Annotated in this window: 50 protein-coding genes and 1 pseudogene; 41 read left to right on the top strand and 10 right to left on the bottom strand. The window is 73.6% G+C overall.

The genetic code is table 11. The annotated features are described in order from the left end of the window. Nucleotides 1-12 precede the first annotated feature (12 nt). Complete coding sequence (locus ACIOHG_RS22930) at nt 13-927, bottom strand: hypothetical protein (RefSeq protein ID WP_400953448.1); 915 nt, start codon at nt 925-927, stop codon at nt 13-15. Nucleotides 928-1,128: 201 nt separating this feature from the next. Between ACIOHG_RS22930 and ACIOHG_RS22925 the strand changes: the two genes are divergently transcribed. After that, entirely contained in the window at nt 1,129-2,508 is a 1,380-nt protein-coding gene (locus tag ACIOHG_RS22925) for a hypothetical protein (RefSeq protein WP_400953447.1), read from the top strand. Between the two features lie 84 nt (nt 2,509-2,592). On the opposite strand, the gene ACIOHG_RS22920 is transcribed toward ACIOHG_RS22925, so the two are convergent. Next, nucleotides 2,593-3,867 (bottom strand): MFS transporter, encoded by a 1,275-nt coding sequence (locus ACIOHG_RS22920; RefSeq protein ID WP_400953446.1) that lies wholly within the window; start codon nt 3,865-3,867, stop codon nt 2,593-2,595. A gap of 169 nt (nt 3,868-4,036) precedes the next feature. On the opposite strand from ACIOHG_RS22920, the gene ACIOHG_RS22915 reads away from it, so the two are divergent. From ACIOHG_RS22915 to ftsY, 5 genes are all read left to right on the top strand, one after another. Beyond that, nucleotides 4,037-4,843: a hypothetical protein gene (locus tag ACIOHG_RS22915; RefSeq protein ID WP_400953445.1), complete on the top strand. Its 807-nt coding sequence runs from the start codon at nt 4,037-4,039 to the stop codon at nt 4,841-4,843. A 125-nt stretch (nt 4,844-4,968) separates the two neighbouring features. After that, the gene (locus ACIOHG_RS22910) at nt 4,969-5,262 is read left to right on the top strand and encodes an acylphosphatase (protein WP_400953444.1); all 294 of its coding nucleotides are present in this window, start codon (nt 4,969-4,971) and stop codon (nt 5,260-5,262) included. Between the two features lie 391 nt (nt 5,263-5,653). Continuing rightward, on the top strand, nt 5,654-5,857 hold the full coding sequence (locus ACIOHG_RS22905) for a hypothetical protein (protein WP_400715427.1): 204 nt from the start codon (nt 5,654-5,656) through the stop codon (nt 5,855-5,857). Between the two features lie 257 nt (nt 5,858-6,114). Beyond that, on the top strand, nt 6,115-9,714 hold the full coding sequence (smc, locus tag ACIOHG_RS22900) for a chromosome segregation protein SMC (RefSeq protein ID WP_400953443.1): 3,600 nt from the start codon (nt 6,115-6,117) through the stop codon (nt 9,712-9,714). A 24-nt stretch (nt 9,715-9,738) separates the two neighbouring features. Continuing rightward, entirely contained in the window at nt 9,739-10,971 is a 1,233-nt protein-coding gene (gene ftsY, locus ACIOHG_RS22895; protein ID WP_400953442.1) for a signal recognition particle-docking protein FtsY, read from the top strand. A 111-nt stretch (nt 10,972-11,082) separates the two neighbouring features. Here ftsY and ACIOHG_RS22890 read toward each other — a convergent pair whose 3' ends face one another. After that, a complete protein-coding gene (locus tag ACIOHG_RS22890; RefSeq protein ID WP_400953441.1) occupies nt 11,083-11,742 on the bottom strand; it encodes a bifunctional DNA primase/polymerase in 660 nt (219 codons plus the stop codon). A 463-nt stretch (nt 11,743-12,205) separates the two neighbouring features. On the opposite strand from ACIOHG_RS22890, the gene ACIOHG_RS22885 reads away from it, so the two are divergent. The 7 genes from ACIOHG_RS22885 to ftsH all read left to right on the top strand — a co-directional run bounded on the left by ACIOHG_RS22885 (nt 12,206) and on the right by ftsH (nt 22,581). Continuing rightward, a complete protein-coding gene (locus ACIOHG_RS22885) occupies nt 12,206-13,660 on the top strand; it encodes a hypothetical protein (RefSeq protein ID WP_400953440.1) in 1,455 nt (484 codons plus the stop codon). 230 nt (nt 13,661-13,890) lie between these two features. Then, nucleotides 13,891-15,219 carry an ammonium transporter gene (locus ACIOHG_RS22880; protein WP_400953439.1) on the top strand — a complete coding sequence of 443 codons (1,329 nt, stop codon included), beginning with the start codon at nt 13,891-13,893 and terminating at the stop codon, nt 15,217-15,219. Further along, nucleotides 15,216-15,554 (top strand): P-II family nitrogen regulator, encoded by a 339-nt coding sequence (locus ACIOHG_RS22875; RefSeq protein WP_400953438.1) that lies wholly within the window; start codon nt 15,216-15,218, stop codon nt 15,552-15,554. Before ACIOHG_RS22880 ends, ACIOHG_RS22875 begins: the two co-directional genes overlap by 4 nt. Nucleotides 15,555-15,683: 129 nt before the next feature. Further along, complete coding sequence (locus ACIOHG_RS22870) at nt 15,684-18,116, top strand: [protein-PII] uridylyltransferase (RefSeq protein ID WP_400953437.1); 2,433 nt, start codon at nt 15,684-15,686, stop codon at nt 18,114-18,116. Nucleotides 18,117-18,274: 158 nt separating this feature from the next. Further along, nucleotides 18,275-19,837: a signal recognition particle protein gene (ffh, locus tag ACIOHG_RS22865; RefSeq protein WP_400953436.1), complete on the top strand. Its 1,563-nt coding sequence runs from the start codon at nt 18,275-18,277 to the stop codon at nt 19,835-19,837. A 192-nt stretch (nt 19,838-20,029) separates the two neighbouring features. Continuing rightward, on the top strand, nt 20,030-20,554 hold the full coding sequence (locus ACIOHG_RS22860; protein WP_400953435.1) for a GNAT family N-acetyltransferase: 525 nt from the start codon (nt 20,030-20,032) through the stop codon (nt 20,552-20,554). Nucleotides 20,555-20,676: 122 nt separating this feature from the next. Beyond that, nucleotides 20,677-22,581: an ATP-dependent zinc metalloprotease FtsH gene (ftsH, locus tag ACIOHG_RS22855; RefSeq protein ID WP_400953434.1), complete on the top strand. Its 1,905-nt coding sequence runs from the start codon at nt 20,677-20,679 to the stop codon at nt 22,579-22,581. Nucleotides 22,582-22,674: 93 nt separating this feature from the next. Here the strand turns inward: ftsH and ACIOHG_RS22850 are convergent, their stop codons facing one another. After that, nucleotides 22,675-23,505 (bottom strand): class I SAM-dependent methyltransferase, encoded by an 831-nt coding sequence (locus ACIOHG_RS22850; protein ID WP_400953433.1) that lies wholly within the window; start codon nt 23,503-23,505, stop codon nt 22,675-22,677. A gap of 313 nt (nt 23,506-23,818) precedes the next feature. On the opposite strand from ACIOHG_RS22850, the gene proS reads away from it, so the two are divergent. From proS to dprA, 16 genes and pseudogenes are all read left to right on the top strand, one after another. Then, a complete protein-coding gene (proS, locus tag ACIOHG_RS22845) occupies nt 23,819-25,231 on the top strand; it encodes a proline--tRNA ligase (RefSeq protein WP_400953432.1) in 1,413 nt (470 codons plus the stop codon). Nucleotides 25,232-25,673: 442 nt separating this feature from the next. Continuing rightward, on the top strand, nt 25,674-26,252 hold the full coding sequence (locus ACIOHG_RS22840) for a hypothetical protein (protein WP_400953431.1): 579 nt from the start codon (nt 25,674-25,676) through the stop codon (nt 26,250-26,252). A gap of 352 nt (nt 26,253-26,604) precedes the next feature. Further along, nucleotides 26,605-27,033: a 30S ribosomal protein S16 gene (gene rpsP / locus ACIOHG_RS22835; RefSeq protein ID WP_400953430.1), complete on the top strand. Its 429-nt coding sequence runs from the start codon at nt 26,605-26,607 to the stop codon at nt 27,031-27,033. Between the two features lie 2 nt (nt 27,034-27,035). Next, the gene (locus ACIOHG_RS22830) at nt 27,036-27,275 is read left to right on the top strand and encodes an RNA-binding protein (protein ID WP_030458813.1); all 240 of its coding nucleotides are present in this window, start codon (nt 27,036-27,038) and stop codon (nt 27,273-27,275) included. Nucleotides 27,276-27,462: 187 nt separating this feature from the next. Continuing rightward, a complete protein-coding gene (gene rimM, locus ACIOHG_RS22825; protein ID WP_400953429.1) occupies nt 27,463-28,116 on the top strand; it encodes a ribosome maturation factor RimM in 654 nt (217 codons plus the stop codon). A 5-nt stretch (nt 28,117-28,121) separates the two neighbouring features. Further along, nucleotides 28,122-28,952 (top strand): tRNA (guanosine(37)-N1)-methyltransferase TrmD, encoded by an 831-nt coding sequence (trmD, locus tag ACIOHG_RS22820; RefSeq protein WP_400953549.1) that lies wholly within the window; start codon nt 28,122-28,124, stop codon nt 28,950-28,952. Between the two features lie 156 nt (nt 28,953-29,108). Beyond that, entirely contained in the window at nt 29,109-29,459 is a 351-nt protein-coding gene (rplS, locus tag ACIOHG_RS22815) for a 50S ribosomal protein L19 (RefSeq protein WP_014138268.1), read from the top strand. 65 nt (nt 29,460-29,524) lie between these two features. Then, complete coding sequence (gene lepB, locus ACIOHG_RS22810; RefSeq protein WP_400953428.1) at nt 29,525-30,466, top strand: signal peptidase I; 942 nt, start codon at nt 29,525-29,527, stop codon at nt 30,464-30,466. A 46-nt stretch (nt 30,467-30,512) separates the two neighbouring features. Further along, the gene (lepB, locus tag ACIOHG_RS22805; protein WP_400953427.1) at nt 30,513-31,613 is read left to right on the top strand and encodes a signal peptidase I; all 1,101 of its coding nucleotides are present in this window, start codon (nt 30,513-30,515) and stop codon (nt 31,611-31,613) included. 214 nt (nt 31,614-31,827) lie between these two features. After that, the gene (lepB, locus tag ACIOHG_RS22800; RefSeq protein ID WP_400953548.1) at nt 31,828-32,730 is read left to right on the top strand and encodes a signal peptidase I; all 903 of its coding nucleotides are present in this window, start codon (nt 31,828-31,830) and stop codon (nt 32,728-32,730) included. Nucleotides 32,731-32,957: 227 nt separating this feature from the next. Continuing rightward, nucleotides 32,958-33,644 (top strand): signal peptidase I, encoded by a 687-nt coding sequence (lepB, locus tag ACIOHG_RS22795; RefSeq protein WP_400953426.1) that lies wholly within the window; start codon nt 32,958-32,960, stop codon nt 33,642-33,644. A gap of 94 nt (nt 33,645-33,738) precedes the next feature. Beyond that, nucleotides 33,739-34,215, top strand: a complete 477-nt coding sequence (locus ACIOHG_RS22790; RefSeq protein WP_400953425.1) for an NUDIX hydrolase — start codon at nt 33,739-33,741, stop codon at nt 34,213-34,215. A gap of 56 nt (nt 34,216-34,271) precedes the next feature. Beyond that, a complete protein-coding gene (locus ACIOHG_RS22785; protein WP_014138274.1) occupies nt 34,272-34,598 on the top strand; it encodes a DUF2469 domain-containing protein in 327 nt (108 codons plus the stop codon). A gap of 215 nt (nt 34,599-34,813) precedes the next feature. After that, nucleotides 34,814-35,098 (top strand): annotated as a pseudogene (locus ACIOHG_RS22780) (YraN family protein); the annotation flags it as partial. A 268-nt stretch (nt 35,099-35,366) separates the two neighbouring features. After that, nucleotides 35,367-37,019, top strand: a complete 1,653-nt coding sequence (locus ACIOHG_RS22775; protein ID WP_400953424.1) for a YifB family Mg chelatase-like AAA ATPase — start codon at nt 35,367-35,369, stop codon at nt 37,017-37,019. Nucleotides 37,020-37,574: 555 nt separating this feature from the next. After that, a complete protein-coding gene (gene dprA, locus ACIOHG_RS22770; RefSeq protein ID WP_400953422.1) occupies nt 37,575-38,783 on the top strand; it encodes a DNA-processing protein DprA in 1,209 nt (402 codons plus the stop codon). An 848-nt stretch (nt 38,784-39,631) separates the two neighbouring features. On the opposite strand, the gene ACIOHG_RS22765 is transcribed toward dprA, so the two are convergent. Next, nucleotides 39,632-39,988 carry a hypothetical protein gene (locus ACIOHG_RS22765; protein WP_400953420.1) on the bottom strand — a complete coding sequence of 119 codons (357 nt, stop codon included), beginning with the start codon at nt 39,986-39,988 and terminating at the stop codon, nt 39,632-39,634. A 79-nt stretch (nt 39,989-40,067) separates the two neighbouring features. Between ACIOHG_RS22765 and whiG the strand changes: the two genes are divergently transcribed. Continuing rightward, nucleotides 40,068-40,925: an RNA polymerase sigma factor WhiG gene (gene whiG / locus ACIOHG_RS22760; protein WP_400953547.1), complete on the top strand. Its 858-nt coding sequence runs from the start codon at nt 40,068-40,070 to the stop codon at nt 40,923-40,925. 164 nt (nt 40,926-41,089) lie between these two features. Then, complete coding sequence (locus ACIOHG_RS22755) at nt 41,090-41,803, top strand: TetR/AcrR family transcriptional regulator (protein ID WP_400953419.1); 714 nt, start codon at nt 41,090-41,092, stop codon at nt 41,801-41,803. Between the two features lie 46 nt (nt 41,804-41,849). On the opposite strand, the gene ACIOHG_RS22750 is transcribed toward ACIOHG_RS22755, so the two are convergent. Beyond that, nucleotides 41,850-42,377 (bottom strand): murein hydrolase activator EnvC family protein, encoded by a 528-nt coding sequence (locus ACIOHG_RS22750; protein WP_400953417.1) that lies wholly within the window; start codon nt 42,375-42,377, stop codon nt 41,850-41,852. 811 nt (nt 42,378-43,188) lie between these two features. Between ACIOHG_RS22750 and rpsB the strand changes: the two genes are divergently transcribed. The 6 genes from rpsB to rlmN all read left to right on the top strand — a co-directional run bounded on the left by rpsB (nt 43,189) and on the right by rlmN (nt 49,005). Then, on the top strand, nt 43,189-44,091 hold the full coding sequence (rpsB, locus tag ACIOHG_RS22745; RefSeq protein WP_400953415.1) for a 30S ribosomal protein S2: 903 nt from the start codon (nt 43,189-43,191) through the stop codon (nt 44,089-44,091). A 132-nt stretch (nt 44,092-44,223) separates the two neighbouring features. After that, the gene (gene tsf, locus ACIOHG_RS22740; protein WP_400953413.1) at nt 44,224-45,063 is read left to right on the top strand and encodes a translation elongation factor Ts; all 840 of its coding nucleotides are present in this window, start codon (nt 44,224-44,226) and stop codon (nt 45,061-45,063) included. A gap of 285 nt (nt 45,064-45,348) precedes the next feature. Beyond that, entirely contained in the window at nt 45,349-46,110 is a 762-nt protein-coding gene (gene pyrH, locus ACIOHG_RS22735; RefSeq protein WP_400715368.1) for a UMP kinase, read from the top strand. Nucleotides 46,111-46,184: 74 nt separating this feature from the next. After that, nucleotides 46,185-46,742: a ribosome recycling factor gene (gene frr, locus ACIOHG_RS22730; protein WP_014138333.1), complete on the top strand. Its 558-nt coding sequence runs from the start codon at nt 46,185-46,187 to the stop codon at nt 46,740-46,742. A 208-nt stretch (nt 46,743-46,950) separates the two neighbouring features. Beyond that, nucleotides 46,951-47,817 (top strand): phosphatidate cytidylyltransferase, encoded by an 867-nt coding sequence (locus ACIOHG_RS22725; protein ID WP_400953411.1) that lies wholly within the window; start codon nt 46,951-46,953, stop codon nt 47,815-47,817. An 87-nt stretch (nt 47,818-47,904) separates the two neighbouring features. Continuing rightward, nucleotides 47,905-49,005: a 23S rRNA (adenine(2503)-C(2))-methyltransferase RlmN gene (gene rlmN, locus ACIOHG_RS22720; RefSeq protein WP_400953409.1), complete on the top strand. Its 1,101-nt coding sequence runs from the start codon at nt 47,905-47,907 to the stop codon at nt 49,003-49,005. A gap of 66 nt (nt 49,006-49,071) precedes the next feature. Here rlmN and ACIOHG_RS22715 read toward each other — a convergent pair whose 3' ends face one another. From ACIOHG_RS22715 to ACIOHG_RS22700, 4 genes are all read right to left on the bottom strand, one after another. Continuing rightward, on the bottom strand, nt 49,072-50,211 hold the full coding sequence (locus tag ACIOHG_RS22715) for a hypothetical protein (RefSeq protein WP_400953407.1): 1,140 nt from the start codon (nt 50,209-50,211) through the stop codon (nt 49,072-49,074). Nucleotides 50,212-50,219: 8 nt separating this feature from the next. Next, nucleotides 50,220-50,927, bottom strand: a complete 708-nt coding sequence (locus ACIOHG_RS22710; protein WP_400953405.1) for an ABC transporter ATP-binding protein — start codon at nt 50,925-50,927, stop codon at nt 50,220-50,222. Nucleotides 50,928-51,134: 207 nt separating this feature from the next. Next, the gene (locus tag ACIOHG_RS22705) at nt 51,135-52,529 is read right to left on the bottom strand and encodes an aspartate aminotransferase family protein (RefSeq protein ID WP_400953404.1); all 1,395 of its coding nucleotides are present in this window, start codon (nt 52,527-52,529) and stop codon (nt 51,135-51,137) included. Next, nucleotides 52,526-52,999 (bottom strand): Lrp/AsnC family transcriptional regulator, encoded by a 474-nt coding sequence (locus ACIOHG_RS22700; protein WP_030458782.1) that lies wholly within the window; start codon nt 52,997-52,999, stop codon nt 52,526-52,528. The genes ACIOHG_RS22705 and ACIOHG_RS22700 overlap by 4 nt, the downstream gene beginning before the upstream one ends. Nucleotides 53,000-53,265: 266 nt before the next feature. On the opposite strand from ACIOHG_RS22700, the gene ACIOHG_RS22695 reads away from it, so the two are divergent. The 4 genes from ACIOHG_RS22695 to ACIOHG_RS22680 all read left to right on the top strand — a co-directional run bounded on the left by ACIOHG_RS22695 (nt 53,266) and on the right by ACIOHG_RS22680 (nt 57,388). Then, entirely contained in the window at nt 53,266-54,711 is a 1,446-nt protein-coding gene (locus ACIOHG_RS22695) for a gamma-aminobutyraldehyde dehydrogenase (protein ID WP_400953403.1), read from the top strand. 137 nt (nt 54,712-54,848) lie between these two features. After that, a complete protein-coding gene (locus ACIOHG_RS22690) occupies nt 54,849-56,207 on the top strand; it encodes an aspartate aminotransferase family protein (RefSeq protein ID WP_400953401.1) in 1,359 nt (452 codons plus the stop codon). Nucleotides 56,208-56,361: 154 nt separating this feature from the next. Then, a complete protein-coding gene (locus tag ACIOHG_RS22685; protein WP_400953399.1) occupies nt 56,362-56,964 on the top strand; it encodes a hypothetical protein in 603 nt (200 codons plus the stop codon). 46 nt (nt 56,965-57,010) lie between these two features. Continuing rightward, nucleotides 57,011-57,388: a nuclear transport factor 2 family protein gene (locus ACIOHG_RS22680; RefSeq protein ID WP_400953397.1), complete on the top strand. Its 378-nt coding sequence runs from the start codon at nt 57,011-57,013 to the stop codon at nt 57,386-57,388. The last annotated feature ends 140 nt before the right edge of the window (nt 57,389-57,528 follow it).

Below are 57,528 nucleotides of genomic sequence, written 5' to 3'. Positions count from 1 at the left end.
CCCCGCGCGCCGTCAGTTCGCGCTGCCCGCCGGGGACTTCCGCTCCTCCTCGGCGGCCTGCAGCGCCCCGCCCTCGTCGCCGAAGTAGGCGACGCCGACGGCGCTGGCCACGGCGAGGACGAAGCCGGCGGCGGCCAGCCAGCCCAGGCCGGCCCGGGAGGAGTCGCCCAGCCACAGGACGCCGACCGCGCCCGGGACCACGGTCTCGCCGACCACCAGGGCGGCCGTCGCGCCGTTCACCGAACCGATCTGCAGGGCGATGGTGTGCAGGTACATGCCGCCGATGCCGCCGACCAGGATCGCGTACAGCGCCGGGTCGGCGAGCAGCGCGCCGAGCGAGAACGGCTCGATGCCGTCCAGGATGCGCACGCCGATGCCGAGCGCGCCGAAGCCGAGGCCGGAGAGCAGGCCGGCCACGATCGCCCCGCCGGTCCCGAGCCGGCGGACGATCAGCGCGCCGCCGGCGATCAGCACCACCGAGCCGATCAGCAGCCACCAGTGGAAGGACCGGTCCGCGTGGTGCCCGCCCTCCGGTCCGGCCGCGACCGCCAGCAGCACCAGGGCGCTGCACAGCACGCCGATCGACAGCCACTCCAACTGCCGCAGCCGCAGCCCGAGCAGCCGCACCGAGAGCACCGCGGTGATCACCAGGTTGGCGCTGATGATGGTCTGCGAGAGGAACAGCGGCAGCAGCCGGGCGGCCAGCGCGCCGAGGCCGAAGCCGACGAAGTCCAGCACCGTGCCGAGGATGAACTCCCAGGTGACGGCGGCCTTCGCGGTGGAGGACAGGCTCGGCCCGCCGTGCTCGGTGACGGCGCCGGCGGCGGCCTCCTGCCGGGCCGAGCGGCGGGTGCCGAGGGCTTGCAGCACCGAGCCGGTGCCGTAGCAGGCGGACGCCGCGACGGCGGTGACGAGACCGAGGATCACCTGGGGGCTCCTGTCGGGGGAGTGGAAGATCGTCACCACTATGCCCGCTCCGCGCCCCCGTCCGGACCGCCGGGCCCGAACTCCGGCCGGTCGGCGGGGGTCCCGGCCGCCGCCCTCGCCCTGCGGTAGGGGGCGGCACCGGGGTCGGACGGTACCGGGGGCGGACCCCGGGCGGGCCCGCGGACCGGTACGGTCGGGACCATGAGAACTGTGCCCCGCCGCCCCCGGACCACCGGGCCCGCCGCCGCCCTCGGGGCGGCGCTGCTCGGCCTGCTGATGGTGTTCGGCCTGGCGGCGCCCGCCTCGGCGTCCGGCCTGAACGACGCGGCCGACGCGCTGAAGAAGACCCAGGTGTACGTCGACCCGGCGATGACCGGCCGGTTCTCCCAGGAGCAGGCCGACCGGCTAGCCGCCAAGCTGAAGTCGGCCGACAAGCCGGTCTTCGTCGCGGTGGTGCCGGACAGCGAGGCCTACCCGGGCAAGAACCTCTTCACCGACCTGCGCACCAAGGTCGGCATCGTCGGCGTCTACGCGGTCTGGCGCGGCGACGCGTTCAAGGCGCAGTCCGACGCGAAGGCGCTGCCCGGCGCCGCCACCGAGCGGATCGCGGGCGCCGCGTTCCGCTCGCACGGCGGCGACATCGCCGCCACCGTGAACGAGTTCGTCGACCAGGCGGTGCGGCAGACCAAGGGCGACGGCCCGCAGCACAGCACCTCGATCGCCTGGATCCTGGTCCCGCTGCTGCTGCTCGCACTGGCCGGCGCCGGCGTGTTCCTGCTGTTCCGCCGGTCGAAGAAGCGCAAGGAGGAGAAGCTCCGTGCCGACCTGGACCGGCTGCGCACCGTGGTGGACGAGGACATCACCGCCTTCGGCGAGGAGCTGGACCGGCTCGACTTCAGCCCCGGCGCCCCCGACGCGGACGACGCCCAGCGCGCCGACTACACCAGCGCCCTCGACTCCTACGACCTGGCCAAGCGGACCATGGACGGGGCGAAGCAGCCCGAGGACGTCCGCCCCGTCACCGAGGCGCTGGAGCAGGGCCGGTTCGCGCTGGCCTCGCTGGCGGCCCGCCGCGAGGGCCGGCCGCTGCCGGAGCGCCGCGTCCCGTGCTTCTTCGACCCGCGGCACGGCCCGTCCGTCACCGACGTCCAGTGGGCCCCGCCCGGCGGCGCCCCGCGCACCGTCCCGGCCTGCGCCGAGGACGCGGCCCGGCTGGCAGGCGGCCAGGACCCGGACGTCCGCACCGTGCACACCGAGCACGGCGACCAGCCGTACTGGAACGCCGGTCCCGCCTACAGCCCCTGGGCGGGCGGCTACTTCGGCGGCGGCCTGCTGCCCGGCCTGTTGGTCGGCACCATGCTCGGCTCGATGCTCTCCACCCCCGGCTACGCGTACGCGGCCGACTACGGCCACGGCGGCGGTGGCTACGACTACAACGACGGTGCGGACGCCGGCGAGTACTCGGGCGCCGACTTCAACGGGTCGGACTTCGACAGCGGCTTCGGCGACAGCGGCGGCGATTTCGGCGGCGGTGGCGACTTCGGTGGTGGCGGGGACTTCGGCGGCGGCGGCGACTTCTGACGCCGGGTCACCCCTCGCGCGGCCCGTACGGCCCCCGGACCGGGAACGGTCCGGGGGCCGTCCCGCGTCCGGGGTCCGCGCGGGTCAGCCCGTCCGGGCGGGCGCGGCCGGGCGCGGTTCGGCGGGGGAGCCGGGGGACTCCGGGGAGTCGGCGGGCTCCCGGCGGCCCAGGACCGCCAGCGTCACCGCGCAGGACGCCAGTTGGAACGCGGCGCCGCAGCCCAGCACGGTGCCCGCCCCGTACGCGTCGCCGACCGGCCCGGCCAGCGCCAGCCCGACCGGCCCGAAGGCGAAGGCCCCGAGCGTCCCGTCCGCGCTGACCCGGCCCAGCGCCTCCGGCGGGACGTGCCGCTGGGTCAGCGCGGCGAACAGCGAACCGCAGACCACCGAGGTGACGCCCGCCCCGGCCGCCGCCACCGCCACGGCGGGCAGCGGCCAGCCGAGCGCCAGCGCCCCCGAGGGCAGCGCCCAGCCCGCGGTCACCGCGACCGCCGTGCGCAGCGGCCGCCGGGGCCGGCGGCCGAGCAGCAGCAGCCCGCCGAGCACCGCGCCCGCCCCGTAGGCGCCCATCACCAGGCCCCAGCCGCCCGCGCCGCCGAGGCGCTCGCGGGCCAGCACCGGGCCGAGTACCAGGAACGGCGCCCAGACCAGCAGGTTGAACAGGCAGGCCTGCAGGGCGCTCACCCACTGCCAGCGCCGGGAGGCGAACTCGGCCCAGCCGGCCCGCAGTTCGGTGACCAGTGACTCCCCGGCGGCCGGGCGGGCGGCCGCCGGCAGGCGCAGCAGGGCCAGCGCGGCCAGGCCCGCCGCGTAGCTGGCCGCGTCCACCGCGAGCACCCAGCCGGGGCCGGCGGCGGCGGTGAGCAGGCCCGCCAGGGCCGGCCCGGCCACCAGGGCGCCGTTCCGGGCGATGCCCAGCAGGGCGTTGGCGTCGGCCAGGTCACCGGCCGGGACGAGCCGGGGCAGCAGTGCGTCCAGCGCGGGCATGAACACCGCCTCGGCCAGGCCCCAGAGCACCATCAGCGCCGCCAGCGCCCAGATCCGGCCCTGCCCGGCGAACAGCAGCGCCGCCATCGCGGCCTGGGTCAGGCAGCGCAGCGCGTCCGAGCCGAGCATCACCCGCCGCGCCCCGAGCCGGTCCGCGGCCGCCCCGCCGAGCACCAGCAGCAGCACGATCGGCAGGATGCGCGCCGTCATCACCACCCCGAGCCCGGAGCCGCCGCCCCCGCCGTCCAGGACCGCGAAGGCCACCGCCACCGAGGCCATCGAGGACCCGAACAGGGAGACGGCGTAACCCGTGAAGAAGAGGCGGAACTCCCGCCCGTGCAGGGCGGCGAACCGCCGCGAGATCGGCTTCATGCCCGGCAGACTGCCCCGGCGGCGGGGCCGCCGACAAGGGGTTCCGGCGGAAAACTTGAGCGGATCGGCATCAATTTTCGAGCGGTCGGGATGTGCCGCAGTAAATCGTGCATTTACCGCTGTAGAAGCGATGATTGACGGCTCGTCCGGGCGACGGTTTACTGCGGGAGTGACACCTGTCGAGTACGCCGTCGCCGTCGACCGTTACCTGGCCGGCGCCCCGCTCGCGGAGGGCTCCCGCCGGGTCTACCGGATCGCCCTGCGGACCTGGGCCTGGCTGCTGGTCGGCCGCACCTCGCCCACCGGGCCGCAGCGCCGCCGGGCCGCCCCGCCGGTGCTGCCGCTCGCCGCCCTGGACGGGCCGGACGCGCCCGGCCGGGTCGCCGGGGCGTTCGCGGCCCGCGCCGCCGAGGTCGGCCCGCGCACCGCCAACCGCGAACTCGCCGCGCTGTGCTCCGCCGCCCGCTGGTGGTGCGCGCAGGGGTGGCTGGCGGCCGACCCGGCGGCCGGGGTGCGCCCCCTGTCGGCCGCCGGACCCGCCGGACCCGCCCCGGGCCCGGCCGATGACCGGGTGCGGGCCGTCCTGGCCCTGCGGGCGCCGCTGCGCGAGAAGGTGCTCTGGCACCTGGTACGGGAGACCGGCGCCCCGATCGGACAGCTGCTGGCGCTGGACGTGGACGCGCTCGACCTGGCGAACCGTCAGGCCCGTGCCGCCGCCGGGGAGCGCCCGCTGCGCTGGCGCGGCGGCGCGGCCCGGCTGCTGCCGCTGCTGGTGGCCGGGCGCACCGCCGGCCCGCTGTTCCTCACCGACCGCCGGGCCCCGGCCGGCACGCCCGCCGCCGACCGCTGCCCGCTGACCGGCCGCGGCCGGCTCTCCTACCGGCGGGCCGCCGAACTGTTCACCGCCGCCACCGCCCCGCTCGACCCGGCCGGCCGGGGGTGGACGCTGCACCTGCTGGCCGAGCCGCGCCGCTGAGCGCCGTCCGCCGCCGCCGACGGGAAGGGAAGGGGTGAACGCCGCCGCGCCGGTGGGGAGGCTCGGTGGAAGGGGCGTGAAGCCCGTTCCGTGCGCCCCCAAAGTGCCCGACTATGGTCGGACACATGCAAGGTCACGACAGCCACCACCCGGTCCGCGCCACCATCTGGGTGCGCGGGCGCGTCCAGCAGGTGGGGTTCCGCTGGTGGACCAGGGCGAGGGCCCTGGAGATCGGGCTGACGGGTTACACGAGCAACCTCGGGGACGGCCGGGTCCAGGTGGTCGCCGAGGGTTCGCGGGTCGACTGCGAGCGCCTGCTCGCCGCGCTGCGCGGGCCCGGAACGCCAGGTCGGGTCAGCGGGGTCACCGAGATCTGGACCGCCGTGGGGGACGGGTACCAGGGCTTCGTGATCCGATGAGCACACCGCAGTTGCCGGTCGGAGGAGAGCCGCCGGCAACTGCCGGTGTCACGCGGTTGCCTTCGGGGCAGACTCGTGGTTGACTCCGCAGGCGTAGTGATCCACTACCCCGACCGCCGGTGTGTCCACCCCGCCGAGCAGGTGACAGGGGCGCGGTAGCGTGCGGTGATCGTGTTGACCCGTACGGTCTTTGGTGAGACGCTGGAAACCCGCGCACAGGTCCGAGTTTACCGGCGGGGCATTGCCGTGCGGGCGCGTCACGGAGGCGCTCCCAGCTGCGGCTGCCCTCGTAGTGCCCAGCCAGCACGTCCGGCGCCCAGACGCGTGCGCTTCCCTTCCCCCAAGACCCACCGTACACGGTTCGGTCACTCAGCGTGGAGGACCACACATCATGGCAAAGGCGCTTCTCGGGTACGTCGGCGGCCCCGACCCGCGAATGCTCTCCGAGATGCGGCGGCTGCAGCAGCGCGTCCTGGACCTGGAGAACGAGCTCGCCAAGCTCCAGTCCGAGAACGACGCCCTGACTGCCGTCGCCGACGAGCACTCGCTGCTCAGCAGCATCGACCTGGACCAGCGCGAGCCGGCCCTGACCTGACCGTCGCCCACCGCCCCCGGGACGGGGGCCCCGTGATCGACGCGGTGCACTGAGCTTCCCCGGCGAGGGGATGGCAGCTTGCGAGGGACGTCCGTGCCGGACGTCCCTTCGTCGTTCCCGGGCCCGCCGTGCCCGGCCCCGCTCCTGGGCCCGCCGCGTCCGCCGCGTTCCCGGCCCGTCGCGCCCGCCCGCCGTTCCCGGCCGGATACAGTCGCCGACGGGCGGCACCGGTACACGGACGGCGAGGAGGCGGGCGGATGCACCTGAAGAGCCTGACCCTGCGCGGGTTCAAGTCCTTCGCCTCCGCGACCACCCTGCGCTTCGAACCCGGCATCACCTGCGTGGTCGGCCCGAACGGCTCCGGCAAGTCCAACGTGGTCGACGCGCTCTCCTGGGTGATGGGCGAGCAGGGCGCCAAGTCGCTGCGCGGCGGCAAGATGGAGGACGTCATCTTCGCCGGCACCAGCGGGCGCCCCCCGCTCGGCCGCGCCGAGGTCAGCCTCACCATCGACAACACCGACGGCGCCCTGCCGATCGACTACACCGAAGTCACCATCACCCGGACGATGTTCCGCAACGGCGGCAGCGAGTACGCGCTCAACGGCACCGTCTGCCGGCTGCTCGACATCCAGGAACTGCTCTCCGACTCCGGCATCGGCCGCGAGATGCACGTCATCGTCGGCCAGGGCCAGCTCGACTCCGTGCTGCACGCCGACCCGATGGGGCGGCGCGCCTTCATCGAGGAGGCAGCCGGCGTCCTCAAGCACCGCAAGCGCAAGGAGAAGGCGCTGCGGAAGCTCGACGCGATGCAGACCAACCTCAACCGCGTCCAGGACCTGGTCGCCGAACTGCGCCGCCAGCTCGGCCCGTTGGGGCGGCAGGCGAAGATCGCCCGGCGGGCCGCCGGCATCCAGGCCGAACTGCGCGACGCCCGGCTGCGGCTGCTCGCCGACGACCTGCTCACGCTGCGCCGGGCCGTCGAGGCCGAGGTCGCCGACGAGCTGGCGCTCAAGCTCCGCCGCACCACCGTCGAGCAGGAACTCGCCGCCGCCATCCAGCGCGAGGCCGTCCTGGAGGCCCAGGTCGGACAGCTCGGACCGGCCCTGGAGGCCGCCCGGCAGACCTGGTACCGGCTCTCCGCGCTGGCCGAGCGCACCCGCGGCACCGTCGGACTCGCCGAGGCCCGGGTCCGGGCCGCCGCCACCGCCGGGCAGCTGGAGGAGCGGCGCGGCCGCGACCCCGAGGACCTGGAGCGCGAGGCCGCCCGGGTCCGCGAGGACGAGGCCGCCCTCGAAGCGGCCCTGGAGGAGGCCCGGTACGCCCTCGCCGAGGCCGGCGAGCACCGCGCCGAACTCGAACGCGCCCTCGCCGCCGAGGAGTTGCGGCTCCGGGCGGCCGCCCGGGCGATCGCCGACCGGCGCGAGGGACTGGCCCGGCTGCAGGGCCGGGCCGCCGCCGCGCAGTCCCGGGCCGCCGCCGCCGAGGCCGAGAGCGAACGCCTCGCCACCGCCCGCGACGAGGCGCTGCTGCGGGCCGAGGCCGCCCAGGCCGAGTACGAGCAACTGCGGGAGCACGGCGCGGAGTCCGCCGCCGGGGACGAGGAGCTGGACGCCCGGCACGAACGGGCCCGGGAGGCGCTGAAGGCCGCCGAACGCGCGGTGTCCGCCGCCCGCGAGGCACTGACCGCCGCCGAGAAGGAACGCGCCGCCCTCGGCGCCCGGCACGACGCCCTCGCCCTCGGACTGCGCCGCAAGGACGGCAGCGGCGCCCTGCTCGGCCGCCCCGGCGTGCACGGTCCCGCCGCCGAACTCCTCGTCGTGGAACCCGGGTTCGAGCTGGCGGTGGCCGCCGGGCTCGGCGCCGCGGCGGACGCGGTGGCGGTCGACGGCACGGCCGCGGCCGCTGCCGCACTGGCCTGGCTGCGCGCCGAGGACGGCGGGCGGGCCGCGCTGCTGATCGCCGACACCGACACCGACGCCGACGCCGACGCGGCAGCCGTGCACCGGGTGCCCGCCGGTGGGCGCCCGGCCGGGGAACTGGTCGGCGGGCCGGCCGGGGTCGCGGGCGCCGCGCGGCGACTCCTGGAATCCGTCGCCGTGGTCGAAGACCTGGACGCCGCCCGGGAGTTGATCGCCGCCGACCCGCGCTGGACGGCCGTCACCCGGGACGGCGACCTGCTCTCCGCCGCCCTCGCGCACGGCGGCTCGGCCGGGGCGCCCAGCCCGCTGGAGACCCGGGCCGCCGTCACCGAGGCCGCCCGCGGCATCGAAGAACTCGACACCCGCTGCGCCGAGTTGGCCGAGCAGCTGGCCGCCGCCCGCGAACAACGCACCGAACTGGCCGCCGAGGTCGAGCAGTTGGCCGCCGTGCGGCGGCAGGGCGAGCAGCGGCGGGCCGAACTCGCCGGAGCGCTCGGCCGCTCCGGCGGCGCCGCCCGGGCCGCCGCCGGCGAGGCCGAGCGGACCGCCACCGCCGCCGCCAAGGCCGAGAGCGGCCTCGCCGAGGCCCGGGCCGCCGCCGAGGAGGCCGCCGAACGCCTGGCCGCCGCCGAGGAGTCGGCCGACGGCGGCGAGGACGAGCCCGACCCGGCCGAACGCGACCGGCTGGCCGCCGCCGCCACCGACGCCCGGCAGGCCGAGACGGAGTCCCGGCTCGCCGTCCGCACCCACGAGGAGCGGGTCCGCTCGCTGGCCGGCCGCGCCGACCAGCTGGACCGGGCCGCCCGCGCCGAACGGGAGTCCCGGGCCCGGGCCGCCGAACGCCGCGCACGGGCCCGCCGGGAGTCCGCCGTCGCCACCGCCGTCGCCACCGGCGCCCGGCACCTGCTCGGCCGGATCGAGGAGGCCCTGGTCGGCGCCGAGGCCGACCGGGCCGCCGTCGAGGCCGACCGCACCGCCCGCGAGGGCGAACTGCGACAGTTCCGCGAGCACGGCCGCACCCTCAAGGCCGAACTCGACCGGCTGGTCGACGCCGGGCACCGGGACGAGGTGCTGCGGGCCGAGAAGAAGCTCCGGATCGAGCAGTTGGAGACCCGGGCGCTGGAGGAGTTCGGCCTGGCCGGCCCCGACCTGCTCGCCGAGTACGGTCCCGACCGCCCCGTCCCCGCCCCGCCCGCCGAGGACGGCGCCGAACCCGGCGAGGACGGGGCCGAACCCGCCGAGCCCCGCCCGTACGTCCGGGCCGAGGTGGAGCAGCGGCTCAAGGCCGCCGAGCGCGCCCACCAGCAGCTCGGCAAGGTCAACCCGCTCGCGCTGGAGGAGTTCGCCGCGCTGGAGGCCCGGCACCGGTTCCTCGGCGAGCAGCTGGACGACCTGCGCAAGAGCCGCCGCGACCTGATGGACATCGTCCGGGACGTCGACACCCGGGTCGAACAGCTCTTCACCGCCGCCTACCACGACACCGCCGCCCAGTTCGAGGGCGTCTTCTCCCGGCTGTTCCCCGGCGGCGAGGGGCGGCTGGTCCTCACCGACCCGGAGAACATGCTCACCACCGGCGTCGAGGTCGAGGCCCGCCCGCCCGGCAAGAAGGTCAAGCGCCTCTCGCTGCTCTCCGGCGGCGAGCGCTCGCTGACCGCCGTCGCCCTGCTGGTGTCGATCTTCAAGGCCCGGCCCAGCCCGTTCTACGTCATGGACGAGGTCGAGGCCGCCCTCGACGAGACCAACCTGCGCCGGCTGATCGGGATCATGGAGGAGCTCCGGGAGAGCTCCCAACTGATCGTCATCACCCACCAGAAGCTCACCATGGAGTCCGCCGACGCCCTCTACGGCGTCACCATGAAGGGCGACGGCATCTCGCAGGTGATCAGCCAGCGGCTGCGGCTGCCCGGGCAGCGGGAAACACAGCAGAGCACGACATAGGCGCTAAGTGATACTGGACGGGTTATGGAATACGTGATCCTTGCCGTTGTCATCGCGGTGGTCGCCATCGGCGCGATCACCGGACTCGTCGTTTCCGGCAGACGACGCAAAGAGCTGGACAAGCCCGGGCAGGCCCCGGTCGTCACCGCGCCGAAGGCCCCGGAGAAGGTCGGGCCCGCGGCTCCGCAGACCCCGGCGGCCCCGTGGACCGTCGAGCCGGAGGCGGCCCCGGCCGAGCCGGGAGCCACCGCGGTGCCCGTCGACGGGACCGTCGAGGAGGCCGTCGAGGAGCCCACCGCCGCCGAGGCGGCGGCCGCGCCCGAGCTGGAGGTGCCCGAGCCGACGGCCGGCCGCCTGGTCCGGCTGCGCTCCCGGCTCTCGCGCTCGCAGTCCACCCTCGGCAAGGGCCTGCTCACGCTGCTCTCCCGGGACCGGCTCGACGACGACACCTGGGAGGAGATCGAGGAGACCCTGCTGGTCGCGGATGTCGGCGTCGGCGCCACCCAGGAGCTGGTCGAGAACCTGCGCACCCGGGTCAAGGTGCTCGGCACCCGCACCCCCGAGGAGCTGCGCGGCCTGCTCCGCGAGGAGCTGGTGAAGCTGATCGGCCCGGACACCGACCGCACCGTCCACTCGGTCAAGCACGAGGACGGCCCGGCCGTCGTCCTGGTGGTCGGCGTCAACGGCGTCGGCAAGACCACCACCACCGGCAAGCTGGCCCGGGTCCTGGTCGCCGACGGGCGCAAGGTGGTGCTCGGCGCCGCCGACACCTTCCGCGCCGCCGCCGCCGACCAGCTCCAGACCTGGGGCGAGCGGGTCGGCGCGCACACCGTCCGCGGCCCCGAGGGCGGCGACCCGGCGTCGGTCGCCTTCGACGCCGTCAAGCAGGGCATCGCCGACGGCGTCGACACCGTCCTGATCGACACCGCCGGCCGGCTGCACACCAAGACCGGCCTGATGGACGAGCTGGGCAAGGTCAAGCGGGTCGTCGAGAAGCACGGCCCGGTCGACGAGGTGCTGCTGGTGCTGGACGCCACCACCGGCCAGAACGGCCTGGTCCAGGCCCGGGTGTTCGCCGAGGTGGTCGACATCACCGGCATCGTGCTCACCAAGCTGGACGGCACCGCCAAGGGCGGCATCGTGATCTCGGTGCAGCGCGAACTCGGCGTCCCGGTCAAGCTGATCGGCCTTGGCGAGGGCGCCGACGACCTCGCCCCGTTCGAGCCCGGGGCGTTCGTGGACGCGCTGCTCGGCTAGCCGCCGCCCCGTACGACACGGCCCGCCCCGGGAGATGCACCCGCCCCGGGGCGGGCCGCGCCGTCTCTCCGGGCCGCGCCGTCTCTCCGGGCCCGGTCGTAACGGCGGGGCTCAGCAGGCGAGTTCGCGGTCCCGGGTGCGGTGGCAGGCGTAGGCGAGGGTGCCGAGCAGCAGGCGGGCCTCCGGCGGGGCGTTCTCCGCGGTGGGGCGGCGCAGCCAGCGCATCGGGCCGAGCGGGCCGAGCGGGGTCGGCGGGGCGGCCAGGTAGGAGCCCAGGCCGTGGCAGGCCAGGTCGAGCGAGGCGTCGTCCCAGCCCATCCGGTAGAGCAGGTCGGGCAGGCGCTCCGCGGTGCCCGGGGCGACGAACAGCAGCAGCCGCCCGGCGGGCGAGGCCAGCACCGGGCCGACCTGGGTGCCCATCCGCTCCAGCCGGACCAGCGCCTGCAGGCCGGGCCGGGCCGGGACGTCCAGCACGTCGAACTGGTGCCCGGTCGGGAGCAGCAGCGGGGCGCCGGCCGGACATCGGGCGGCCAGCTCGGCGGCGGTGGCCCCGGGGGCGATCACCGGGCCGACCCGGTGGTGCAGGTTGGGCGCGGCGCAGCGCGGCACCCCGCAGTCGCAGCGCGTCCCGTCGTGCGGGGGCGGGCTGCCGGCGGCGAGCGTCCAGCCCCACTGCCCGGAGTACTCGGCGGCGGTGCGGAGCGCGGTGGGCCGGGTGCGGCGGCGGGCGCCGAGGGGGGTGAGCCGCAGGGTGCCGAACAGCTTGTCCATGCCTGCCCCAACAGGTTCCGATTGCCGATGGTTACGGGACGGTGACGTTGAGTCGCCGGTCGGGCGCGTGGTGCGGAGTGCGTCGGAGGCGCGCGCGGACCGGCGCACACCGATCCGGGTGGCGCGGGCCAGCAGGCGCCTTGCTCCCGCGCCCCGGATGCCGGATCGTCGTTGCCGCACGCGTGCCTCCTCGCATTCCGGGCCTGGGGCGGCCGCCCCGGCATGTGCCGGGGTCATGCGGCCGACTCACAGTGAAGCGCGGGTTCCGGTCCGACAGTTCACTCTTGGGGGTGGCGAAAGGTGGCGTTTTCCGGACCCGGCTCCCCCGGATGGCGGAGGCGCGCTACGTTCGGGACACGGAACGCAGTCGGCCGGTCACGCGGCGGGCGCTCCGGTGGGTTCAGCGGATGACGGGTCAGGGCGAGCGGGGCCCCGGGGTGCGGGGCGGGATGGGGACGGTCCCATGGGTGAGAAGCAGCCGAACGAGAAGCTGGGCTCCTGGTTCGCGCGCAGCGGCTGGTCGAAGGGCGAGCTGGCGCGCCAGGTGAACCGGAGGGCCCGGCAGATCGGCGCCCACCACGTCTCCACCGACACCTCCCGGGTGCGCCGCTGGCTGGACGGCGAGCAGCCCCGCGAGCCGATCCCGAAGATCATGTCGGAGCTGTTCTCGGAGCGCTTCGGCTCAGTGGTCTCGATCGAGGACCTCGGGCTGCGCGCGGTGGTGCCGGTCACCACCGTCGGCAGCGGCGTCGACCTGCCGTGGAGCCCGCAGCAGACCGTCCAGGCGATCAGCGAGTACTCGCGCAGCGACCTGATGCTCAACCGGCGCGGCTTCCTGGGCACGTCGCTGGCCCTGACGGCCGGCGCGGCGCTGATCGAGCCGATGCAGCGCTGGCTGACACCCGGCCCGAACGGCGCCCCGACCCCGATCCTGGCGGCGGCCAACGGCGGCGAGCACTTCTCCGGGCGGCTGTCCGAGCCGGAGCTGCAGCTGCTGGAGCAGACCACCGAGATGTTCCGGCAGTGGGACGCGCAGAACGGCGGCGGCCTGCGCCGCAAGGCCGTGGTCGGCCAGCTGCACGAGGTCACCGACCTGCTGCAGGAGTCGTACCCGGAGCCGACCACCAAGCGGCTGTTCCGGATCACCGCCGAACTCGCCCACCTGGCCGGCTTCATGTCCTACGACGTCGGCATGCACCCGAGCGCCCAGAAGTACTACGTGCTGGCGCTGCACGCCGCCCGCGAGGCCGGGGACCGGCCGTTCGGCGCGCTGATCCTGACCGACATGAGCCGGCAGATGATCCACCTCAACCGCGGCGAGGACGCGCTGGAGCTGATCCACCTGGCCCAGTACGGCAGCCGGGACACCGCCACCGCCCGCCAGCAGTCGCTGCTGTACGCGATGGAGGCCCGCGCCTACGCCACCATCGGCGAGGTCAACCGGTGCGCCCGCGCCGTCCGGCTGTCCGAGGACACCTTCAGCGACATCCAGGGCGGCGACGAGACGCCGCCGTGGCTGCGCTTCTTCTCGCACGCCGAGCTGTGCGCGGAGAACGGGCACTCGTTCCGCGACCTGGCGTACACCTCGGACCGCGGCGCCGCGATGGCCCGGACGGCCGAGCCGCTGATCACCAAGGCGGTCGACCTGTTCCGGCAGGACAACGACCACGTCCGCACCTACGCGTTCAACCTGGTCGGGATGGCCTCGGTGCGCCTGCTGCAGAGCGAGCCCGAGGAGGCGGCCCGGTACTGCGAGGAGGCGGTGGACATCGCCAAGAAGGTCCGCTCCGAGCGGCTCAACACCCGGGTCCGGAAGACCTCCGAGGCCGCCAGCCGGGACTTCCGCGGCGCCCCCGGCGTCGACCGGCTCGCCGAGCGGGTGGTTCAGGACATCCCGGAGTTCGTCTCGGTGGTCTGACGACCCGTCCGGAACGGGCCCTGCGGCGTATAACACGCCGTGTCCAGTACGCGTCACCTGCCGTGGTTCACGCGCCCGTAACGGGCGCGTCAACCGCGTCACGCCGGGGAAACACCGAGCCGCATCGGCCGAAACCCGTCTTCGGCACTCTCCTCTCATCGCCGACACGCCGGGATGGCACGGGACAGGTGTCCCGGCGTGGAGCGGCTTCCACCTCGGAGGAGACGCCGATGCCGGACGGCTTCAGCGCGGGCGACACCGCCTTTGTGTTCATCTGTGCGGCCCTGGTCATGGTGATGACCCCGGGCCTGGCCTTCTTCTACGGAGGCATGGTCAGGGTCAAGAGCACCCTCAACATGCTGGTGATGAGCTTCATCTCACTGGCGATCGTCACGGTGCTCTGGGTCCTGTACGGCTACACGCTGGCCTTCGGGCCGGACGCCGGGGCCGGCCTGATCGGCAACCTCGACTACCTGGGCATGCGCGGCATCGACCTGAACGCGCTGACCGGGACGATCCCGGTCACCGCCTTCGCGGCCTTCCAGCTGATGTTCGCGATCATCACCCCCGCGCTGATCAGCGGCGCCATCGCGGACCGGGCGAAGTTCGCGGCCTGGAGCCTGTTCGTGGCGCTCTGGGTGACGATCGTCTACTTCCCGGTCGCGCACTGGGTGTTCTTCTTCGACGGCGGCAACGGCGGCTGGCTCGGCGACCGCAACGGCGTGATCGACTTCGCCGGCGGCACCGCGGTGCACATCAACGCCGGCGCGGCCGGCCTGGCTCTGGCCCTGGTGCTGGGCAAGCGGATCGGCTTCAAGAAGGACCCGATGCGCCCGCACAGCCTGCCGCTGGTGATGCTCGGCTCCGGCCTGCTCTGGTTCGGCTGGTTCGGCTTCAACGCGGGCTCGGCGCTGGCCGCCAACGGCGTCGCGGGCATGGCCTTCGTCAACACCCAGGTCGCCACCGCCGCCGCCGTCCTCGGCTGGCTCGCCTACGAGAAGATCAAGCACGGCGCGTTCACCACGCTCGGCGCCGCCTCCGGCGCGGTGGCCGGCCTGGTCGCCATCACCCCCGCCTGCGGCTCGGTCTCCCCGCTCGGCTCGATCGCCATCGGCCTGATCGCCGGCGCGGCCTGCGCCGCCGCGATCAGCCTGAAGTACAAGTTCGGCTTCGACGACTCGCTCGACGTGGTCGGCGTCCACCTGGTCGGCGGCGTCATCGGCTCGCTGCTGATCGGCCTCTTCGCCACCGGCCACGTCGGCCAGACCGCGTCCGGCCTGTTCTACGGCGGCGGGTTCGACCAGCTCGGCAAGCAGGCGCTGGGCGTGGTCGTGGTCCTGGTCTACTCCTTCGTGCTGTCCTGGCTGCTCGGCACGGCGATCCAGAAGACGATCGGCTTCCGGGTCTCCGAGGAGGTCGAGGTCTCCGGCATCGACCAGGCCGAACACGCCGAGTCCGCCTACGACTTCACCGCCGTCGGGGCCAGCCTGGCCCGCGCCGTCAGCGCCCCCGCGGCCGTCCCCGCCAGCACCGAGAAGACCGAGGTCGAGGCCCGATGAAGCTCATCACCGCCGTCATCAAGCCGCACCGACTGGACGAGGTCAAGGAGGCCCTGCAGGCCTTCGGGGTGCACGGGCTGACCGTCACCGAGGCCAGCGGCTACGGCCGCCAGCGCGGCCACACCGAGGTCTACCGGGGCGCCGAGTACACCGTCGACCTGGTGCCGAAGGTCCGGATAGAGCTCCTCGCCGAGGACGAGGACGCCGAGCAGCTGATCGACGTGGTGGTCAAGGCCGCCCGCACCGGCAAGATCGGCGACGGCAAGGTCTGGTCCGTTCCGGTCGAGACCGCCGTCCGGGTGCGCACCGGCGAACGCGGCCCCGACGCCCTCTGACACCCGCTCCGACGACCTAGCATTCACCTCCTGGCGGACCTGCCCACGCGGCAGGTCCGCCGAAGGCGTGTCCGGCCCGCCACCGGCCGGGACGCCCGCCGGCACCAGCACGCACCGGGAGCAGCAGACGTGACGAGCACCGACCCCGCCGCCGACCACGGACACCCGGCCGAACGCGCCCGCCTGCTGGCCGACCCGGCGCTCACCGGCCCCGAGCGCCGCACCGCGCTGGCCCGGCTCACCGACGACTGGCTGACCGGCCTGTACCGGGCGGCCGGCGCCCCCGCCCGCACCGCGCTGGTCGCCGTCGGCGGCTACGGGCGCGGCGCGCTCTCCCCGCGCAGCGACCTGGACGTGCTGCTGCTGCACGAGGGCCCGCTCGCCGAGGGCCTGGCCGAGCGGATCTGGTACCCCGTCTGGGACAGCGGCGTCGCGCTCGACCACGCCGTCCGCACCCCCGCCGGGGCCCGCGCGGTCGCCGCCGAGGACCTGAAGGCCCAGCTCGGCCTGCTCGACGCCCGCCACCTGGCCGGGGACGAGCGGCTCACCGCCGACCTGCGCTCCGCCGTGCTCGGCGACTGGCGGGCCGCCGCCGCCGAGCGGCTGCCCGAGCTGCACGCCCTGGTCCGGGCCCGGGCCGAGCGGCACGGCGAGCTGTCCTTCCTGCTGGAGCCCGACCTGAAGGAGGCCCGCGGCGGCCTGCGCGACCTGGTCGCGCTGGACGCCGTCGCCGCCACCTGGCTCGCCGACGCCCCCCGGGACGGCCTGGCGGAGGCCGCCCGCACCCTCGCCGACGTCCGGGACGCGCTGCACCTGACCACCGGCCGGGCCACCGAGCGGCTCGGCCTGCACGACCAGGACCAGGTCGCCGAGCGGCTCGGCGTGCTCGACGCCGACACCCTGCTGCGGCAGGTGTACCGGGCCGCCCGCACCGTCGCCTACGCCTCCGACGTCACCTGGCGCTCGGTCGAACGGGTGCTGGCCGCCCGCGGCCGCCCCGTCCGGCGGGCCGCCCGGTTCCCGTTCGGCGGCTCCCGGCGGGCCCCCGTCGGCCCGGCCGCGCCGGAGCGCCGCCCGCTCGCCGAGGGCGTGGTGGAGCAGGACGGCGAGGCGGTGCTGGCGCAGGCCGCCCGCCCCGCCGCCGACCCGGTGCTGCCGCTGCGGGCCGCCGCCGCGGCCGCCCAGGCCGGGCTGGCGGTCGGCTACGCCACGGTGCGCCGGCTGGCCGCCGAGACCGGGCCGCTGCCGGTGCCGTGGCCGGACGAGGCCCGCGAGCAGCTGGTCACCCTGCTGGGCGCGGGGGAGGCCTGCCTGCCGGTGTGGGAGGCGCTGGAGGCCGAGGGGCTGATCAGCCGGATGCTGCCGGACTGGGAGCGGGTCCGCTGCCGGCCGCAGCGCAACGCGGTGCACCGCTGGACGGTGGACCGGCACCTGATCGAGACCGCGGTGAAGGCCGCCGCGATGACCCGCCGCACCGCCCGCCCCGACCTGCTGCTGGTCGCCGCCCTGCTGCACGACCTCGGCAAGGGCTGGCCGGGGGACCACTCGGAGGCCGGCGAGGTGATCGTCCGCGACGTGGCGGTCCGGATGGGCTTCGACAAGCCGGACACCGACACCCTGGCGCTGCTGGTGCGCCACCACCTGACGCTGGTCGACACCGCGACCCGGCGCGACCCCGACGACCCCGCCACCGCGGACCTGATCGCCGGGATCGTCGGCACCCAGGCCCACCTGGAGCTGCTGCACGCCCTCACCGAGGCCGACGCCACCGCCACCGGCCCGGCGGCCTGGTCGAGCTGGCGGGCCTCGCTGGTGGCGACCCTGGTCGCGCGGACCGCGGCCCGGCTGGCCGGCGACGCCCCGCCGCCGGCCGCCGTCGACGCCGACCCCACCGCCGACCAGGAGCGGCTGGCCGTGGAGGCGGCCCGCACCGGTGAACCCGCGCTGGCCCTGCGCGCGCACGCCGAACCCGCCGAGCCCGGCGGCGGCGAGCCGATGGGCGTCGAGCTGACGCTGGCCGTCCCGGACCGCCCCGGCCTGCTCGGCACCGTGGCCGGGGTGCTGGCGCTGCACCGCCTGACGGTCCGCAAGGCCGGCCTGCGCGAGCTCGACCCGGTCGGGGCCGGGCCGGTGCTGCTGCTGTCCTGGACGGTCGCCGCGGCCTACGGCGACCTGCCGGACGCCGCCCGGCTCCGGGCCGACCTGCGGCGCGCCCTGGACGGCTCGCTGGACGTGGCCCGCAAGCTCGCCGAGCGGGACGCCGCCGCGCCGCGCCGCCGGGGCATCAGCACCCCGCCGCCGGTGGTCGCCGTGGCGCCCGGCACGGCCTCCCGGTCGGCGACCGTGCTGGAGGTCCGGGCGCACGACGCGCCGGGCCTGCTGCACCGGATCGGCCGGGCTCTGGACGGGGCGGGCGTGCGGGTGCGCACCGCGCACGTCTCCACCCTCGGCGCGGAGGCGGTGGACGCCTTCTACCTGACCTCGCCGGACGGCCGGCCGCTGGACCGGGCCCGGGCGGAGGAGGTCGCGCGGGCGGTGCGGAGCGCGCTGGAGAGCGGCTGACGGCCCGTTCCCGGCCCGTCCCCGGCCCGTTCCCGGCGTGTTTCCGGCCCGTCCGGGGCCCGTCCGCACAGGGGCGCAGACCGCCCACCGGGGGTACGGCTACCCTTGGGGGCGACGACAGTACCCGTACTCGATGCCGCAAGGGACCCGCGACCGACGTGTTCGACACTCTCTCCGACCGCCTCGCAGCGACGTTCAAGAACCTCCGGGGCAAGGGCCGTCTCAGCGAGGCGGACATCGACGCCACCGCGCGCGAGATCCGGATCGCCCTGCTGGAGGCGGACGTCGCGCTCCCCGTGGTCCGGGCCTTCATCAAGCAGATCAAGGACCGGGCGCTCGGTTCCGAGGTCTCCGGCGCGCTGAACCCGGCCCAGCAGATCATCAAGATCGTCAACGAGGAGCTGATCAGCATCCTCGGTGGCGAGACCCGCCGCCTGCGGTTCGCCAAGACCGGCCCGACCGTGATCATGCTGGCCGGCCTCCAGGGCGCGGGCAAGACCACCCTGGCCGGCAAGCTCGGCCACTGGCTGAAGTCCCAGAAGCACACCCCGCTGCTGGTCGCCTGCGACCTCCAGCGCCCCAACGCCGTCACCCAGCTCGGCGTGGTCGCCGAGCGGGCCGGCGTCGCCTTCTACGGCCCGCAGCCCGGCAACGGCGTCGGCGACCCGGTGCAGGTCGCCCGCGACTCGATCGAGTACGCCAAGCAGAAGCAGTACGACGTGGTGATCGTCGACACCGCCGGCCGCCTCGGCATCGACGCCGAGCTGATGCAGCAGGCCGCGGACATCCGCGCCGCGATCGACCCGGACGAGGTCCTGTTCGTGGTCGACGCCATGGTCGGCCAGGACGCGGTCACCACCGCACAGGCCTTCCTCGAGGGCGTCGACTTCACCGGCGTGGTGCTCTCCAAGCTCGACGGCGACGCCCGCGGCGGTGCCGCGCTCTCGGTCGCGCACGTGACCGGCCGTCAGATCATGTTCGCCTCCAACGGCGAGAAGGTCGACGACTTCGACGCCTTCCACCCCGACCGGATGGCCTCGCGCATCCTCGGCATGGGCGACGTCCTCTCGCTGATCGAGAAGGCCGAGCAGACCTTCTCGCAGGCCGAGGCCGAGAAGATGGCCGCCAAGCTGCAGAGCGGCGGTGGCAAGGACTTCACGCTCGACGACTTCCTGTCGCAGCTGGAGCAGGTCCAGAAGATGGGCTCGATCTCCAAGCTGCTCGGCATGCTCCCCGGCATGGGCCAGATCCGGGACCAGATCAACAACATCGACGACAAGGACGTCAACCGGGTCGGCGCGATCATCAAGTCGATGACGCCCGCCGAGCGGTCCGACCCGAAGCTGATCAACGGCTCGCGCCGGCTGCGCATCGCCAAGGGCTCCGGCGTCCAGGTCGGCGAGGTCTCCAGCCTGGTCGAGCGGTTCTTCGAGGCCCGCAAGATGATGTCCGCGATGGCCTCCGGCAAGGGCATCCCCGGCATGCCGGGCATCCCCGGGATGGGCGGCGGCTCGAAGAAGTCCGCCAAGAAGGCCCCGCAGGCCAAGGGCAAGCGCAAGAGCGGCAACCCGCTCAAGCGGGCCCAGGAGGAGGCCGCGGCCGCCGAGCGCCGCGCCCTCGGCCCGGGCCAGGGCGCCCAGCCGGGCGGCGCGTTCGGCCTCGGCGCGGGCAAGGGCCCGGCCGACTTCGACCTGCCCAAGGAGTTCAAGGACCTGCTGTAGCGGCGGGCGCCCCCGCGACGCACCGTCAGCGGCGCGCGGCCCCACCCACCGTCCCCCGGGGCGGTCGGCGGCGCCGCGCGCCGCTGCTCGTCCGGCCCGCTGCTCGTCCGGCCCGCTGCTCGTCCGGACCCGTTGTTCGTTCGCGCCGCTGTTCGGGTCGTTCGGGTTGCTCCGTGCGCGATGATGTCCCCCATGCGCGTGACGATCCGATCCCCCCGCCCCGATGACGTCGTCCCCTACGCCGAGGCGGTGCGCCGTTCCGCCGCGCACATCGGGGTGTGGAACCCGGTGGAGCCGGACGGGCTGCCGGACCTGTTGAGCCGTCAGGGCGCGGGCCTGCGGACCTTCCTGATCGTGGACACCGAGACCGGCGGCCTGGTCGGCAAGTGCAACGTGGCGAACATCGTGATGGCCCGGTTCTGCAACGGGGTGCTCGGCTACGACGCGTACGCGCCGTTCACCGGCACGGGGCGGATGACCGAGGGCATGCGGCTGGTGGTGGAGCGCTGCTTCACGCCGGTCGCGCTGGGCGGGCTGGGCCTGCACCGGCTGGAGATCAACGTGCAGCCGGCCAACGAGCGCTCGGTGGCGATGGCGCGGCGGCTGGGCTTCCGGCACGAGGGCACCACCCCGCGGATGCTGTTCCTGCAGGACGCCTGGCGCGACCACGAGCGCTTCGCGCTGACGGCGGAGGAGTGGCCGACGCCCGTCGGCTGAGCGAACGGGGGCGCCGGCCGGGCGCGAACGGGGCGGCCGGGCCCGCCGGCCGGGCGACGGGGGTGGCCGCGCGGCGGCGTTGCGCACCGGCGCACCGGTGGAATGTCCGTATTGTCCGACAGGTGAGCAATCCCGTGCCGCCGCGCCAGACCCCCGACCAGCCCTGGCGCTCCGAGGGGGCCCCGCCCCCGCCGCCGCCCAAGCGGAAGATGCCCGGCGGCTGGACGGCGCTGATCCTCACCGCGCTGGTGGTGTTCCTGCTGTCCGACCTGCTGCTGAGCTTCTTCGGCAACGGCGGGTCGACCACGATCTCGTACACCGAGTTCACCAAGCAGCTCGGCGGCGGCAACATCACCAAGATCTACTCCAAGGGCGACGCCATCGAGGGCACGCTCAAGAACAAGCAGCCCAAGCCCGACGACGGCAAGGGCGACTACACCGACTTCACCACCCAGCGCCCGGCGTTCGCCAACGACAACATCTGGGGCACCCTGCAGGCGCAGAACGTCGAGGTCACCGCCAGCCCGGTCGTCCAGCAGCGCAGCTTCCTCGCCAACCTGCTGATCTCGCTGGCCCCGATGCTGCTGCTGATCGGCGTCTGGGTGCTGCTGGCCCGCCGGATGTCCGGCGGCATCGGCGGCGGCGCGCTCGGCCGCAAGGCCCCGCCCAAGCCGGTCGACACCAGCCAGGGCCGGCGCACCACCTTCAAGGACGTCGCGGGCATCGACGAGGTCGAGGCCGAACTCAGCGAGGTGGTCGACTTCCTGAAGAACCCGCAGGCGTACCGCCGGCTCGGCGCCAAGATGCCGCGCGGCGTCCTGCTCTCCGGCCCGCCCGGCACCGGCAAGACCCTGCTGGCCCGCGCCGTCGCGGGGGAGGCCGACGTGCCGTTCTTCTCCGCCTCCGCCTCCGAGTTCATCGAGATGATCGTCGGCGTCGGCGCCAGCCGGGTCCGCGAACTCTTCGCCGAGGCCCGCAAGGTCGCCCCCGCGATCGTCTTCATCGACGAGATCGACACCATCGGCCGCCAGCGCGGCGGCGGTGGCGGCATGGGCGGCCACGACGAGCGCGAGCAGACCCTCAACCAGATCCTCACCGAGATGGACGGCTTCTCCGGCTCCGAGGGCGTCATCGTGATCGCCGCCACCAACCGGGCCGAGATCCTCGACCCCGCCCTGCTCCGCCCCGGCCGGTTCGACCGCCGGATCACCGTCAGCCCGCCCGACCGGACCGGCCGCGCGCAGATCCTGCGCATCCACACCCGGCAGGTCCCGCTCGCCGAGGGCACCGACCTGGACACCGTCGCCCGCAGCACGCCCGGCATGACCGGCGCCGACCTGGCCAACCTGGTCAACGAGGCAGCGCTGCTCGCGGTCAAGCGCAAGCAGGACGCGGTCGACCAGGAGGACCTCTCCGAAGCCCTGGAGAAGGTCCAACTCGGCGCCGTCCGGCCGCTGGTGATGCCCCAGCAGGAACGCGAGCGGACCGCCTTCCACGAGTCCGGCCACGCCCTGCTCGGCATGCTCCAGCCCGGCGCAGACCCCGTCCGCAAGATCACCATCGTGCCGCGCGGCCGCGCCCTCGGCGTCACCCTCTCCACCCCCGACACCGACCGCTACTCCTACACCGAGCCCTACCTGCGCGGCCGGATCATCGGCGCGCTCGGCGGGATGGCCGCCGAGCAGGTGGTGTACGGGGTGGTCACCACCGGCGCCGAGAACGACCTCGAACAGCTCACCACCATCGCCCGCGCGATGGCCGGCCGCTGGGGCATGAGCGAACGGGTCGGCCGGGTCACCGCCATCCCCGACGACGGCCAGTCCCCGTACGGCCTGGCCGCCGCCCCGACCACGCTGGACGCCGTCGACGAGGAGGCCCGCCGGATCGTCGCCGAGTGCTGGGAGGAGGCCGTCGCGCTGCTGCACCGGCACCGCGACCGCCTCGACGCGCTGGCCGCCGCCCTGCTGGAGGCCGAGACCCTGGACGAGGACGCCGCGTACGCCGCGGCCGGGCTGGAGCGCTCCTGACGGGGCGTTCCGGGGGCCTCGTATCCCCCGGGGGCCCCGTGTCCGGGGTTCTCGCAGGCGCTCCGGCCCGGGGCCGGGGCGCTTGAGGGGGCGTCAGCTCCGCGGGCGGGTGCCGACCGCCCAGCGGAACACGTTCGCCATCCGCACCGAGCCGTCCGGGCGCAGGTACGGGTGCAGCGCCTCCTCCAGCTCCTTGACCAGCAGCGTCGGGCCCGCGGCCCGCTCCGCCCGGTCGAACAGGCCGGTGGAGAGCAGGCCGCGGACCGCCGAGTCCAGGCCCGCGTAGGCGAACGGGCAGCCCACCGTCCCGCCGCCGACCGGCCGGGTCCCGGCGGCGGCCAGCAGCGACTCCAGCCCGCCCGGGGCGCCCGCCGCGAACGGGTCCGGCGCGAACGGGTCCGGCGCGCCGGACGGGGCGTACCGCCCCGCCACCGCCAGCACCGCCGCGCTCTCGCAGTGCTCCGCCGGGCCCCAGGCCGCCACCACCAACTGCCCGCCGGGCAGCACCCGCTCGGCCGCCCGGGCGACCGCCCCCGGCGTCGGCGGCTGCTCGAAAACCGTCACCAGGGAGTGCGCCGGGCGGGGGACGGGGTGCGCCGAACGGGCGACCGCGCCGCCCGCCCCGGCGGACCCCACCTGCAGCCCGCGGGCCCGCGCCAGCTCCCGCAGCTCGCCGTCCGCCTCCACCCCCGCGACCTGCGCGCCGCGCCCCTCGGCCAGCAGCAGCGCCAGCCCCGAACGGCAGCCGACCCCGAGCAGGCTGGTGGCCGCGCCGACCTCCAGCCGGCGGTAAACGTCCAGGTAGAGGGGGACGAGCATGCGCTCCTGGATCTCCGCCCAGTCCCGCGCCCGACCGCGCCGCACCGCCGTCGGGTCGGTCCGGACCCGGTCCACGGTGCTGCCGATCATCTGCGCCGAAGCCATCGCGGCCTCCCATTCGCTCCTCGGAATCGGCTGCGGCACCCGCAGCCCGGCCCCCCGGCCCCTCCTCCAGCGAACAGCGGGCGGACCGCGCCGTCCAGAGGGGTGCGAGCAGGTATCCGTGCGCCGCGGGTGTGCGCCCCGGGGTGTGCGCGGGCGCGGCGCGGTCCGCCCGGCCGGGGCCGCCGGACCCGCGGGCCGGGCGATCCGGGAACACGGTCCGGGTGACCCGGAAACACGGTGCGGACGATCCGGGTCCACGGGCCGGGTGACCCGGATTCACGGTCCGGGCCCGGTTTTCCGTACCATTCGGCGCATGGCTAAGGCACCCGTTCTCACTCCCCAGGCGGAAGACTTCCCCCGCTGGTACCAGGACCTCATCAACAAGGCCGAGCTGGCCGACAACGGTCCGGTGCGCGGCACCATGGTCATCCGACCGTACGGCTACGGCCTGTGGGAGCGGATGCAGCAGGAGATGGACGCGCGGATCAAGAAGGCGGGCGCCCAGAACGCCTACTTCCCGATGTTCATCCCGCAGTCCTACCTGACGAAGGAGGCCGAGCACGTCGAGGGCTTCGCCCCCGAGCTCGCGGTGGTCACCCACGGCGGCGGCAAGGAGCTGGACGAGCCGGTCGTGGTCCGGCCCACCTCCGAGACGATCATCAACGAGTACTTCTCCAAGTGGGTGCAGAGCCACCGCGACCTGCCGCTGCTGATCAACCAGTGGGCCAACGTGGTCCGTTGGGAGCTGCGCCCGCGGGTCTTCCTGCGCACCACCGAGTTCCTCTGGCAGGAGGGCCACACCGCCCACGCCACCTACGAGGACGCCCGCGACTACGCCTCGCTGATCCACACCGACGTGTACGGCGACTTCATGACCAACGTGCTCGGCATCGACGTGGTGCTCGGCCGGAAGACCGCCAAGGAGCGCTTCGCCGGCGCCATCAACACCCTCACTCTCGAAGGCATGATGGGGGACGGCAAGGCGCTGCAGATGGGCACCAGCCACGAGCTGGGCCAGAACTTCGCCAAGGCGTTCAACACCACCTACCAGCTGCAGGGCGCCGAGCGCGAGTACGTCTGGCAGACCTCCTGGGGCGTCTCGACCCGGATGGTCGGCGGCCTGATCATGTCCCACGGTGACGACAACGGCCTGCGGGTTCCGCCGCGGCTCGCCGCTGTCCAGGTCGTGGTGCTCGCCATCAAGGGCGAGGACGCCGTGCTGGCGAAGGTCCGCGAGATCGGCGCCGCGCTGGAGGCTGCGGGCGTGCGCGTGGTGGTCGACGACCGCACCGACACCCCGTTCGGCCGCCGCGCCGTGGACTGGGAGCTCAAGGGCGTCCCGCTGCGGATCGAGGTCGGCCCGCGCGACCTGGAGGCCGGCACCGCGATGCTGGTCCGCCGGATCGCCGGCGGCAAGGAGCCGGTCCAGGTCGACTCCCTGGCCGCGATCGTCCCCGGCATCCTGGAGGAGGACCAGGCGCAGCTGCTGCGCGAGTCCCGCGAGCGCCGCGAGTCCCGCACCGTCGACGTCAAGACCGTCGACGAGGCCGTCGAGGCCGCCGCCACCGGCTGGGGCCGGATCTCCTGGGCCGAGCTCGGCCCCGAGGGCGAGGCCAAGCTGGCCGAGCAGGGCGTGTCGGTGCGCTGCATCGTCGCCGCGGACGGCACCGTCCCGGCCGCCGACGACCAGCCCGGCAACCTCGCCCTGGTCGCCCGCGCGTACTGACCCGCCCGCGCCCGCCGGCCCCTCCGGGGGCGGCCCGTCCGAGGGGCGGGCAGCGGAATCCGGGCGCGCGGTGCACGCACCGCGCCGAACTGCGGGGGAAACGGGGTTCCGGACAATTCCGGAACCCCGGTCCACGTACTGGTAATTGAGACTACTGACCAGTCAACTCCCCGGGGTGGTCCACAAGCGGTACGGTGTACGGCCCGTGGCCCTGTCAATTTTCGGACAGGTCGCGGGCCGTCCGCCGTGGGGATGTTGGGCTCCGCGACGGGTGTCGAGTGCCCGGCGAAACCCGTCGGGTCCAAACGTGCAGGGGGTTGGTCTTGCGTCAGATCGGAGCCGCGCACATCGCGCGCGGACATGCATTCCTGAGAGTTCGCTGGGAATTCCCGAACAACGGAACCCGCCGGAACATCGGCTCTCACCCCATCGTTGGTACAGCGTGAGCACGACACAGCCCCTCGTCCTCGCGGCCGAACTGGCCGCCGCCTGGAGTGACATCCAGGCCCACCACCGGGACCTGCCCGACCTGGCGTCTCCCGAGGCGCTGATCGGCGAGTCCTCGTCGGCCTGCGGCACCCAGCTCAACTTCGAGCGACTGCTGCACGAGGCCGCCCACGGTCTCGCCGCCGCCCGGGAGATCCGCGACACCTCGCGGGCCGGCCGCTACCACAACCGGCGCTTCCTGCTGCTCGCCTCCGAGCTGGGCCTGGCCCACCCGGTCGAGCCGCACGCCAGCAGCGGCTTCTCCCAGGTGACGATGGGTCACGAGACCCGCGACCGCTACGCCGGGACGATCGAGCGTCTCGACCGCGCGCTCGGGGCGCACCAGCTCGCCGTGGCCGGCGAGGGCAACCACCGCGCGTTCCGCGGGCCGGCCGCCAGGCACGGCTCCTCGGGCGGCGGCGTCCGGGTCAAGGCGGTGTGCGGCTGCGGTCGCAACGTGCGCGTGGTCCCGTCCGTGCTGGCGCAGGCCTCCATCGTCTGCGGCGCCTGCCAGCAGCCGTTCAAGATCGCCTGAGCCGGGACGCGGGCGGGGTGCCCGCGAACCGGTCCGGCACGGTCGGCCGGCCCCGATCCGGGGCGGGGCGGTCGACGCTCGATCCTGTTGCCGAATCCTGTTGCGACGTACAGCTGTTGCCCGGGCCCGAGCGGCCCGACGACACCAGTGGGTCCTGCCGAGCCGTGCGGGGGCGCGGTCCGGGGGGCCTGGGCGGTGTGGCAGAATGGACAGCTGAGTACTCGGCAGCCAAGCAGGACCCTCTCTCCTTGAGGCTGGCGTGTCCACTGAACGGCACCTCGCGCCGCGTCCCCACGCGGCGGAGCGCTGCTCACCCACGTCAAGACCAGTCAAGACCAGGAGAACCACACCCGTGGCCGTCAAGATCAAGCTGAAGCGTCTGGGCAAGATCCGCTCCCCGCACTACCGCATCGTCGTCGCCGACTCGCGCACCAAGCGCGACGGCCGCGCGATCGAGGAGATCGGCGTCTACCAGCCGACCTACAACCCCTCGAAGATCGAGGTCGACGGCGAGCGCGCCCAGTACTGGCTGTCCGTCGGCGCCCAGCCGACCGAGCCGGTCCTCGCCATCCTCAAGCTGACCGGCGACTGGCAGAAGTTCAAGGGCCTGCCGGCTCCGGAGCCGCTGAAGGTGGCCGAGCCCAAGACCGAGGACTTCTCGCACCTGTTCGCCAAGGCCGTCGCCGGCTTCGAGGACGCCACCACCGGTGTCGCCATCACCCCGAAGGCCAAGAAGGCGGACAAGGCTGACGAGGCCGAGGCCGCTTCCACCGAGGCCTGAGCATGATCGAGGAAGCCCTCGACCACCTGGTGAAGGGCATCGTCGAGCACCCCGACGAGGTGCAGGTCCGCTCGCGCAACCTGCGCCGCGGGCACACCATCGAGGTGCGGGTGCACCCCGACGACCTCGGCAAGGTGATCGGCCGGGGCGGCCGCACGGCGCGCGCACTGCGCACCGTGGTCGGCGCCCTCGGCGGTCGCAACGTCCGGGTCGATCTGGTCGACGCGGACAGCCTCCGCTGACTCCTCGAACGCCGACCGACAGGTCGGCCACCGGGTCACAGGACCGGCCGGGACGCAACCGTCCCGGCCGGTCCTTCCGGTTTTCCGGCCCCGCTTCTGCCACTGTTTTTTCTGTCACTGTTTTTCGCAGTACCGCTCCGCATCAGGTCCCGCTCACCACCAGGCACATCTCAGGAGAACGATCACCGTGCAGCTCGTCGTCGGCAAGATCGGCCGCGCCCACGGCATCCGCGGGGACGTCAGCGTCGAGGTCCGCACCGACGAGCCGGAGCTGCGGCTCGGCCCCGGCGCGGTCCTGCTCACCGACCCCGCCGGCATCGGACCGCTGACCGTCGAGTCCGGCAAGGTGCACAGCGGCCGACTGCTGCTGCGCTTCGCCGGGGTCAAGGACCGCACCGCCGCCGAGGCGCTGCGCGGCACCTTCCTGATCGCCGAGGTCGACCCGGAGGAGACCCCCGAGGACCCCGACGAGTACTACGACCACCAGCTGATCGGCCTGGACGTCGTGCTGACCGACGGCACCCTGGTCGGCGAGCTCACCGAGGTGGTCCACCTGCCCTACCAGGACCTGCTCACCGTCCAGCGCCCCGACGGCACCGATGTGCTGATCCCGTTCGTCGAGCAGATCGTCCCCGTCATCGACCTGGACGAGCAGCGCGCCGTGATCACCCCGCCGCCCGGCCTGATCGACCCCGTGGACGCCGTGATCGCCTCCAACCGCGAGGCCGAGGCCGGCGGTGGTGCCGAAGCCGGTGCCGAAGCTGGCGTTGAAGCCGGTGTTGAAGCCGGTGCCGAGGGTGCGGGTGCCGAGGGTGCGGAGACTTCCGGGGGCGCGGAGTGAGCGACCTGCGGATCGACGTCGTCACGATCTTCCCCGAGTACCTGGAGCCGCTGAACGTCTCGCTGGTCGGCAAGGCCCGGGCCCGGGGCCAGCTCGACGTGCACCTGCACGACCTGCGGCAGTGGACCACCGACATCCACCGCACCGTGGACGACACCCCCTACGGCGGTGGCCCCGGCATGGTGATGAAGCCCGAGCCGTGGGGCGCCGCGCTGGACGCCGTCCTCGCCGCCGGGGCGGAGAGCGGGTCGGCGGGCGAGGTGCCGACCCTGGTGGTGCCGACGCCCAGTGGGCGCCCGTTCACCCAGGAGCTCGCCCAGGACCTGGCTGCCCGCCGGTGGCTGGCCTTCGCGCCCGCCCGCTACGAGGGCATCGACCGGCGGGTCATCGAGGAGGCCGCGACCCGGATGCCGGTGGTCGAGGCGTCCATCGGCGACTACGTGCTGGCCGGCGGCGAGGTCGCGGTGCTGGTGATGGTCGAGGCGATCGCCCGCCTGCTGCCCGGGGTGCTCGGCAACGCCGAGTCGCACCGGGACGACTCCTTCGCCCCCGGCGCGATGGCCGACCTGCTGGAGGGCCCGGTGTACACCAAGCCCGCCGAGTGGCGCGGCCGCGAGGTGCCGGAGATCCTGCTCAGCGGCCACCACGGGAAGATCGCCCAGTGGCGGCGCGAGCAGGCATTCGCCCGGACCCTCGCCAACCGGCCCGACCTGGTGGCCCGTTGGCAGCGCGAGGCGTTCAGCAAGAAGGAACGCGAGGCACTCAGCGTGCTCGGCCTGGCCTGGGACGAGGCCACCGGCCGATTTCGGTCCGTGGCGGACCCTGTGGAACAATAGGCGACTGTTGTCTGTCGCCCGGCTCCCCTCGTGGGGGTCAGTGGACCGGTGCCCCCGCCACGGGGGGCTCACCGTCAGCCGAAGCGGCCCGCAGCACCACCCCAGTTGAATCGAACTTCCGTGGGCGGCCCGTGGCGCCTGCGATGGAGAGCAACGATGAGCAACAAGCTCGCTGCTGTCGACGCGGCCTCGCTGCGTACTGACATCCCCGCCTTCCGCCCCGGCGACACCCTCAAGGTGCACGTCCGAGTCATCGAAGGCAGCCGCTCGCGCGTCCAGGTCTTCCAGGGCGTCGTCATCCGTCGTCACGGCGCCGGCATCGGTGAGACCTTCACCGTCCGCAAGGTCAGCTTCAACGTCGGTGTCGAGCGCACCTTCCCGGTGCACACCCCGGTCGTCGAGAAGATCGAGGTCGTGACCCGCGGTGCGGTCCGCCGCGCCAAGCTGTACTACCTGCGTGACCTCCGCGGCAAGGCCGCGAAGATCAAGGAGAAGCGCGACGCGTGATCGCGCACGCTTGACGGGGGTCGGCCCTCCGCCCGGTACTGACCGGGAGGATAAGCTCACCCCCGATGAGCACGCACGAGCCACTGACGGACCGCGCCGGCGTTTCCGCACCCACGGGTACGGAATCACCGGCGCGGTCCGTCGGCGTTTCCGCACCCGCCCCGGCCGCTACGGGCTGCCGTGCACTGGACGGGACCGCCGAGGACGCCACGCCCGGTGACGACGCGTCCGGTGCCAGTGCTGACGCTGGTGCTGACGCTGGTGCCGGTGCCGGTGCCGGTGCCGGTGCCGGTGCCGATGCCGATGCCGCTGGCGCTGGCGATGCGGAGCCGGAGGCCGGTGGGCGGCGGTGGTCGAGGGACCTGCTGTGGATCGGTGCGGTCTGCGTGGTGGCCCTGCTGCTGGTGAACGCCTTCGTGGCGCGCCCCTTCGCGGTGCCCTCCGGTTCGATGGAGGGGACGCTGGAGCCCGGCGATCGGGTCCTGGCCGATCAGCTCGCGTACGCCTTCGGCGACCGCCCGCAGCGGGGCGACGTGGTGGTCTTCGACGGCATCGGCTCCTTCCTGCCGTACCAGGACGAACCGACCGGTGTGCGGCGCCTGTTGACGCGGGCGGGGCTCGCCCCGGTCGGCGACACGGTCTACGTGAAGCGGGTCATCGGTCTGGGCGGCGACCGGGTCACCTGTTGCGGCGACGACGGCCGGCTCCGGGTCAACGGCGTGCCGCTGGACGAGAGCGCCTATCTGTTCCCCGGCGACGCGCCGTCGGCGGTACCGTTCGACATCGTGGTTCCTGCCGGGAAGTTGTGGGTGATGGGCGACCACCGCAGTGCCTCCCGCGACTCCCGCGACCACCTCGGCGAGCCCGGCGGCGGCGCCGTCCCCGAGGACAAGGTGATCGGGCGGGCCTCCTGGGTCCTGTTCCCCCTCGGCCGGGCGACCTCGCTCGACCGGCCGGCGGCGTTCGCCGCGATCGAGGGGACAGGTGGCCATGGGGAGCAGAGGTAGACCCCGGAACTCCGCCGACGGCATGGCCGGCCCCGGTCCCGGCCCTGTGGCCACGGGCCGCTCCCGGCACCTGCCCGCCACCGGACCCGGTCCGGACCTCGGCCCCGGCCCCGGTTCTGATCCCGCCCCCGCCTTCGGTTTCGCGGCCGCCCCGGAGTTCGAGTCGGTGTACGTGCCCGTGGCGGACGGCGCAGCCGAGGGCATCGGCGGCCAGGCGGGCGCCGTCGGCCCGCTCGGCACCGCCGGTGCCGTCACGGACGCCGCCGGTGGGGCCGGTACGGCCGGTGCCGCGGAGCGGTCCGCGCGGGGCCGTGCCGAGCGGCGCCGTTCCGCGAAGCGGGCCGCCCGCCGCAGCCGGCGCTCCTTCCTGCGCGAGCTACCGGTGGTCGTGGTGGTGGCGCTGGTCATCGCGGTGGTGCTGAAGACCTTCCTGCTCCAGGTGTTCGTGATTCCCTCCGGTTCGATGGAACAGACCCTGCAGATCGGTGACCGGGTCGTGGTGGACAAGCTCACGCCGTGGTTCGGGGCCGAGCCGAGCCGTGGCGAGGTGGTGGTCTTCAAGGACCCGGGCGGGTGGCTGGAGAACGACCACAAGCCGTCCACCGACGGGCCCGTCCTGCGGCGGACGAAGTCGGTGTTCTCCGCGGTGGGGCTCCTTCCCTCCGACAGCGAACGGGACTTGATCAAGCGGGTCATCGGCGTGGGTGGCGACACCGTCGAGTGCTGCGACGACAGGGGCCGGATCAGCGTGAACGGCACCCCGCTGGACGAGCCGTACATCGCGGCCGGGAACTCCCCCTCGCGGATCACCTTCAAGGTGACGGTGCCTCAGGGGCGGCTGTGGGTGATGGGGGACCACCGCGACCTCTCCGCCGACTCCCGCTACCACATGGGCAATCCGGGCTCCGGGACGATTCCGGTGGCGAACGTGGTCGGCAGGGCCTTCGTGGTGGCCTGGCCGCTCTCCCACTTCGGTCAACTCGGTGTGCCTGATTCACTCTCCTCATTGCCGGAGCGGGCGTCAGGATCTGCGGCCGGTAGGCCGGTTCCTGCGGAACCCCCACTCGTTATGGGTGTGTTGGGCGTCCTTCCGGTCTTCGTCCGGCGGCGGAAACCGCGTCCTGGAGGCGGACCGGTGGGCGACTGACGGGTCGGTCGGCGCGTGGAGACACGGCTGGGCCGACCGGGAGTGATAGAGAAGTGCTGAAGTGCTCGGTTCCGGCCTGGTGTCGGGCGTGCCCCTCCCGGGCAAGCCAGAGGCGGGTTTTCGGTCGATCGCAGAGTGTGGTGCCCGCTGTGCGGCACTGGTGAGCGCGGGCGCGCGGGCGTCCGCACAGCAGGGAGGAGATGTCGTGGGGGATCTGGTGATCGGTGCCCGCTCAGGTGCTCCGGAGCCCGACGGGGAACCGGTGGGCGACCAGGGGACGCAGGCCGGCGACGGCGACGCCGTCCGGGGCGCCGAGGCCGAGGAGGCGACCGACGAGGGGTCGGCGCCGGCCGTCCGGGCGCCCAAGCAGCGCTCCTTCTGGAAGGAACTGCCGATCCTGATCGGCATCGCCCTGGTCCTGGCGCTGGTGATCAAGACCTTCTTCGTCCAGGCGTTCTCGATCCCCTCGGGCTCGATGGAGAACACGCTCCAGGTCGGTGACCGGGTCCTGGTCGACAAGCTCACTCCCTGGTTCGGCTCGGAGCCGGAGCGCGGGGAGGTCGTGGTCTTCAAGGACCCGGGCGGCTGGCTGAACGACGAGCCGACCCAGCGCTCCGACAACTCCTTCATGCGCGGCGTCCAGGACGTGTTCAGCTTCATCGGGCTGATGCCGTCCAGCAACGAGAAGGACCTGATCAAGCGCGTCATCGCGGTCGGCGGCGACACCGTCGAGTGCCAGGGCTCGGGCCCGGTCAAGGTGAACGGCGTCGCGCTCGACGAGCCGTACATCTTCCCCGGCAACACCCCATGCGGGGAGAAACCGTTCGGCCCGCTGAAGGTGCCCGACGGCCGGATCTGGGTGATGGGCGACCACCGGGGCAACTCGCTGGACTCGCGGTACCACATGGACCAGCCCGGCGGCGGCACCGTTCCCAACGGGAACGTCGTCGGCCGTGCCTTCGTGGTGGCCTGGCCGATCGGCGACTGGGCAACGCTGCCCGTGCCGGACACCTTCGACCAGAAGGGCCTCGCGGCGGGCGGGCCGCTCGCTCCGGCGCTCGCCGGAGCCACCCTGACCGCCCCCCTCGCGTGGTGGGTGCGCAGGCGCCGCCGCTGAGCGGTGGCGAACCGGCCGCGAACGACTCTTGCGCGGGCCGTGGTACTCGTGAGTAATCTGCTCGCACGTGCCACGGCCCGCGCTGCTGTCCAGCCCCGGACGGCGATCGGCGGTCGGGCCGCGAGCGCTCGACCCGAGCGCGTGAGCGTCAGGAGAGGGCTGAGCCGATGAGCAGCGTCGCGGAGCGGACAGCGCGTACCGGGACCGGGTCGGGCCCCCGCCGGAGCGTGGCGTCGATCGTCCAGGGCGTGGTGATCGCGCTCGGTTTCGTGATGCTGGTCGGCGGCTTCGCCGTGCTGGCCGTCCAGTACCGGCCCTACAAGATCCCCACCGGCTCGATGAGCCCGACCCTGGAGTCCGGCGACACCGTGCTCGCCCGCACCGGCGCCGGATCGGCCGGGCGCGGCGACATCGTGGTCTTCCAGGACCAGGACTGGGGCAACGCGACCCTGGTGAAGCGGGTCGTCGCGGTCGGCGGCGACACCGTCTCCGGCGACGCCGCCGGGCGGATCACCGTCAACGGCAAGCCGGTGACCGAGCCGTACCTGGAGCCCGCGAAGGTGATGGCCACCGGCTTCTCGGTGACCGTGCCCGAGGGCCGGCTGTTCCTGCTCGGCGACTTCCGCGGCAACTCGATGGACTCGCGCAGCCACCTCGACGTGGCCTTCGGCACCGTCCCGGCCTCCGGGGTGAAGGCGCGGGTCGAGGCGGTCGTCCAGCCGATGTCCCGGGCCGGGCTGCAGCAGCGCACCGAGGCCTTTGCCGAGCTGGGCGCACCGGGCGCGCACGAGCCCGGTCCGCTGGTGCCGGCCGCCTGGACCTCGGTCGGCGGAGCGGTGCTGATCGTGCTGGCCTCCGCGGTCGGCTGGGTGGCCTCGCTGATCCGGCGGCTGCGCGGGCGGCGGAGGGCCTGACCCGGGAACCGACGGGAGGACCCGGCCCGCCGGGGCCGGGAGGCCGAGGGCGGCCCGCAGGCGCGTGCGCAGCCCGTGGAGGAAGGTGGGCCGGATGGCCGTCGAGCGGCGCAGGGCCGTGCGGGTGGTGCTGCTGGACCCGGACGGCCGCGTGCTGCTGCTGCGCGGCACCGACCCGGCCGTGCCGGGGACGGAGTGGTGGATCACCCCGGGCGGTGGCATCGAGCCGGGCGAGAGCCCGATCGAGGCGGCGCGGCGCGAGCTGGCCGAGGAGATCGGGCTGGTGGACGTGGAGTGGGGACCGCTGATCGCGTACGGCACGGTGGAGTTCTCCTATCGGGGGCGGGACTTCGAGCAGGAGCAGTGGTTCCACCTGGCCCGGATCGGGCGGGCCGAGGTGGCGTTGGCGGAGGGCGCGGCGGACGACGAGCACGCGCTGCTGCTGGGCGCCCACTGGTGGACGGTGGGTGAGTTGGAACGCACCGGGGAGACCGTCCACCCCCGCGAACTGGGCGCGCTGGTGGGCCGGGTTCTCACCGAAGGACCGCCAGAACCGCCAGTAAGGCTCTGAGCACGGGTCCGGTGGTCCACAATGGGGTGGACGTGACGAGTGAGGGGACGCTTGGAATGAGTGCCGAAGACCTCGAGAAGTACGAGACCGAGATGGAGCTCAAGCTCTACCGGGAGTACCGGGATGTCGTCGGCCTGTTCAAGTACGTGATCGAGACCGAGCGGCGCTTCTATCTGACGAACGACTACGACCTCCAGGTGCACTCGGTGCAGGGTGAGGTGTTCTTCGAAGTGTCGATGGCGGATGCCTGGGTCTGGGACATGTACCGACCGGCCCGGTTCGTTCGGAAGGTCCGCGTGCTGACTTTCAAGGACGTGAACATCGAGGAGCTCGCCAAGAGCGATCTCGAGCTGCCCTCGGACGATTCCGGGTTCGGGAACTGACCGTTCCACCCCGTTCAGCCGCCGCCGGCTGCGGTGACCTGGGAGCATGCTGCCCGGGTCACCGAGACTGGACGGCGCTGCCGACGGCTGGCCAGCGCAATTTTTGATTTGTCGCTCGAACGAGTGAGCCAATTTATCCACAGGCCCGGGTTATCCACAGGCTGAGGATTTCGCTGGCACGCTCCGGGGCTGCGACGGCAACCTTCCGACCGGAGGTGATTGCCGTGCAGAATCCCCACAAGATTTCCACCAGCGGCCTCGGTCGCTACGGCGAGGAGGTCGCCGCCCGCCAGCTCGCCGAGGGCGGGCTGTGCATCCTGGAGCGCAACTGGCGCTGCGCCGAGGGCGAGCTGGACATCGTCGCCCTGGACGGGGACACCCTCGCCGTGTGCGAGGTCAAGACCAGGTCCGAGCGCGGTTTCCAGCAGCCGTCCGAGGCCATCGACCACACCAAGGCCGACCGGCTGCGCCGCCTGGCCGAACGGTGGCTCGCGGAGCGCTGGCCGGTGCACTTCTCCCGCTTGGCGCTCGCCGTCGAGCGGGCGGAGTCCGCCGACCGGGCCGGGACGGTCGAACCACCGCCCGGGACGGCCGGTCCATCACCCGGGACGGACCGGCCGCCGCCCGGGGAGACCGGTCCATCACCCGGGGCGCCGCCCGGCGGCCCGGCCCCGCCGCCACCCGGCGGCGTCCGGATCGACCTGGTCGCGGTGGTCAACCGCCGCAAGGGCGCCGCCGAGGTCGAGCACCTGCGCGGGGCGGTCTGAGATGGCCTTCGCCCGCACCTGCTCGGTCGCCCTGGTCGGAGTGGACGGAGTCGTGGTCGAGGTCCAGGCGGACCTCGAACCCGGCCTCGCCGCCTTCAGCCTGGTGGGCCTCGCCGACAAAGCACTCCTGGAAGCCCGTGACCGCGTCCGCGCCGCCGTCTCCAACAGCGGCGAGAAATGGCCGCTGCGCAAACTCACCGTGGGCCTCACCCCCGCCTCCGTGCCCAAGAGCGGCAGCGGGTACGACCTGGCGGTGGCCTGCGCCGTCCTGGCGGCCGCCGAACGGCTCGACCCCGCGTCGATCGACGGCCTGCTGATCATCGGCGAGCTCGGGCTCGACGGCCGCGTGCGCCCGGTGCGCGGCGTCCTGCCCGCCGTGCTCGCCGCCGCCGAAGCCGGCTACCGGCAGGTCGTGGTCGCCGAACAGACCGCCGCCGAGGCCGAGTTGGTGCCGGGAGTGTCCGTCCTCGGCGTGCGCAGCCTGCGCCAGCTCATCGCCATCCTCACCAACGCCCCCGTCCCCGACGAACCACCCGACCTGGTCACCGGCCGCCCCGACTCCTCGTTCGCCGGACTGCTGCTGCCCGGACTCGGCGTCCGCGACGTGATGTCCGAACAGGTCGGCCGCCCCGACCTCGCCGACGTCGCGGGGCAGTACGAAGCCCGCCGAGCCCTGGAGATCGCCGCGGCGGGCGGCCACCACCTGTACCTCAAGGGTCCGCCCGGGGCCGGCAAGACCATGCTGGCCGAACGGCTCCCCGCCCTGCTCCCGGCGCTCACTCCGGCCGAAGCCCTCGAAGTGACCGCGATCCACTCCGTGGCCGGCCTGCTCCCGCCCGACCGGCCCCTGATCGACACCCCGCCGTACTGCGCCCCCCACCACTCGACCACCATGCCCGCCATCGTCGGCGGCGGGACGGGCCTGCCCAGACCCGGCGCCGTCTCCCTGGCCCACCGCGGCGTCCTGTTCCTCGACGAAGCCCCCGAGTTTCAAGTCAGGGTGCTCGACGCGCTGCGCCAACCCCTGGAGTCGGGGGAGGTGATGATCGCCAGGGCCGCGGGCGCGATGCGGCTCCCCGCCCGCTTCCTGCTCTGCCTGGCCGCCAACCCCTGCCCCTGTGGCCGCTACTCGCTGAGAGGAGAAGGATGCGAATGCACACCCGTCATGGTCAACCGCTACCAGGCGAGGCTGTCCGGTCCGCTGCTGGACCGGGTGGATCTCCAGGTGCAGGTCACCGGAGTCACCAAGGCCGAGCTGATGCAGCAGGGCGGAAAGGCCGAGAGCACGGCCACTGTCGCCGAGCGGGTCAGGGAGGCCCGCGCACGAGCCGCTGCTCGCCTCGCCGACACCCCGTGGCGGACCAACGCCGAAGTACCTGGGCACGAACTGCGCACGCGGTGGCAACTCGCACCAGGTTCGCTCGCCGACGCCGAGCGTGACCTCGACCGGGGCCTGCTCACCGCCCGCGGCCTCGACCGCGTCCTCCGGGTGGCCTGGACGGTCGCCGACCTGGCCAGGCGGGACCGCCCCGACCGCAGTGACATCAGGACGGCACTGATGCTCCGCACCGGCGTCCACCGCGCCACGCACCCGACGGACCGCCGGGCCGACCCCTACTACGACACCGACACCGACCTGGGCGGCGAGTACTGACCCGGACTCAGCTGTCGGGCCGTCACCGCCGCCGCGCAGCCCACCCACTCGCGCACCGAGCGAGAGATCACACCGCGCCCTGTACACGCCTGTCTGCCAGGAGTCCCCATGACCGCCTGCCCCGAATCCCGCGAGCGCACCGCCTCGCCCACCAGCCCCGAGAGGCTCACGACGCCGGCCCACGACACCGCGGGACTGCTCGCCGCACCCCGCCCCGGACGGGCTGCGGCCGGAACCGAACAGCACCACCCGGGAAATGGGCCGGCCGACGCCGACGGCCGAGCCGCTCCCGCCCGACACCCGTCGGGGGACCTGGGCCCGCCGCGCCCACCCGAAAGCCCCTCGGCCGCGGACGGCAGCGGCGATCTGCTCCACCGGCTGATCCGCGGCGCCGGTCCGCCCGCATCGCGCCGACCGTGCCGGTCGCCGGACGTCGCCCAGGTGCCGACGCGCGTGGTGCCGACGCGTGCGGCGCCGACGCACGCCCCGGCCGGGCCACCCGATGACGGGTGTCGCGCGGCCCGCCGACCGGGCGGGACGGTTCACCCGGAAGGGGTGCGGAACGAGCACCGCGTCGAGCGGCCCGCGAGGTGGGCCGAGGCGGACGCCGACGTCCGTCCCGTTCCGCCCGACCTCGAACGGGTGGCCCGGGCCGCGCTCACCCGGCTCATCGAACCCGGCGACGCCTCCGTCGGGCGTTCTGTCCAACGCCTCGGCGCGGAACGGCTGGTGCAGGGCATCCGCGAGGGGGCACCCCCGGACCGGCTGGGCCTCGGCGCCGACCGGATCGCCGCCTATCAGGAGAGGTTGCGAAAGTTCAACCCGGCCGTCGACCTGGAGCGGATCGCCAAGCTCGGTGGAAGGTTCATCATTCCGGGCGACATCGACTGGCCCTCCCAACTCGACGACCTCGGCGACAGCCGCCCGGTCGGACTGTGGGTCCGCGGCCGGTCCACGCCACGGCTGCCCTCGCTGCGGCTGCTCGCGCTGCGCTCGGTCGCCGTCGTCGGATCGCGGGCCTGCACCGGCTACGGCCGACACGTCGCCGGCCACCTCGGCTCGGAACTCGCCGAGCGCGGATGGGTGGTGGTCTCCGGAGCGGCCTACGGAGTCGACACCGCGGCCCACCTGGGGGCACTCGCGGTCAACGGGATGACGATCGCGGTCCTCGCCAGCGGTGTCGACATCTGCTATCCGCGTGGGAACGAAGCACTGATCGAACGGATCGCCGACGCGGGCCTGCTGGTCAGTGAGCTCGCCCTGGGGATGAACCCGACCCGCTTCCGGTTCGTGCTCCGCAACCGGGTGATAGCCGCGCTCACCCGCGGCACGGTGGTGGTCGAGGCCGCGCCGCGCAGCGGAGCCCTCAGCACCGCCCGCCGGGCCAGGGACCTCAACCGGCACACCATGGGTGTCCCGGGCCCGGTCACCTCCGAACTCTCGGCCGGCGTGCACACATTGATCCGCAGCGGCGCGGCGACCATGGTCACCAACGGCGCCGAAGTGGGGGAACTGGTCGGCTCCATCGGCGCCGACCTGGCACCGGAGCGGGTCGGGCCGATCCTGCCGCGCGACGCCCTGGAACCACCGGTGGCACGCGTCCTGGAAGCCGTCCCCGCGAGCGCCGACGGCGCGCCGGTCCGGCGACTCGCCCAATACGCCGCACTCTCCGAGGAAGCCACCGTCCATCACCTGCACGAGCTCAGCTCGCTCGGGTTCGTCGAACGACACGGGGCGCACTGGAGGCTGGTACGACGCAAATGATCACATTCGAGCAGGGCCGGACAGCACGGGCCGACCGAACGGGTCACCCGGTCAACCCGGCCGACCCCCAGGTGAGTTGAGCGGAAGACCGGAGGCGGCCGATCCCGACGGGCGACCCGGCGCTGCGCATGCGTCCGGCCGGGCGGTGGCGGTGGCAGGGGTCCGTGCTGGTCGGCGGGTCGATCGGGAGGCGCGGACTGACGGGAGGTCGGCGGTTCGGCCGCGACGCGCCGACAGGGCCCTTTGCTGCCACCGGATCGGGCGACGCCCGAGTGGCGGTAGCACTGTGCAGCGACTCGGTCACGCTACGCTCGCTTATGGCGTCCCTATCAGCACATGACTCGGCAGAACGGCGCAGACCAACGCATGCCCACTCACATTCCCGGACACAGGGTGACCGGTGACGGTCGGTCCCCGGACGGGACGGGGGCCGAGACCCGCAACGCCGCGGAGCTGCGGGCCAGGCCCACGGGAGTCGTGGGAATGACGAGGCCGGGCACCCCCCCGACCGCGACCCCACAGTCCCCGTCCCGTCCCGCCCCCTCCTCGCCCCTGCCGGGCCCCCCAGCCCCGCAGCTCCCAGTGCGACAGCCCCTGGCGAAGCCGGCGGCCGACCGGTCCGGGCAGGCGCTGCCCTGCCCACAGGCGGCGCCCCCGGGAACCACGGCCAAGGTCCAGCCGGGTGAGGGCGAGACCGCGCCCGCACTCCGGCCGGGCCGGGTGCCCCACGGCGCCCCGGCCGGTGACCGGTCCGGCCGTTTCGACGGCCCGGAGAGCGTCGCCGACAGTGGTTCGGACGGTGCCGGGTCGGACGGTGGGGCCACGGACGGAGCCCGGCGGCGGTCGGGTCAGGCCGTGACGGGGGCGACGTCCTCGGGGCAGCGCCCGGCGCGCGGCCGGGCCGAGCGGGGCGCCCGGGCCAAGGCCAAGGAGGCGTCGGCGCGCAGCACGCAGGTTCGCAGGCAGGCCGGCGGGCCGCCGGCGGTACGAACGTCGGAGCCCCCGGCGCGGTCCGCGGGGTACGGCCAGGCCCGGCCGCCGACGACACCTGTGCCGCCGACGGTCCCCAGGCCGGCGCCCACCGGTCCGCCCCCGCCCGGCCCCGTCCGGTCGACCACGCAGACCGGCCCGACCGGCGCGACCGGCCCGACGGGCGCCGGTGGTTCGACGGGGCTCGGGGCCCGGACGTCCTCCGGGTCCGCCACGCCCCCGCCCCTGCTGTCCTCGGTGCCCGCGGCCCCGGTGGGTGAAGAGGGCACGGTGCGCCCCGGCTCCGACGCCGCGATGCCCGCGCCCACCCAGGGCGGCGAGCAGCGCGGAGCGGCCGGAGAAGCGGCGGAAGCGGACCGCGCCAAGGGCGGTGAGCGCGGCCGGGGCGCCGACCAGTCGGCGCTGCAGGCGCTGTGGCGGTCGTACAAGGAGACGGGCGACCACGGGCTGCGCGATCAACTGATCCTGCACTACTCGCCGTTGGTGAAGTACGTCGCGGGCCGGGTCGGGGTCGGCCTGCCGGCGAACGTGGAGCAGGCGGACTTCGTGTCCTCCGGAGTGTTCGGGTTGATCGACGCGATCGAGAAGTTCGACATCGACCGGGCGATCAAGTTCGAGACCTACGCGATCAGCCGAATCCGCGGGGCGATCATCGACGAGCTGCGGGCACTGGACTGGATTCCCCGGTCGGTGCGGCAGAAGGCCAAGGCGGTCGAGCGGGCCTACGCCACCCTGGAGGCCAGGCTCCGGCGGACGCCGCACGACCCCGAAGTGGCCTCGGAGATGGGCATCTCGCTCGACGACCTGCACACCATTTTCAGCCAGCTGTCCCTGGCGAACGTGGTGGCGCTCGACGAACTGCTGCACTCGGCGGGCGAGGGCGGCGACCGGCTGACCCTGATGGAGACGCTGCCGGACAGCGGCGCCGACAACCCGGTCGAGATCGCCGAGGACCGCGAACTGCGGCGGCTGCTGGCCTCCGCGGTCAACACCCTGCCCGAACGCGAGAAGACCGTGGTGACGCTCTACTACTACGAGGGCCTCACCCTGGCGGAGATCGGGCAGGTGCTCGGCGTCACGGAGAGCCGGGTCAGCCAGATCCACACCAAGTCGGTCCTCCAGTTGCGGGCGAAGATGTCCGACGCCCGCTGACCGACCGGACCGCAGCCCCGGTGGGCGGGTGGACGAACGAGCCGCTCCGGCCGGTGGCGGGTACGGCGCGGAATCGGCCGCGCCGGGTCGGTGGGAGCGGTGACGCCTCCACCGGCCGTCAGCGTCCGTAGAGTTGGGACGTGCCGAAAATCCGGGCGGCCACGGTGGCCGAGCATCGACAGTTGCAGCAGGCGGCGCTGCTGGACGCCGCGCGCGTCCTGCTGGCGGAGGGCGGGCGGGACGCGCTGAACTTCGGCGCGCTCGCCGCGCGCACCGGGCTGGCCAGGTCCTCGGTGTACGAGTACTTCCGCTCCAAGTCCGAGCTGGTGGAAGCACTCTGCACGGCGGACCTCCCGCTCTGGGCCGCCGAGATCGAAGCCGCCATGACGGCCCGCGACAGTGCGACGGAACGGATCGAGGCCTACGTCCGGGGCCAGGTCGCGCTGGCCACCGACCCGGTGCACCGCGCCGTGGTGGCGGTCGCCGAGTTCGAGCTCGACGACGCCGCGCGGGCCCGCATCCGGACCGCCCACGTCGGACTCACCGCCATGGTGGTGCGCACCCTGGAAGACCTCGGCCACCGGCGGCCGGGCGTCGCGGCCGCACTGCTCCAGGGCGTGGTCGAAGCGGCCGTCCGGCAGATCGACCGCGTCCGGGGCGGGGAGGGCCAGGCCGACGCCGCCGCGGTCCGGGAGATCTCCGACGCGGCGGCCCGGTTCGCCCTGGACGGCCTGCGCCCGACGAACCGCCCGGAGGACGACACCCCGGCGGGCAACGCCCCGCAGCACGTCACCCCGGAGCACGTCACTCCGGAGCGGGAGCGCAAGGACGGGGGAGCGGACGAGGCGGCGGGCGCGCCCCGGTGCGGCGGGAGCTGAACGCGGGAGGCCCGTCGACCGGCCCCGGCAGGGAGTCGATCCGGGGTCAGGGCCCGTCGAGCGGCAGCAGGCGGGCCCGACCGGTGCCGAGCAGGGCGAGCGGGTCGAGGTAGCGGTCGCCGCGGAGCAGTCCCCAGTGCAGGCAGTCGACCGGACAGTGGCCCGAGTCGCCGGTCAGGACGCCGATCGCCTCACCCGCCGCGACGGCCGTGCCGACCGGCACCGACCCCGCCACCGGCAGGTAGGTGGTCCGCAGCGGGGGAGTGCCGGAGCCGGAGTGGGTCACCACCACGACCGGACGCCCCGCCACCTGCCCGGAGAAGGTCACCACCCCGGGCGCGGCCGCCCGCACCACCGAGCCGGGCGCGGCGGCCAGGTCCACGCCCCGGTGCCCGGCCGCCCATCGCACCGGCGGCGGATCGAACCGCTTCAACAACCCCGAACGATCACCCACCGGCCACACCCGCCCCGCACCGGGCCCGACCACGTCCTGCGCCGCCGAGCCCTGCACCGCCGAGCCCTGCACCACCGAGTCCCGCGCCGTCGCGTCCCGCACCAGGACGGCTCGTCCCACCGAAGCCGAAGCCGAAGCCGGTGCAGCCGCCCCCGCCCCCGCCCCCGCTGGCGTCGCCCCGAATCGGGCCTCCACCACGGCCGCGCCTCCCGGCCCGCCACCCCCAGCCGGCCCGCCCGCGAGCAGCCCGGCAGCCAGCCCGGCCGCCGCCCCGACCACCAGCGTCGCCGCCAGCCCCGTTGCCACCCGGACCACCCGGACCGCCCGGGACCCGCCCCGCAGCCACCCCATCCCGACCTCCCGAAATCCCGAAGTCCCGAAGTCCCAAAACCCGAAGCCTCGAAGTCCTGAAGCCCCGGCAGCCCGAAGCCTCGCACCACGGACGACCGGCCCGCCGGGCCGATCCGCGCACCACCCTGCTCCGCGCGGCCGCCGCCCCGCCCGCCGATTCCGGGAGCTGTGGACAGACCGGGGGCTGTGGACAACCGGCGTCCCCCGCAGGGGTGAACGGTGGGCCGCTGGTTGCCGGCGCCGGTGCCGAAGCGGGTGGTGGGAGCGCGCGGAGTCGCCCGTCGCTCGGGGCTTCCCGTACACTTCACACGCGACCCGGTCTGCCGGGTCGACTTCGCACGCCCCGCCACCGACAGTCGATCTCCCTCCGGGAGCGGTCGTCCGGTGCGAGTGCCGCTCGGTCCGCCGAGCCTGCCGAGGCCGCAAGCCTCGTCCAGGCCAAGCGGCTTGGCACGTCGGGGCGTCAGGCGTGACGGCCACCCGGCCGTCGCGGTGAAACCGAGAGTCCCGGCACCCCCAAGGGCGCGACGCGTTCGCGCCTCCGACGGCGCGCCGGGCGATACACCGAGGAGCACGGCACATGGCCGTCGTCACGATGCGGGAGCTGCTGGAGAGCGGCGTCCACTTCGGTCACCAGACCCGTCGTTGGAACCCGAAGATGAAGCGCTTCATCTTCACGGAGCGCAACGGCATCTACATCATCGACCTCCTGCAGTCGCTGAACTACATCGACCGCGCCTTCGAGTTCGTCAAGGAGACCGTTGCCCACGGCGGCAGCGTCCTCTTCGTCGGCACCAAGAAGCAGGCCCAGGAGGCCATCGCCGAGCAGGCGACCCGCGTGGGCATGCCGTACGTCAACCAGCGCTGGCTGGGCGGCATGCTGACCAACTTCTCGACCGTCTACAAGCGCCTGCAGCGCCTCAAGGAGCTCGGCGAGATCGACTTCACGGACGTGGCCGGTTCCGGCCTCACCAAGAAGGAGCTCCTGGTCCTCCAGCGCGAGTACGACAAGCTGGAGAAGACCCTCGGCGGTATCCGCGACATGCAGCGCGTTCCCAGCGCCGTCTGGATCGTGGACACCAAGAAGGAGCACATCGCGGTCGGCGAGGCCCGGAAGCTCAACATCCCGGTCGTCGCCATCCTCGACACCAACTGCGACCCCGACGAGGTCGACTACAAGATCCCGGGCAACGACGACGCGATCCGCTCCGTCACCCTGCTGACCCGCGTGATCGCCGACGCCGTCGCCGAGGGCCTCAAGTCCCGTGCCGGTGTCGCCAAGGGCGACGCGAAGGCCGAGCCGGGCGCCGACCAGCCGCTGGCCGCCTGGGAGAAGGAGATCCTCGAGGGCGAGAAGGCCGCCGAGGCCCCCGCCGCCGAGGCTCCCGCTGCCGAGGCCGTCACCGCCGAGGTCGTCACCGAGACCGAGGCCCCGGCCGAGGCCGCTGCGGAGGCTCCGGCCGCCGAGGCCGAGCAGGCCTGACGCACCACCAGGGTGAGGGGCACCGGCCGGGCTGAGCCGGTGGGTGCCCCTCTCTCCCGTGCCGGGGGCCCGCACCACGGGCCGCGGCACTTTCCCACGCAGACACGCGAGACGTGAGAAGAGATCACAACCATGGCGAACTTCACCGCCGCGGACGTCAAGAAGCTCCGTGAGCTCACCGGCGCCGGCATGATGGACTGCAAGAAGGCCCTGGACGAGGCCGAGGGCGACGTCCAGAAGGCCGTCGAGCTCCTGCGCATCAAGGGCCAGAAGGGCGTTGCCAAGCGCGAGGGCCGTGACGCCTCCAACGGCGCCGTCGCCGCGCTGATCGCCGAGGACAAGAAGTCCGGCGTCCTGGTCGAGCTGAACTGCGAGACCGACTTCGTCGCCAAGGGCGGCAAGTTCGTCGAGGTCGCCAACGCGATCGCCGCGCACGTCGCCGCCACCTCCCCGGCCGACCTGGAGACCGCCCTGGCCTCCGAGATCAACCCGGGCCAGACCGTCCAGCAGTTCGTGGACGAGGCCAACGCGACCCTCGGCGAGAAGATCGTCTTCCGCCGCTTCGCGCAGTTCGACAACGACGGCTTCGTCGGCCTCTACATGCACAAGTCCGACCCGGACCTGCCGCCGACCATCGGTGTCCTCGTCGAGCTCGACCAGGAGAACGCCGAGACCGCCAAGGACGTCGCGCAGCACATCGCCGCCTTCGCGCCGAAGTACCTCTCCCGCGAGGAGATCCCGGCCGAGGACCTGGAGAACGAGCGCCGCGTCGCCGAGGCCACCGCCCGCGAGGAGGGCAAGCCCGAGGCCGCCCTGCCGAAGATCGTCGAGGGTCGGGTCACCGGCTTCGTCAAGGAGAACGCCGTCCTGGAGCAGGCGTTCGCCAAGGACAACAAGAAGACCGTCGCCAAGGTCCTCGACGAGGCCGGCGTCACCCTCAAGCGCTTCGTCCGCTTCCGCGTCGGCGCCTGAGACCGTTCCCCGCGCCCCCTCCCTCCCCGGTCCGGCCCCGTACCGGACATAAGGTAGGCGGGGACCCGCCCGCGAGGGCGGCGGAACGCGCCGACCGCGGCCCCCGGCACCCCGTGGGGGCGGCGTCGGCACCATGAACGACGAGGAGGCCATTGCCGTGCAGGAGACCGTACCGGTTCCCGCGGCGATGGCCTCCTCTCGTGTACACGGCTCCGGGTGCCCGCACCCGGGGCCGTGACCAGCACACGCAGATCTGCTGAGCAGCAGGCGGAGAAGGAGAAGCCCATGCAGGAGACGCAGGAGACCGCGCCGGGCGGTGCACGCCGCCGGGTACTGCTCAAGCTGTCCGGCGAGGCGTTCGCCGGTGGCGGCGGCCTCGGCGTCGACCCGGACGTGGTGCACGCCATCGCCCGTGAGATCGCCACCGTGGTCCGGGCCGGCACCGAGGTCGCCATCGTCATCGGCGGTGGCAACTTCTTCCGCGGCGCCGAGCTCCAGCAGCGCGGCATGGACCGGGCCCGCTCCGACTACATGGGCATGCTCGGCACCGTGATGAACTGCCTGGCGCTCCAGGACTTCCTGATCAAGGAGGGCATGGAGACCCGGGTGCAGACCGCGATCACCATGGGCCAGGTCGCCGAGCCCTACCTCCCGCTGCGCGCCATCCGGCACCTGGAGAAGGGCCGCGTGGTGATCTTCGGCGCCGGTATGGGCATGCCGTACTTCTCCACCGACACCACCGCCGTGCAGCGCGCCCTGGAGATCCACGCCGACGTCCTGCTGATGGGCAAGAACGGTGTGGACGGCGTCTACGACTCCGACCCGCGGACCAACCCCGGCGCGGTCCGCTTCGACGCGCTCGACTACACCGAGGTGATCTCCCGCGACCTCAAGGTCGCCGACCTGACCGCGATCACCCTCTGCAAGGACAACGGTCTGCCGATCCTGGTCTTCGAGCTGCTCGCCGAGGGCAATATCGCCCGTGCGGTCAAGGGTGAGAAGATCGGCACACTCATCAGCGAGGATTCCGCCCGGGCCCAGGCCTAGGGACTCTGAGCAGCAACAGCCGTCCGGGGCACCGGAACGGGACAACAGCAGATGAACCGGACAGGGAGCACACAGTGATCGATGAGACCCTCCTCGAGGCCGAGGAGAAGATGGAGAAGGCCGTCGGCGTCGCCAAGGACGACCTCGCCGCCATCCGCACCGGGCGTGCGCACCCGGCGATGTTCGCCAAGATCGTCGCCGAGTACTACGGCGCCCTGACCCCGATCAACCAGCTGGCCTCGTTCTCCGTGCCGGAGCCGCGGATGGCCATGGTCACCCCGTTCGACAAGACCGCGCTGAAGGCCATCGAGACCGCGATCCGCGACTCCGACCTGGGCGTCAACCCGTCGAACGACGGCTCCGTCATCCGGGTGGTGCTCCCGCAGCTCACCGAGGAGCGCCGCCGCGAGTACATCAAGCAGGCCCGCGGCAAGGGCGAGGACGCCAAGGTCTCGGTCCGCTCGATCCGCCGCAAGGCGAAGGACGCGATCGACAAGCTGGTCAAGGACAAGGAGATCGGCGAGGACGACGGCCGCCGCGGCGAGAAGGAGCTCGACGACCTGACCGCCAAGTTCGTGGCGCAGATCGACGAGCTGCTCAAGCACAAGGAAGCCGAGCTGCTGGAGGTCTGATCCGGACCTCGCGCGCACGCCCCGGGCCGGCGGTTCCACCACCGTCCGACCCGGGGCGCGGCTCGATCAGGACCGGTCCGCCCCGACCGTCCGGACCGCCCCGTCCGGAACGGGCCGGACCGCCACGGCCCGACCCGGCCGACACCAAACGGGTCACACGCGGCGGCCTCCGGCATGGAGCGGGGGCGGCGCGGCACAGACTCAGTTCATGCCCCCCGTGCAGGAGACCCCCGTGGCCGACACCGACCAGCAGCCCCGCAAGCCGCGCGGCGGCCGCAACCTGCCCGCCGCGATAGGCGTGGGCGTCGGACTCGGGGCGGTCATCGCGGCCTCGCTGTTCGTGGTCAAGGCCGTCTTCATGGTGGTCGTCGCAGCCGCCGTCGCGGTCGGCATCCGGGAGCTCACCAGCCGGCTCGCCGAGCGCAAGGACGTCCACGTCCCGCAGGTCCCGCTGCTGGTCGGCGGCGTCGGCATGGTCGTCACCGGCTACTTCGCGGGCGGGCAGTGGGCCGCCGCGGTCCTCGCGCTGACCGGACTGGCGATGATGGTCGCCCGGATGGCGACGCCGCCGGAGAACTACCTGCGCGACATAACGGCCGGCGTCTTCACCGCCTTCTACGTCCCGTTCCTCGCCACCTTCGTCGCGCTGATCCTGGCCGCGGACGACGGGGCCTGGCGCATCCTGCTCTTCCTGGTCGTCACGATCTGCTCCGACACCGGGGCGTACGCCGTCGGCTACAAGTTCGGCCGCACCAAGCTCGCCCCGACGATCAGCCCCGGCAAGACCCGGGAGGGCCTGGCCGGCGGCATCGGCCTGTCGATGATCGCGGGCGCCCTGCTGATGCACTACCTGATCGACGGCGGCACCTGGTGGCAGGGCCTGATCCTGGGCGGCTGCGCGGCCGTCACGGCCACCCTCGGCGACCTCGCCGAGTCGATGATCAAGCGCGACCTCGGCATCAAGGACATGGGCACCCTGCTCCCCGGCCACGGCGGCATCATGGACCGCCTGGACTCCCTGCTCCCCACCGCCCCGGTGGTCTGGTTGCTGCTCGCCGCCTTCGTCGGCAGCTGAGCCCCCCCGGCCCCGTCCCGGCCGGAACGGCCCCCGCGACACCACCGCGTCCGGGGGCCGTTCGGCATCTGCGACACTGGACGGACCATGCCTAAGCCCGGAGAACTGACCTTTGTCGCGCCGCGCGGCGCCAAGCCCCCGCGACACCTCGCCGACCTGACCCCTGCCGAGCGCAAGGAGGCTGTCGCCGAGCTGGGCGAACAGCCGTTCCGCGCGAAGCAGTTGGCCAACCACTACTTCGGCCGGATGTCGAACGACCCGGCGAGCTGGACGGACATCCCGGCGGCCAGCCGGGAGAAGCTGACCGGGGCGCTGCTGCCCGAGCTGATGTCCGTGGTGCGGCACGTGTCCTGCGACGACGACGAGACCCGCAAGACGCTGTGGCGGCTCTTCGACGGGACGCTGGTCGAGTCGGTGCTGATGCGCTACCCGGACCGGGTCACCATGTGCATCTCCTCGCAGGCCGGCTGCGGCATGAACTGCCCGTTCTGCGCGACGGGGCAGGCCGGGCTGACCCGGAACCTGTCCACCGCGGAGATCGTCGAGCAGATCGCCGCCGGGATGCGCGACCTCAAGTCCGGGGCGGTGCCCGGAGGTGAGGCGCGGCTGTCGAACGTGGTCTTCATGGGCATGGGGGAGCCGCTCGCCAACTACAACCGGGTGCTGTCCGCGATCCGCCGGCTCACCGACCCGGCTCCGGACGGCTTCGGCCTGTCGCAGCGCGGCATCACCGTCTCCACGGTCGGCCTCGTCCCGGCCATGCACCGGTTCGCCGACGAGGGCCTGAGCTGCCGCCTGGCGCTCTCGCTGCACGCCCCGGACGACGAGCTGCGCGACGAGCTGGTGCCCGTCAACACCCGCTGGAAGGTCGCCGAGGTGCTGGACGCCGCGTGGAACTACGCGGAGAAGTCCGGCCGCCGGGTGTCGATCGAGTACGCGCTGATCAAGGACATCAACGACCAGGCGTGGCGCGCCGACCTGCTCGGCCGGCTGATCAAGAACCGCCGGGTGCACGTGAACCTGATCCCGCTCAACCCGACGCCGGGTTCGAAGTGGACGGCCTCCCGGCCGGAGGACGAGCGGGAGTTCGTCCGCCGCCTGCAGGCGCACGGCGTCCCGACCACCGTCCGGGACACCCGCGGCCAGGAGATCGACGGCGCCTGCGGCCAGCTCGCCGCCGCCGGCTGAGCGCGGCGGGGAGACGACCGAGGGGGCCCGCCGGAGCGGGCCCCCTTCGCGTTTCCCGGGCGGTCCTCAGACCAGCGGGCAGAGCAGCAGCGTCAGCCCGCCCGTCACCAGCAGCACGGTGCCGGCGGCGACGGCGCGCAGGGCCAGCGCGCCGGTGAGCAGGCCGGGCGGGGTGCCGAGGCGGTCCAGCGCGGCGAGGGCGGGGCGGTGCTCGCCGCGCAGCTCGTGCAGGCGGACGGCGACCGCGGCGACCGCGCAGGCCAGGACCAGGGCGCCCTCGACCACGGTGAGCGCGGGGACGGCGGCACCGGTCCGCGCCCAGTTCCGCCAGCCGACCAGGGCCAAGGCGGCCACCGCGGTGAGGACCGCCAGCGGGGCGCCGAGCCGGGGCGCCTGCGCGGTGAGACCGCGCCCGGCCAGCAGCCGGAGCGGGGCGGGCGCGCGCAGGGCGAGCAGCCGTCCGGCGAGGGCGAGCAGCGGCCCCGTCCACAGCGCCAGGGCGAGCACCGTGAAGGCCCAGCCGATCAGCAGGGCGGGGCTGGTGGCGGGCAGGCCGCCGGGCAGGTCGAGGGTGCGTTCGGCCTCGGTGGCGTCGGGGCGCAGCCCGTACAGTTCGAGCCCGGCCCCGACCAGCAGCAGCGGGCCGGGCAGGGCGAGTCGGCGGGCCGTCCAGCGCGGGCGGGCGGGCTCGGCGGGGCGGCCGGGCAGGGCCTCGGGGAGGCGGACGGCGCAGGCGGCGGACACTCCGGCGACCAGCGGGAGGACGGCGAGCAGGGCGACCGGGGCGGCGACCGGCAGCGGGACGCCCATGCCGAGGTCGGGGGCGAGGCCGGGCCCGGCGACGTCGTTGCGCAGCACCAGGAACAGCAGCAGGGTGAGCGCGGAGCCGAGCGCGCAGGCGAGGGCGGTCTCGCCGGCCACCAGCAGGCGGACCCGGCCGGCCCCGGCGCCGGCGGCGGTCAGGCCGGTGATCCGCTCGGGGTGCTGGGCGGGGACGGCGCGGGCGGCGACGGCGGCGAACCAGGCGACGGCGGCGAGCGGCGGCAGGCACCAGAGCAGGCGCTCCAGGTTGCCGCCGGTGCCGGTGAGGGCCCGGCCGAGGGCGCGCAGCAGCAGGGCGGCGACCACGGCGCCCGCGGTGCCGGTGAGCACCGCGCGGGCCAGGTCGAGGGCCCGGTAGCCGCGGGCGAGTCCGATGTAGTACACGGGGCCTCTCAGCGTCCGGCGGTGACGGCGGCGGCCTCGGTGGCGATCCGGCCGTCGACCAGGTGGACGGTGCGGTCGGCGTACCGGGCGAGGTCGGGGTCGTGGGTGGCGAGGACGAGGGTGAGCCGGTGCGAGCGGGCGGCGCTGGCCAGTATCCGCAGGACCTGCTCGCGGTCGTCGCGGTGCAGCGGTGCGGTGGGGTCGTCGGCGAACACCACGGGGGGCTCGGCGGCCAGCGCCCGGGCGACGGCGATCCGCTGGCGGCGGTCCTGCGGGAGCTCGGCGGGGCGGAGCCGGGCGCACTCGGCGACGTCCAGCCGCTCCAGCCAGTCGGTGGCGGCCCGGTGGGCGGCCTTGCGGCCGGCGCCGGCCAGCAGCAGGGGGAGGGCGACGTTCTCGCGGGCGGTCAGCTCCGGCACCAGTTGCGGCTCGGGGCCGACGTAGCCGAAGCGCTCGCGGCGGAGCTTCTCGCGCCCGGCCCGGCCCAGGGTGTGCACGGGGGCGCTGTGGAACCAGACCTCGCCGTCGTCGACCGGGAGCTGGGCGGACAGGCAGCCGAGCAGGGTGGACTTGCCGGCGCCGCGCGGGCCGGTGACGGCGAGCATCTCGCCCTCGCGGACGCCCAGCGAGACGCCGCGCAGGGCGGGGGTGCCGTGGTGGGACTTGACGATCCCTCGGGCCCAGAGCACGTCGTTGTCGGGCGGGGCCGCTGACATGTGATCCATCCAGGTGCCGACGGGGATATGACAGTCGTCAGATTAGAACGATCGGGCGGCTGTGCGGGCGCGCCGCACTGCTCCGATCAGGGACGAATCGCCGCGAATGCGGCGTGTTGGCCCACGGATTCACCCAGGGAGTACGCCGAAGGGCGGCCCCGACGTGAGGAGTCGGGACCGCCCTTCGGCGGAGGGTGGGAAGGAAGGTCAGATCTTCGCCCACGCGTCGGTGAGGCTGGTCCGCAGGATCTGCTCGATCTCGTCGAAGGTCGACTGGTCGGAGATCAGCGGCGGGGCCAGCTGCACCACCGGGTCGCCGCGGTCGTCGGCACGGCAGTACAGGCCGTTGTCGAACAGGGCCTTGGACAGGAAGCCGTACAGGACGCGCTCGACCTCGTCGTCGTTGAACGACTCCTTGGTGACCTTGTCCTTCACGAGCTCGATGCCGTAGAAGTACCCGTTGCCGCGCACGTCGCCGACGATCGGCAGGTCGCGCAGCTTGTTCAGGGTGGCCAGGAACTTGGACTCGTTGTCCAGCACGTGCTGGTTGAGGCCCTCGCGCTCGAAGATGTCGAGGTTGGCCAGCGCCACCGCGGAGGAGACCGGGTGGCCGCCGAAGGTGTAGCCGTGCAGGAAGGTGTTGTCGCCCTTGTAGAACGGCTCGGCGATCCGGTCCGAGATGATCGTGGCGCCGATCGGGGAGTAACCCGAGGTCATGCCCTTGGCGCAGGTGATCATGTCCGGCACGTAGCCGAACTTGTCGGCGCCGAACATGGTGCCGAGGCGGCCGAAGGCGCAGATGACCTCGTCCGAGACCAGCAGCACGTCGTGGCGGTCGCAGATCTCGCGCAGGCGCTGGAAGTACCCGGGCGGCGGCGGGAAGCAGCCGCCGGCGTTCTGCACCGGCTCGACGAAGACGGCGGCCACGGTCTCGGGGCCCTCGAACAGGATGGCCTGCTCGATCTCGTCGGCGGCCCAGCGGCCGTAGGCCTCCGGGTCGACGGTGCCGTCGGGGCCGGCCAGGAAGGCCGGGGCGCGGTAGATGTTGGTGTTCGTGGCCTTGTGGGTGCCCGGCACCAGCGGCTCGAACGGGGCCTTCAGGCCCGGCAGGCCGGTGATGGAGAGCGCGCCCTGCGGGGTGCCGTGGTAGGCGACGGCGCGCGAGATGACCTTGTACTTGGTCGGCTTGCCGGTCAGCTTGAAGTACTGCTTGGCCAGCTTCCAGGCGGTCTCGACGGCCTCGCCGCCACCGGTGGAGAAGAAGACCTTGTTCAGGTCGCCCGGGGCGTAGTTCGCCAGGCGCTCCGCCAGCTCGACGGCCTTCGGGTGGGCGTAGCTCCACACCGGGAAGAAAGCGAGCTCCTTGGCCTGCTTGGCGGCGGCCTCGGCGAGCTCCTCGCGGCCGTGGCCCGCCTGCACCACGAACAGGCCGGCCAGGCCGTCGAGGTACTTGCGGCCCTTGTCGTCCCAGACGTAGGTGCCCTCGCCCTTGACGATGGTCGGCACGGGGGAGTTCTCGTACGACGACATGCGGGTGAAGTGCATCCACAGGTGGTCGTAGGCGGTCTTGGAAAGGTCCTTCTGGGCCGGGTCGGCTGTCATCGGGTGCCCCAGGTGTAGGTCTGTTTCCGGAGCTTCAGGTAAACGAAGCTCTCGGTGCTCCGCACGCCGGGAAGCGCGCGGATGCGCTTGTTGATCAGTTCGAGCAGGTGCTCGTCGTCCTCGCACACCAGCTCGGCGAGGAGGTCGAAGGACCCCGCGGTGCAGACCACGTAGTCGACCTCGTCGAAGGCGGCCAGCGCGTCGGCGACCGGCTCGATGTCGCCCTCGACCCGGATGCCCACCATCGCCTGGCGGGTGAACCCGACGGTGAGGGGATCGGTGACGGCGACGATCTGCATGACGCCCTGGTCGAGCAGCTTCTGGACGCGCTGCCGGACGGCCGCCTCGGACAGGCCGACGGCCTTGCCGATGGCGGCGTACGGACGGCGTCCGTCCTCCTGGAGCTGCTCGATGATCGCCTTGGAGGCGGCGTCGAGGGGAACGCTGGCGTTCCGGTCGCGGTTGGCCACGCCGCCACTGTGCCCGACCGGGGGCCGAATCGCAAGCGGGTGCGCTGCTGATTTCGTCGCTGTTTCGAAGATCGGCTGCGGAAAGCGTGGCTCTGGAGGCAAGGGTCTGTCGATAACTGCAGTGGGATGGGTACGCTGGCCACGTACACGCGCGCGCCTGCGCACCGCCGATCGTGGCTTGTCGCTGACATGCCGTGGCCGCCCGGGTCCCGGGGTAACCTGGCGCCGGGGACCGCAACGACGCAGGCCCAGACCGAGGAGAGACCGTGAGCGAGCTTCGTACGCTGCGCAACTACATCAACGGCGAGTTCGTCGACGCGGCGGACGGCCGCACGCTCGACATCGTCGACCCCACCACGGGCGAGGTCTACGCGACCTCCCCGCTCTCCGGTGCGGCCGACGTGGACGCCGCGATGGCCGCCGCGGCCGCCGCGTTCCCGATCTGGCGGGACTCCACCCCGTCCACCCGGCAGAAGCTGCTGCTCAAGATCGCCGACGCGGTCGAGGTCCGGGCCGACGAGATCGTCGACGCCGAGGTGCGCAACACCGGCAAGCCGCGCGGGCTCACCCTCTCCGAGGAGATCGGCCCGATGGTCGACCAGCTGCGCTTCTTCGCCGGCGCCGCCCGCCTGCTGGAGGGCAAGGCCGCGGGCGAGTACATGGACGGGCTGACCTCGATCGTCCGCCGCGAGCCGGTCGGCGTCTGCGCCCAGGTCGCCCCGTGGAACTACCCGATGATGATGGCGGTGTGGAAGTTCGCCCCGGCGATCGCCGCGGGCAACGCCGTGGTGCTGAAGCCCTCCGACACCACCCCCGCCTCCACCGTGCTGCTGGCCGAGATCGTCGGCGGGGTGCTGAAGGAGCTGGAGCTCCCGGCCGGCGTCTTCAACGTGATCTGCGGCGACCGCGAGACCGGCCGCCTGATGGTCGAGCACCGCACCCCGGCGATGGCCTCCATCACCGGTTCGGTCCGGGCCGGCATCCAGGTCGCCGAGTCCGCCGCGAAGGACGTCAAGCGGGTCCACCTGGAGCTCGGCGGCAAGGCCCCGGTCGTGGTCTTCGAGGACGCCGACATCGCCGAGGCCGTCGAGGGCATCGCCATGGCGGGCTACTTCAACGCCGGCCAGGACTGCACCGCCGCCACCCGCGTGCTGGTGCACGAGTCGATCCACGACGCCTTCGTCGAGGCGCTCGCCAAGGCCGCCGCCGACACCAAGACCGGCGGCGTGGACGACGAGGACGTGCTCTACGGCCCGCTCAACAACGCCAACCAGCTGAAGCAGGTGGCCGGCTTCATCGAGCGCCTGCCCGCGCACGCCAAGATCGAGGCGGGCGGCCACCGGGTCGGCGAGGTCGGCTACTTCTGGGCCCCGACCGTGGTCTCCGGCCTGCTCCAGGACGACGAGATCATCCAGAACGAGGTCTTCGGCCCGGTCATCACCGTGCAGAAGTTCACCGACGAGGACCAGGCCGTCGACTACGCCAACGGCGTCGAGTACGCGCTCGCCTCCTCGGTCTGGACGAAGGACCACGCCCGCGCGATGCGGATGTCCCGCCGCCTGGACTTCGGCTGCGTCTGGATCAACACCCACATCCCGCTGGTCGCCGAGATGCCGCACGGCGGCTTCAAGAAGTCCGGCTACGGCAAGGACCTGTCCTCCTACGGGTTCGAGGACTACACCCGGATCAAGCACGTCATGACCGCGATCTGACGCACCGCGGTGCACCGACGGGGCGCGAGGAGCCACTCCTCGCGCCCCTGGTGTTTGCCAACCTGTCAGGCCGGTCGGCGAGGCGCGTGACACGATGGATCTGCCCAGGGCGGAGGGGGCTTCCTACGCTGGGAGGCATGAGCACCCCCACCGCTGACTCGGCCGCCGGGCAGGCCGTCAAGGCCGCCGACCGCGCGCACGTCTTCCACTCGTGGTCCGCCCAGGCACTGATCGACCCCCTCGCGGTGGCCGGTGCCGAGGGCTCCTACTTCTGGGACTACGAGGGCAACCGCTACCTGGACTTCTCCTCGCAGCTGGTGAACACCAACATCGGCCACCAGCACCCGAAGGTGGTCGCGGCGATCCAGGCCAAGGCCGCCCAGCTGTGCACCATCGCCCCGGGCTTCGCCGAGGAGTCGCGCAGCGAGGCCGCCCGGCTGATCGCCGAGCGCACCCCCGGCGACCTGGACAAGATCTTCTTCACCAACGGCGGCGCCGAGGCGAACGAGAACGCGATCCGGATGGCCCGGCTGCACACCGGCCGGCACAAGGTGCTCTCCACCTACCGCTCGTACCACGGCGCCACCGCCAACGCGATCACCCTGACCGGCGACCCGCGCCGCTGGGCGAACGAGACCGGCGTCTCCGGCATCGTGCACTTCTGGGGCCCGTACCCGTACCGCTCCAACTTCCACGCCGAGAACGAGGCCCAGGAGTGCGAGCGCGCGCTCGCCCACCTGGAGCAGACCCTCGCGTTCGAGGGCCCCGGCACCGTCGCCGCGATCATCCTGGAGACCGTGGTCGGCACCGCGGGCATCCTGGTGCCGCCGGCCGGCTACCTGGCGGGCGTCCGGGAGATCTGCGACCGCTACGGCATCGTGTTCATCCTCGACGAGGTGATGGCCGGGTTCGGCCGCACCGGTGCGTGGTTCGCCGCCGACCACTGGGGCATCACCCCGGACCTGCTGACCTTCGCCAAGGGCGTCAACTCCGGCTACCTGCCGCTGGGCGGCGTGGCGATCTCCGGCGCCATCGCCGAGACCTTCGCGCAGAAGGCCTTTCCCGGCGGCCTGACCTACTCGGGCCACCCGCTGGCCTGCGCCTCCGCCGTGGCCACCATCAACACGATGGCCGAGGAGGGCATCGTGGAGCACGCGAAGCACATCGGCGAGACGGTGCTCGGCCCCGGCCTGCGCGCGCTGGCCGAGCGCCACCCCTCGATCGGCGAGGTCCGCGGCCTCGGCGTGTTCTGGGCGCTGGACCTGGTGAAGAACCGCGAGACCCGCGAACCGCTGGTGCCCTACAACGCGGCCGGCGCCGACAACGCGCCGATGGCGCAGCTGGCGGCGGCCTGCAAGCAGCGCGGCCTGTGGCCGTTCACCAACATGAACCGCTTCCACGTGGTGCCCCCGTGCAACGTCAGCGAGGAGGACGCCAAGGCCGGCCTCGCCGTGCTGGACGAGGTGCTCACCCTGACCGACGCGCACACGGTCTGACACCTCGTCACGCCCCGACGCCTCGTCGACGGGCCCCGGCGGAACCCTCCGCCGGGGCCCGTTCGCATGCCCGCGACCGGCGGCCGCTACGATGACCCGCCGAAAACACGGCCCCGGCCCGGGGCCGACACGGGGCAGCACACGGGGGAGCACGATGACGTACCAGCAGGCCCAGCAGACCCAGCAGGCCCGGCCGCACGGCGGCGGCAAGTGGTTCGAACAGGCGTGGACGCTGGCCGTCCCGGGGGAGCAGGTGTACGGGGCGGCCGACGGCGACCTCAGCGACCTGATCCGCCGGGTCCCGCGCCGCTACCGCCGCCCGGACATGCGGCTGGGCTCCGAGCGGGCGCTCGACGCGGTGGTCGGCCTCCTCGACCTGCTCGACACCCTCGGCGACCTGTTCGAGAGCGTCAGCTGGGGCCTGGTCCGCAGCCTCCGCCGCCTGCTGCGCGGCCGCGCCCTGCGGGGCGGCTGGCAGAGCCTGGCCGGCCGCTTCGTCATCACGGTGCGCTCCGCCGCCGCCGACCACCGCAACGACGACGTGGTGCTGGTCTCCACCGACCGCCGGCTCCTGGTCGCCACCCACGTGCGCGGCCGCCTCGTCCCGCTCGGCGAACTCGCCCACCCGCAGCTGCGCCGGGTGAAGGTCCGGCACACCTGGATCTCCGACCGGGTCGACCTGCACTTCGAGGACGGCTCGGTCGCCGCCCTGGAGGTGAACCGGGAGAACCTCCCGGCCCTCCCCGTCCGCCCGTAGCGGCGAGTGGGACGACCGCCCGCGGAACGGCTGGTATGACTGGGGGATGCAGGAAGAGACCGCACACTCCGCGATCGACACGTTCATCTCCGCGTTCAACGCCTCGGACGACAACCACGTGACCGCCCTGCTCTCCCGAGCCCTCACCTCGGACGTGGTCTTCTGGGGACCGCTGGGCCGCAGCGAGGGAATCACGGCGGTCGAGCAGTTCGTGCTGGACATCCGGCGCCACCCGGCGGGTCCCGGCACGATGGTGCGCTGCTCGGCGGTGGACATGCCCGGCGAATGGGCCCGGTACCAGTGGGTCTTCACCACACCCGACGGCGGCCCCCGCCTGGCCGGAACGGACGTCGTCCACCTGCGACGGAGCCTCATCGACCAGTTCATCGTCTTCGCGGGGGAGATCGGGCCGCCCGCCTCCTGAGCCGCCCGCTCCCGACCCGGGCGCACCTTTCCGATCAGGGCGCTAGGTTCTGTCCGTGCGATCATGAGCGGAGCCAGATGGCCAGGGCGGCGGCCGTGACGGTGCCGAGGAAGACGTACACGCGCTTGTCGTACCTGGTC

Origin of the sequence: Kitasatospora sp. NPDC088134 (genome assembly GCF_044741705.1) — a bacterium.
In the GTDB taxonomy this organism is placed as follows: domain Bacteria; phylum Actinomycetota; class Actinomycetes; order Streptomycetales; family Streptomycetaceae; genus Kitasatospora.
The sequence above is the reverse complement of the archived record's forward strand: the minus strand, read 5'-3'. Positions and strand labels throughout refer to the sequence as shown.

Coding starts and splice junctions, on each gene's coding strand:
- ACIOHG_RS22925 (WP_400953447.1), top strand. CDS start 1,129: ATGAGAACTGTGCCCCGCCGCCCCCGGACCACCGGGCCCGCCGCCGCC.
- ACIOHG_RS22920 (WP_400953446.1), bottom strand. CDS start 3,867: ATGAAGCCGATCTCGCGGCGGTTCGCCGCCCTGCACGGGCGGGAGTTC.
- ACIOHG_RS22910 (WP_400953444.1), top strand. CDS start 4,969: ATGCAAGGTCACGACAGCCACCACCCGGTCCGCGCCACCATCTGGGTG.
- ACIOHG_RS22905 (WP_400715427.1), top strand. CDS start 5,654: ATGGCAAAGGCGCTTCTCGGGTACGTCGGCGGCCCCGACCCGCGAATG.
- smc (WP_400953443.1), top strand. CDS start 6,115: ATGCACCTGAAGAGCCTGACCCTGCGCGGGTTCAAGTCCTTCGCCTCC.
- ftsY (WP_400953442.1), top strand. CDS start 9,739: ATGGAATACGTGATCCTTGCCGTTGTCATCGCGGTGGTCGCCATCGGC.
- ACIOHG_RS22890 (WP_400953441.1), bottom strand. CDS start 11,742: ATGGACAAGCTGTTCGGCACCCTGCGGCTCACCCCCCTCGGCGCCCGC.
- ACIOHG_RS22885 (WP_400953440.1), top strand. CDS start 12,206: ATGGGTGAGAAGCAGCCGAACGAGAAGCTGGGCTCCTGGTTCGCGCGC.
- ACIOHG_RS22880 (WP_400953439.1), top strand. CDS start 13,891: ATGCCGGACGGCTTCAGCGCGGGCGACACCGCCTTTGTGTTCATCTGT.
- ACIOHG_RS22875 (WP_400953438.1), top strand. CDS start 15,216: ATGAAGCTCATCACCGCCGTCATCAAGCCGCACCGACTGGACGAGGTC.
- ACIOHG_RS22860 (WP_400953435.1), top strand. CDS start 20,030: ATGCGCGTGACGATCCGATCCCCCCGCCCCGATGACGTCGTCCCCTAC.
- ACIOHG_RS22850 (WP_400953433.1), bottom strand. CDS start 23,505: ATGGCTTCGGCGCAGATGATCGGCAGCACCGTGGACCGGGTCCGGACC.
- proS (WP_400953432.1), top strand. CDS start 23,819: ATGGCTAAGGCACCCGTTCTCACTCCCCAGGCGGAAGACTTCCCCCGC.
- ACIOHG_RS22830 (WP_030458813.1), top strand. CDS start 27,036: ATGATCGAGGAAGCCCTCGACCACCTGGTGAAGGGCATCGTCGAGCAC.
- rplS (WP_014138268.1), top strand. CDS start 29,109: ATGAGCAACAAGCTCGCTGCTGTCGACGCGGCCTCGCTGCGTACTGAC.
- lepB (WP_400953428.1), top strand. CDS start 29,525: ATGAGCACGCACGAGCCACTGACGGACCGCGCCGGCGTTTCCGCACCC.
- ACIOHG_RS22790 (WP_400953425.1), top strand. CDS start 33,739: ATGGCCGTCGAGCGGCGCAGGGCCGTGCGGGTGGTGCTGCTGGACCCG.
- ACIOHG_RS22785 (WP_014138274.1), top strand. CDS start 34,272: ATGAGTGCCGAAGACCTCGAGAAGTACGAGACCGAGATGGAGCTCAAG.
- ACIOHG_RS22775 (WP_400953424.1), top strand. CDS start 35,367: ATGGCCTTCGCCCGCACCTGCTCGGTCGCCCTGGTCGGAGTGGACGGA.
- whiG (WP_400953547.1), top strand. CDS start 40,068: ATGCCCGCGCCCACCCAGGGCGGCGAGCAGCGCGGAGCGGCCGGAGAA.
- rpsB (WP_400953415.1), top strand. CDS start 43,189: ATGGCCGTCGTCACGATGCGGGAGCTGCTGGAGAGCGGCGTCCACTTC.
- tsf (WP_400953413.1), top strand. CDS start 44,224: ATGGCGAACTTCACCGCCGCGGACGTCAAGAAGCTCCGTGAGCTCACC.
- pyrH (WP_400715368.1), top strand. CDS start 45,349: ATGCAGGAGACGCAGGAGACCGCGCCGGGCGGTGCACGCCGCCGGGTA.
- ACIOHG_RS22725 (WP_400953411.1), top strand. CDS start 46,951: ATGCCCCCCGTGCAGGAGACCCCCGTGGCCGACACCGACCAGCAGCCC.
- rlmN (WP_400953409.1), top strand. CDS start 47,905: ATGCCTAAGCCCGGAGAACTGACCTTTGTCGCGCCGCGCGGCGCCAAG.
- ACIOHG_RS22710 (WP_400953405.1), bottom strand. CDS start 50,927: ATGTCAGCGGCCCCGCCCGACAACGACGTGCTCTGGGCCCGAGGGATC.
- ACIOHG_RS22705 (WP_400953404.1), bottom strand. CDS start 52,529: ATGACAGCCGACCCGGCCCAGAAGGACCTTTCCAAGACCGCCTACGAC.
- ACIOHG_RS22690 (WP_400953401.1), top strand. CDS start 54,849: ATGAGCACCCCCACCGCTGACTCGGCCGCCGGGCAGGCCGTCAAGGCC.
- ACIOHG_RS22685 (WP_400953399.1), top strand. CDS start 56,362: ATGACGTACCAGCAGGCCCAGCAGACCCAGCAGGCCCGGCCGCACGGC.
- ACIOHG_RS22680 (WP_400953397.1), top strand. CDS start 57,011: ATGCAGGAAGAGACCGCACACTCCGCGATCGACACGTTCATCTCCGCG.